At 44.4% G+C, this 56,426-nt stretch carries 64 protein-coding genes and 1 other annotated feature (2 of these 65 only partly in view); of the genes, 10 read left to right on the top strand and 54 right to left on the bottom strand.

Annotated features, from left to right (window positions below):
- From comGB to M3221_RS08390, 4 genes are all read right to left on the bottom strand, one after another.
- Positions 1-937, bottom strand: partial view of a competence type IV pilus assembly protein ComGB gene (comGB, locus tag M3221_RS08375; protein ID WP_251271027.1) — the 5' portion only. Its footprint begins 131 nt before the window's first position; only the first 937 of its 1,068 coding nucleotides appear in the window; it begins with the start codon at positions 935-937; the stop codon falls past the left edge of the window.
- Positions 864-1,943, bottom strand: coding sequence for a competence type IV pilus ATPase ComGA (gene comGA / locus M3221_RS08380; RefSeq protein ID WP_396120259.1), 1,080 nt, complete (start codon positions 1,941-1,943; stop codon positions 864-866). Before comGA ends, comGB begins: the two co-directional genes overlap by 74 nt.
- Positions 1,944-2,068: 125 nt before the next feature.
- Positions 2,069-2,314, bottom strand: coding sequence for a DUF2626 domain-containing protein (locus M3221_RS08385; protein WP_242233465.1), 246 nt, complete (start codon positions 2,312-2,314; stop codon positions 2,069-2,071).
- Between the two features lie 87 nt (positions 2,315-2,401).
- Positions 2,402-3,094 (bottom strand): helix-turn-helix transcriptional regulator, encoded by a 693-nt coding sequence (locus M3221_RS08390; protein ID WP_251271029.1) that lies wholly within the window; start codon positions 3,092-3,094, stop codon positions 2,402-2,404.
- Between the two features lie 173 nt (positions 3,095-3,267).
- Between M3221_RS08390 and M3221_RS08395 the strand changes: the two genes are divergently transcribed.
- Positions 3,268-3,648, top strand: a complete 381-nt coding sequence (locus M3221_RS08395) for a Spx/MgsR family RNA polymerase-binding regulatory protein (protein ID WP_251271030.1) — start codon at positions 3,268-3,270, stop codon at positions 3,646-3,648.
- A 38-nt stretch (positions 3,649-3,686) separates the two neighbouring features.
- Here M3221_RS08395 and M3221_RS08400 read toward each other — a convergent pair whose 3' ends face one another.
- Entirely contained in the window at positions 3,687-4,316 is a 630-nt protein-coding gene (locus M3221_RS08400; protein ID WP_251271031.1) for an MBL fold metallo-hydrolase, read from the bottom strand.
- A gap of 169 nt (positions 4,317-4,485) precedes the next feature.
- Here M3221_RS08400 and M3221_RS08405 point away from each other — a divergent pair, with 169 nt between their 5' ends.
- Positions 4,486-4,662, top strand: coding sequence for a DUF2759 domain-containing protein (locus tag M3221_RS08405; RefSeq protein ID WP_242233461.1), 177 nt, complete (start codon positions 4,486-4,488; stop codon positions 4,660-4,662).
- Between the two features lie 30 nt (positions 4,663-4,692).
- Here M3221_RS08405 and M3221_RS08410 read toward each other — a convergent pair whose 3' ends face one another.
- The 9 genes from M3221_RS08410 to M3221_RS08450 form a co-directional block, all read right to left on the bottom strand.
- On the bottom strand, positions 4,693-6,561 hold the full coding sequence (locus M3221_RS08410; RefSeq protein ID WP_251271032.1) for an LTA synthase family protein: 1,869 nt from the start codon (positions 6,559-6,561) through the stop codon (positions 4,693-4,695).
- Between the two features lie 233 nt (positions 6,562-6,794).
- Complete coding sequence (locus M3221_RS08415; protein WP_251271033.1) at positions 6,795-7,721, bottom strand: ROK family glucokinase; 927 nt, start codon at positions 7,719-7,721, stop codon at positions 6,795-6,797.
- Position 7,722: 1 nt separating this feature from the next.
- The gene (locus M3221_RS08420) at positions 7,723-7,938 is read right to left on the bottom strand and encodes a YqgQ family protein (RefSeq protein WP_242233458.1); all 216 of its coding nucleotides are present in this window, start codon (positions 7,936-7,938) and stop codon (positions 7,723-7,725) included.
- Positions 7,939-7,954: 16 nt separating this feature from the next.
- Positions 7,955-9,499: a rhomboid family intramembrane serine protease gene (locus tag M3221_RS08425; protein ID WP_251271034.1), complete on the bottom strand. Its 1,545-nt coding sequence runs from the start codon at positions 9,497-9,499 to the stop codon at positions 7,955-7,957.
- A 54-nt stretch (positions 9,500-9,553) separates the two neighbouring features.
- Positions 9,554-10,117 carry a 5-formyltetrahydrofolate cyclo-ligase gene (locus tag M3221_RS08430; RefSeq protein WP_251271035.1) on the bottom strand — a complete coding sequence of 188 codons (564 nt, stop codon included), beginning with the start codon at positions 10,115-10,117 and terminating at the stop codon, positions 9,554-9,556.
- Between the two features lie 44 nt (positions 10,118-10,161).
- A complete protein-coding gene (gene rpmG / locus M3221_RS08435; RefSeq protein WP_045850975.1) occupies positions 10,162-10,311 on the bottom strand; it encodes a 50S ribosomal protein L33 in 150 nt (49 codons plus the stop codon).
- Between the two features lie 51 nt (positions 10,312-10,362).
- The gene (locus M3221_RS08440) at positions 10,363-11,226 is read right to left on the bottom strand and encodes a nucleotidyltransferase family protein (protein ID WP_251271036.1); all 864 of its coding nucleotides are present in this window, start codon (positions 11,224-11,226) and stop codon (positions 10,363-10,365) included.
- A complete protein-coding gene (locus M3221_RS08445; protein WP_251271037.1) occupies positions 11,223-13,490 on the bottom strand; it encodes a glycosyltransferase in 2,268 nt (755 codons plus the stop codon). Before M3221_RS08445 ends, M3221_RS08440 begins: the two co-directional genes overlap by 4 nt.
- 30 nt (positions 13,491-13,520) lie before the next feature.
- Positions 13,521-14,087, bottom strand: a complete 567-nt coding sequence (locus M3221_RS08450) for a DUF4912 domain-containing protein (protein WP_251271038.1) — start codon at positions 14,085-14,087, stop codon at positions 13,521-13,523.
- Positions 14,088-14,241: 154 nt separating this feature from the next.
- On the opposite strand from M3221_RS08450, the gene M3221_RS08455 reads away from it, so the two are divergent.
- A complete protein-coding gene (locus tag M3221_RS08455) occupies positions 14,242-14,610 on the top strand; it encodes a helix-turn-helix domain-containing protein (RefSeq protein WP_251271039.1) in 369 nt (122 codons plus the stop codon).
- On the top strand, positions 14,607-15,038 hold the full coding sequence (locus tag M3221_RS08460; protein ID WP_251271040.1) for an endolytic transglycosylase MltG: 432 nt from the start codon (positions 14,607-14,609) through the stop codon (positions 15,036-15,038). The genes M3221_RS08455 and M3221_RS08460 overlap by 4 nt, the downstream gene beginning before the upstream one ends.
- Before the next feature lie 45 nt (positions 15,039-15,083).
- On the opposite strand, the gene pstB is transcribed toward M3221_RS08460, so the two are convergent.
- From pstB to M3221_RS08490, 6 genes are all read right to left on the bottom strand, one after another.
- Positions 15,084-15,893, bottom strand: a complete 810-nt coding sequence (gene pstB, locus M3221_RS08465) for a phosphate ABC transporter ATP-binding protein PstB (protein ID WP_251271041.1) — start codon at positions 15,891-15,893, stop codon at positions 15,084-15,086.
- 44 nt (positions 15,894-15,937) lie between these two features.
- Positions 15,938-16,822: a phosphate ABC transporter permease PstA gene (gene pstA, locus M3221_RS08470; RefSeq protein ID WP_242233449.1), complete on the bottom strand. Its 885-nt coding sequence runs from the start codon at positions 16,820-16,822 to the stop codon at positions 15,938-15,940.
- Positions 16,822-17,766 (bottom strand): phosphate ABC transporter permease subunit PstC, encoded by a 945-nt coding sequence (pstC, locus tag M3221_RS08475; protein WP_251271042.1) that lies wholly within the window; start codon positions 17,764-17,766, stop codon positions 16,822-16,824. Before pstC ends, pstA begins: the two co-directional genes overlap by 1 nt.
- A gap of 96 nt (positions 17,767-17,862) precedes the next feature.
- Positions 17,863-18,831 (bottom strand): PstS family phosphate ABC transporter substrate-binding protein, encoded by a 969-nt coding sequence (locus M3221_RS08480; protein ID WP_251271043.1) that lies wholly within the window; start codon positions 18,829-18,831, stop codon positions 17,863-17,865.
- 294 nt (positions 18,832-19,125) lie between these two features.
- Complete coding sequence (locus M3221_RS08485) at positions 19,126-21,267, bottom strand: peptidoglycan D,D-transpeptidase FtsI family protein (RefSeq protein WP_251271128.1); 2,142 nt, start codon at positions 21,265-21,267, stop codon at positions 19,126-19,128.
- 160 nt (positions 21,268-21,427) lie between these two features.
- Positions 21,428-22,036, bottom strand: coding sequence for a superoxide dismutase (locus M3221_RS08490; protein ID WP_242233446.1), 609 nt, complete (start codon positions 22,034-22,036; stop codon positions 21,428-21,430).
- A gap of 196 nt (positions 22,037-22,232) precedes the next feature.
- Between M3221_RS08490 and M3221_RS08495 the strand changes: the two genes are divergently transcribed.
- The 3 genes from M3221_RS08495 (at position 22,233) to M3221_RS08505 (ending at position 24,558) form a co-directional block, all read left to right on the top strand.
- Positions 22,233-22,766: a DUF1189 family protein gene (locus M3221_RS08495; RefSeq protein ID WP_251271044.1), complete on the top strand. Its 534-nt coding sequence runs from the start codon at positions 22,233-22,235 to the stop codon at positions 22,764-22,766.
- A gap of 95 nt (positions 22,767-22,861) precedes the next feature.
- A complete protein-coding gene (ispG, locus tag M3221_RS08500) occupies positions 22,862-23,956 on the top strand; it encodes a flavodoxin-dependent (E)-4-hydroxy-3-methylbut-2-enyl-diphosphate synthase (protein ID WP_242233492.1) in 1,095 nt (364 codons plus the stop codon).
- Between the two features lie 5 nt (positions 23,957-23,961).
- Complete coding sequence (locus tag M3221_RS08505) at positions 23,962-24,558, top strand: hypothetical protein (RefSeq protein ID WP_251271045.1); 597 nt, start codon at positions 23,962-23,964, stop codon at positions 24,556-24,558.
- A gap of 29 nt (positions 24,559-24,587) precedes the next feature.
- Here the strand turns inward: M3221_RS08505 and M3221_RS08510 are convergent, their stop codons facing one another.
- From M3221_RS08510 to M3221_RS08520, 3 genes are read right to left on the bottom strand one after another with little or no spacing between them, the layout of a single operon-like run.
- Positions 24,588-25,004, bottom strand: coding sequence for a Fur family transcriptional regulator (locus M3221_RS08510; protein WP_242233443.1), 417 nt, complete (start codon positions 25,002-25,004; stop codon positions 24,588-24,590).
- Between the two features lie 16 nt (positions 25,005-25,020).
- Positions 25,021-25,851: a metal ABC transporter permease gene (locus M3221_RS08515; protein ID WP_251271046.1), complete on the bottom strand. Its 831-nt coding sequence runs from the start codon at positions 25,849-25,851 to the stop codon at positions 25,021-25,023.
- Positions 25,852-25,864: 13 nt separating this feature from the next.
- Positions 25,865-26,632, bottom strand: coding sequence for a metal ABC transporter ATP-binding protein (locus M3221_RS08520; RefSeq protein ID WP_242233441.1), 768 nt, complete (start codon positions 26,630-26,632; stop codon positions 25,865-25,867).
- Between the two features lie 105 nt (positions 26,633-26,737).
- Between M3221_RS08520 and M3221_RS08525 the strand changes: the two genes are divergently transcribed.
- The gene (locus M3221_RS08525) at positions 26,738-27,004 is read left to right on the top strand and encodes a DUF2624 family protein (RefSeq protein ID WP_251271047.1); all 267 of its coding nucleotides are present in this window, start codon (positions 26,738-26,740) and stop codon (positions 27,002-27,004) included.
- Here M3221_RS08525 and M3221_RS08530 read toward each other — a convergent pair.
- Both M3221_RS08530 and M3221_RS08535 read right to left on the bottom strand, forming a co-directional pair.
- Complete coding sequence (locus M3221_RS08530; RefSeq protein WP_251271048.1) at positions 26,994-27,896, bottom strand: deoxyribonuclease IV; 903 nt, start codon at positions 27,894-27,896, stop codon at positions 26,994-26,996. The genes M3221_RS08525 and M3221_RS08530 overlap by 11 nt on opposite strands.
- 14 nt (positions 27,897-27,910) lie before the next feature.
- Positions 27,911-29,224 carry a DEAD/DEAH box helicase gene (locus M3221_RS08535; protein ID WP_251271049.1) on the bottom strand — a complete coding sequence of 438 codons (1,314 nt, stop codon included), beginning with the start codon at positions 29,222-29,224 and terminating at the stop codon, positions 27,911-27,913.
- Between the two features lie 139 nt (positions 29,225-29,363).
- On the opposite strand from M3221_RS08535, the gene M3221_RS08540 reads away from it, so the two are divergent.
- Together M3221_RS08540 and M3221_RS08545 are read left to right on the top strand one after the other, a co-directional pair.
- Positions 29,364-29,729: a VrrA/YqfQ family protein gene (locus tag M3221_RS08540; protein WP_251271050.1), complete on the top strand. Its 366-nt coding sequence runs from the start codon at positions 29,364-29,366 to the stop codon at positions 29,727-29,729.
- Positions 29,730-29,790: 61 nt separating this feature from the next.
- Positions 29,791-30,747 (top strand): 4-hydroxy-3-methylbut-2-enyl diphosphate reductase, encoded by a 957-nt coding sequence (locus M3221_RS08545; RefSeq protein ID WP_251271051.1) that lies wholly within the window; start codon positions 29,791-29,793, stop codon positions 30,745-30,747.
- Between the two features lie 34 nt (positions 30,748-30,781).
- Here M3221_RS08545 and M3221_RS08550 read toward each other — a convergent pair whose 3' ends face one another.
- The 29 genes from M3221_RS08550 to dnaK all read right to left on the bottom strand — a co-directional run.
- Positions 30,782-31,903 (bottom strand): Nif3-like dinuclear metal center hexameric protein, encoded by a 1,122-nt coding sequence (locus M3221_RS08550; protein ID WP_251271052.1) that lies wholly within the window; start codon positions 31,901-31,903, stop codon positions 30,782-30,784.
- Complete coding sequence (locus tag M3221_RS08555) at positions 31,890-32,597, bottom strand: tRNA (adenine(22)-N(1))-methyltransferase (RefSeq protein WP_251271053.1); 708 nt, start codon at positions 32,595-32,597, stop codon at positions 31,890-31,892. Before M3221_RS08555 ends, M3221_RS08550 begins: the two co-directional genes overlap by 14 nt.
- 96 nt (positions 32,598-32,693) lie before the next feature.
- Positions 32,694-33,068 carry a cytochrome c550 gene (gene cccA, locus M3221_RS08560; RefSeq protein WP_251271054.1) on the bottom strand — a complete coding sequence of 125 codons (375 nt, stop codon included), beginning with the start codon at positions 33,066-33,068 and terminating at the stop codon, positions 32,694-32,696.
- A gap of 277 nt (positions 33,069-33,345) precedes the next feature.
- The gene (locus M3221_RS08565) at positions 33,346-33,720 is read right to left on the bottom strand and encodes a hypothetical protein (RefSeq protein WP_251271055.1); all 375 of its coding nucleotides are present in this window, start codon (positions 33,718-33,720) and stop codon (positions 33,346-33,348) included.
- A 100-nt stretch (positions 33,721-33,820) separates the two neighbouring features.
- Entirely contained in the window at positions 33,821-34,948 is a 1,128-nt protein-coding gene (gene rpoD, locus M3221_RS08570; protein ID WP_242233431.1) for an RNA polymerase sigma factor RpoD, read from the bottom strand.
- 32 nt (positions 34,949-34,980) lie between these two features.
- Positions 34,981-36,798 (bottom strand): DNA primase, encoded by a 1,818-nt coding sequence (gene dnaG / locus M3221_RS08575; RefSeq protein ID WP_251271056.1) that lies wholly within the window; start codon positions 36,796-36,798, stop codon positions 34,981-34,983.
- A 238-nt stretch (positions 36,799-37,036) separates the two neighbouring features.
- The gene (locus tag M3221_RS08580; RefSeq protein ID WP_251271057.1) at positions 37,037-37,849 is read right to left on the bottom strand and encodes a pyruvate, water dikinase regulatory protein; all 813 of its coding nucleotides are present in this window, start codon (positions 37,847-37,849) and stop codon (positions 37,037-37,039) included.
- A gap of 20 nt (positions 37,850-37,869) precedes the next feature.
- On the bottom strand, positions 37,870-38,505 hold the full coding sequence (locus M3221_RS08585) for a helix-turn-helix transcriptional regulator (protein WP_285879657.1): 636 nt from the start codon (positions 38,503-38,505) through the stop codon (positions 37,870-37,872).
- 91 nt (positions 38,506-38,596) lie between these two features.
- On the bottom strand, positions 38,597-40,663 hold the full coding sequence (gene glyS, locus M3221_RS08590; RefSeq protein ID WP_251271058.1) for a glycine--tRNA ligase subunit beta: 2,067 nt from the start codon (positions 40,661-40,663) through the stop codon (positions 38,597-38,599).
- Positions 40,656-41,546 (bottom strand): glycine--tRNA ligase subunit alpha, encoded by an 891-nt coding sequence (glyQ, locus tag M3221_RS08595; RefSeq protein ID WP_242233427.1) that lies wholly within the window; start codon positions 41,544-41,546, stop codon positions 40,656-40,658. Before glyQ ends, glyS begins: the two co-directional genes overlap by 8 nt.
- 133 nt (positions 41,547-41,679) lie before the next feature.
- Positions 41,680-41,847 (bottom strand) — a binding site (T-box leader).
- Positions 41,848-41,893: 46 nt separating this feature from the next.
- Positions 41,894-42,667 (bottom strand): DNA repair protein RecO, encoded by a 774-nt coding sequence (gene recO, locus M3221_RS08600; protein ID WP_251271059.1) that lies wholly within the window; start codon positions 42,665-42,667, stop codon positions 41,894-41,896.
- Between the two features lie 23 nt (positions 42,668-42,690).
- Positions 42,691-43,599: a GTPase Era gene (gene era, locus M3221_RS08605; protein WP_251271060.1), complete on the bottom strand. Its 909-nt coding sequence runs from the start codon at positions 43,597-43,599 to the stop codon at positions 42,691-42,693.
- On the bottom strand, positions 43,589-43,990 hold the full coding sequence (locus tag M3221_RS08610) for a cytidine deaminase (protein ID WP_242233424.1): 402 nt from the start codon (positions 43,988-43,990) through the stop codon (positions 43,589-43,591). Before M3221_RS08610 ends, era begins: the two co-directional genes overlap by 11 nt.
- Positions 43,991-44,004: 14 nt before the next feature.
- The gene (locus M3221_RS08615) at positions 44,005-44,376 is read right to left on the bottom strand and encodes a diacylglycerol kinase family protein (RefSeq protein WP_251271130.1); all 372 of its coding nucleotides are present in this window, start codon (positions 44,374-44,376) and stop codon (positions 44,005-44,007) included.
- A complete protein-coding gene (gene ybeY / locus M3221_RS08620) occupies positions 44,360-44,830 on the bottom strand; it encodes an rRNA maturation RNase YbeY (protein WP_251271061.1) in 471 nt (156 codons plus the stop codon). Before ybeY ends, M3221_RS08615 begins: the two co-directional genes overlap by 17 nt.
- Positions 44,814-45,803, bottom strand: a complete 990-nt coding sequence (locus tag M3221_RS08625; protein WP_251271062.1) for a PhoH family protein — start codon at positions 45,801-45,803, stop codon at positions 44,814-44,816. The genes ybeY and M3221_RS08625 overlap by 17 nt, the downstream gene beginning before the upstream one ends.
- Before the next feature lie 25 nt (positions 45,804-45,828).
- A complete protein-coding gene (locus M3221_RS08630; RefSeq protein WP_251271063.1) occupies positions 45,829-46,956 on the bottom strand; it encodes a sporulation protein YqfD in 1,128 nt (375 codons plus the stop codon).
- Positions 46,949-47,215 (bottom strand): YabP/YqfC family sporulation protein, encoded by a 267-nt coding sequence (locus M3221_RS08635; protein WP_251271064.1) that lies wholly within the window; start codon positions 47,213-47,215, stop codon positions 46,949-46,951. The genes M3221_RS08630 and M3221_RS08635 overlap by 8 nt, the downstream gene beginning before the upstream one ends.
- Positions 47,216-47,266: 51 nt before the next feature.
- A complete protein-coding gene (locus tag M3221_RS08640) occupies positions 47,267-47,584 on the bottom strand; it encodes a hypothetical protein (protein WP_251271065.1) in 318 nt (105 codons plus the stop codon).
- Positions 47,585-47,651: 67 nt separating this feature from the next.
- Complete coding sequence (floA, locus tag M3221_RS08645; protein ID WP_251271066.1) at positions 47,652-48,647, bottom strand: flotillin-like protein FloA; 996 nt, start codon at positions 48,645-48,647, stop codon at positions 47,652-47,654.
- Between the two features lie 15 nt (positions 48,648-48,662).
- Positions 48,663-49,367: an NfeD family protein gene (locus tag M3221_RS08650; RefSeq protein ID WP_251271067.1), complete on the bottom strand. Its 705-nt coding sequence runs from the start codon at positions 49,365-49,367 to the stop codon at positions 48,663-48,665.
- Positions 49,368-49,483: 116 nt separating this feature from the next.
- Positions 49,484-49,930 (bottom strand): GatB/YqeY domain-containing protein, encoded by a 447-nt coding sequence (locus M3221_RS08655; RefSeq protein WP_251271068.1) that lies wholly within the window; start codon positions 49,928-49,930, stop codon positions 49,484-49,486.
- Positions 49,931-49,944: 14 nt separating this feature from the next.
- Positions 49,945-50,118: a 30S ribosomal protein S21 gene (gene rpsU / locus M3221_RS08660; RefSeq protein WP_018393973.1), complete on the bottom strand. Its 174-nt coding sequence runs from the start codon at positions 50,116-50,118 to the stop codon at positions 49,945-49,947.
- A gap of 109 nt (positions 50,119-50,227) precedes the next feature.
- Positions 50,228-50,911: a deoxyribose-phosphate aldolase gene (gene deoC / locus M3221_RS08665; protein ID WP_251271069.1), complete on the bottom strand. Its 684-nt coding sequence runs from the start codon at positions 50,909-50,911 to the stop codon at positions 50,228-50,230.
- Positions 50,912-51,021: 110 nt separating this feature from the next.
- Positions 51,022-52,353: a tRNA (N(6)-L-threonylcarbamoyladenosine(37)-C(2))-methylthiotransferase MtaB gene (gene mtaB / locus M3221_RS08670; protein WP_251271070.1), complete on the bottom strand. Its 1,332-nt coding sequence runs from the start codon at positions 52,351-52,353 to the stop codon at positions 51,022-51,024.
- Between the two features lie 5 nt (positions 52,354-52,358).
- Entirely contained in the window at positions 52,359-53,108 is a 750-nt protein-coding gene (locus M3221_RS08675) for a 16S rRNA (uracil(1498)-N(3))-methyltransferase (RefSeq protein WP_251271071.1), read from the bottom strand.
- A gap of 13 nt (positions 53,109-53,121) precedes the next feature.
- Positions 53,122-54,066 carry a 50S ribosomal protein L11 methyltransferase gene (gene prmA, locus M3221_RS08680; RefSeq protein WP_251271072.1) on the bottom strand — a complete coding sequence of 315 codons (945 nt, stop codon included), beginning with the start codon at positions 54,064-54,066 and terminating at the stop codon, positions 53,122-53,124.
- A 24-nt stretch (positions 54,067-54,090) separates the two neighbouring features.
- On the bottom strand, positions 54,091-55,209 hold the full coding sequence (gene dnaJ / locus M3221_RS08685; RefSeq protein ID WP_251271073.1) for a molecular chaperone DnaJ: 1,119 nt from the start codon (positions 55,207-55,209) through the stop codon (positions 54,091-54,093).
- A 133-nt stretch (positions 55,210-55,342) separates the two neighbouring features.
- Positions 55,343-56,426, bottom strand: partial view of a molecular chaperone DnaK gene (gene dnaK, locus M3221_RS08690; protein WP_251271074.1) — the 3' portion only. The gene runs 749 nt beyond the window's last position; the window shows 1,084 of its 1,833 coding nt (coding positions 750-1,833); the start codon falls outside the window, past its right edge; its stop codon occupies positions 55,343-55,345.

The following is a 56,426-nucleotide window of genomic DNA, read 5'->3' on the forward strand; positions in this document are numbered from 1 at the left end:
GCTGGTCACAGAATGATGCGTAAAGAAGCAGCTCTTCTCCCATTCTGCCATTTGCCCCTCCATGGCTGATCAAAGCAGGCAGCTTTCGGTCAAACCAAGTGATATTTGCAATGGCTTCTTTCAAAGGAGTACCCGACATAAGCTGGCTGTTTATTTTTTTTGAAGCTTCACGAAGCATGGGGTAAATCGTTTGTTCTTCAAATACATGGAGAAGCTCGTTCACCGAAAATCCACTGCTTAACAGTTGAGCAGATTCCCTGGCAAAAAGACGGGTAAAATAAAGCTGAAATAAGGTTTTCATATACGGAATTTTTATGATCATATCCGCTCTTTTTTGCGGAGAAAGAAGTTTATAGCGGGTATACAAAAGAAGAAGCAGACCAGTCAGAACAGGGGCTGTAATTAAGACGGCCGGGGGTGCCCATTGAAGAAAAAAAAGCAGGAGCAGGATCATCCCTTTTGGTTCATATCCCATTGAAGCGTGAAGATCCCGAAACTGAGGAAGAACGAAAGTATTTAAGACGGCGAGCAATACGATAAGCAAAGCCAGCAGGAAGATCGGATATTGCAGAAGCCGTACAAGCTTTTCTTTCGCCTGTTCAGTCTTGCTCCACTGTGTTCCAGCATGCACGAGCGTTTCTTGAACATTTCCGTGCTGTTCAGCAAAGAAAATCTGCAGGCAGATAAGGGAAGGAACATGAAGCACCGGCAGAATTTCGTGAAGCGGAACGCCCTCCCGCAGCTGCTTTTGAATTAAGTTTGTTTGCCTTTTATTTATATCCGGTATGTTCATCAACAGAAACTCTACCGCTTCTCCAATGGAAAAACCTTTTATCATCATTTCTCCGAGCCTTGTAATAAAATCAGCTCCATTTTTCGCTGAAGTCCGTTTCGCTAAAACACCAGCGAGTCCATTCCTCGCGTGTGATAAATCCATATGCTATCCCCTTTCGCAGCTCATCCTGCAGCTTTTTATAAACAGATACCGGCTGATGCGATGATTCGTTCCCCAGTATAGAAAACAGTGCTCTTCCCAATAGTAATTCGCAAACGATCGCCTGCTTTGTTTTTTGCATACATTCCTCCCTGCAGGCAGCACCACAGTCCGGACAGCGGATACGGACAAGCCGCTGTGCGGTAATGCCGATTAGTGTCTGTGTCATTTCATGCTGAGTAATACCGAGCTCTTTTAACCTGCCGATAACGCCCGCAGCGTCGCGAGCGTGAATGGTCGAAAGAACCAAGTGCCCCGTAAGTGCACTTTTCACAGCGGCTCGTGCAGTTTCTTCATCGCGTATTTCACCGACCATAATCACGTCAGGATCGTGGCGTAAAATGGCTTTTAAGCCCGTTGCATACGTAATACCGGCTTTTTCATTTACTTGAATTTGTACGAAAGCATCCTGCTGTTTTTCAACGGGATCCTCGAGTGTAATGACATGTTTGTTTAAATGGGAGGCACAATGCTGAATCATAGAGTAAAGTGTAGTGGATTTTCCGCTCCCGGTTGGGCCGCTAAGCAGAATGAGGCCGTTTGAATGGTTTAATAACGAGGTTAACTTGACCGCGGTGTAGGGAAACAGCGTTAATTGGGAAAGAGATGGAACATGTTCCTGTGGCAAAAGGCGGATCACGAGGCTTTCTTTGTGGGGTACAGCGGGAAGCGTGGAAACACGCAGCGATAGGGGAAACTGATCAACTGTCTGGCGAAAGGAGCCGCTTTGGGGCTTTCGTTTTTCACCGATATCCATCGAAGCCGTAAATTTCAAATAAGCAATCAGCCGTTCGCCCTCCCGTATGGAAAAGGTTTCACTTTTTATCAGCTGGCCGCCGACACGAACTTTAAGCAAATAACCGTTTTGTTTCGGCATTAAATGAAGGTCGGTGGCCTGCATTTGAACAGCTTCTTTTAAGATTTGCTCCATTTTTTGCTCAACCTGCAAATTATCACCTTCTCTCCCTTTGAGCATACAACAATATGCCGGATTAGACGTGGTTTTTTCAAAATATTTACAAAACTTTAACAAAAAAACCTTTAAAGCTTTCCGCTTTAAAGGCTTTGCTTGTTTTAATGCCCTCCGCTTCCCGGCGTCATCATAAAGGTTGACCAATAAGTAAAGGCGGCAAAAAAAACGGTTAAATAAGCACCAAATACATAAATATACATTCGTTCAGAAAGACGTAAATAGCCGAGTAATAAGAAAAATCCAGTTTGGCCAAGAAAAATTAAAGCCGTAATATTCATATGGCCCAAGTAAAACATTAAAGAAAAAATACCGGTCCAAAATGCCATAACACGAAACATCCGATCCATTATGTATCCCTCCCTTTTTTCAAAGCTTGGTCCATTAATACCACTATTATAAAGGATAAGAGACAAAAATGTAAGCGTTTCTTTTATTCAGTTTACTGCAACCGACTGATAGATACATTCCTTGCATCCATTCAGCATCGTAGAATGCTGGCTTAAAACAGCAGGCCCGAATAAGGTGTCCATAACTCCTTGTAAAAACGCTTTATGAATACGGCATGTTGCTGCAGCTTTTTCCTGAAGCAATTCTTTGAATGGGCAGTTATAAATAGCAAATTGAACAACGAGCCCCTTTTCTGTTTCTTCCGCATGCGCTGTATAACCAATTCTTGCAGTCAACGTTTTAAGCAATTGAAGACGTTCTTTATTTGGAGGGGAGGAAACAGTCCCTTTCATTTCTGCTTCTACAGAACGCCGGCCGGCTTTTTGAGCGGCCGCTTCCGCCATTTTTACTCCGTCTTCTCCAAACAGCTCTAGAGCCTCAAGCAAAATATCCGACAAAAGCTGATAATCGCGATGTGGAAAAGCCAGCTGCACAGCTCTTTCCGCCGGCTTATATAACTTGCCCGGCCGGCCGCCTTTTCCTGTTTTCTGCAGACAGGAACCAATTAAATTGACATCTTCAAGCTTTGTTAAGTGAAGGCGTGCCACGTTCGGATGAATGCCAAATTGAGCGGCTATATCCTGTACTGTCAGGTCTCTATGTTCTTTTAAAATATATTCATAAATGGAATAACGTGTGGCATCAGCAAGTGCGCCTGTTACTTTTAAAACGGAATTCATTTTATCACCTCGTCATTTTTTAATTATTATAAGCAACAATTTTATGGTGAAAAATGATAAAAGTCATACTTATAAGCGTGTTACGAAATTGGACACAATTAAAAGGGTAATCACTGTACAATAATTGTACAAGTATTGTATAGTATATTTAAGAATAAAAAGGAGGAGTATTTATGTCTGCTGTTACCTTTTATACGTATCCAAGCTGTACATCATGCCGAAAAACAAAAAAATGGCTGTCTGCCCATTCAGTTGATGTTCAAGAACGCCACCTTTTCCGTGAAACTCCTACACGCCAGGAGCTGCTAAATCTTTTATCCATGACTTCGGAAGGTCTTGATGAACTGCTTGCCACCCGAAGCAGAACGTTTAAATCGTTAAATGTAAGCGTCGATGAGATGCCCCTTTCAGCCGTTGTTGATTTGATTATTGAAGAGCCTAAATTGCTGCGGCGTCCGATTTTAACGGACGGAGAATTGCTTGTGGTTGGATATAATCTTGAAAAGCTAAGAAGCCTGACGAAAAAAAAGCAGGTTATGAAATATACTGGATAAAAAAAACAGAGAACACCGTAAGGGCGTTCTCTGTTTTTTTAAAAACCATTTAAAAAAGGATTGCTGTCCATTTCCGTGATCACGGATGTTGCCGGGCCATGCCCCGGAAGCACAATGGTTTCCTCAGGCAGTGACATAATTTTTTCATGAATGCTCGTAAGAAGTGTTTGATGATCGCCGCCAGCAAGGTCCGTTCGCCCGATGCTCCCCATAAAAAGAGTATCACCGGCAAACAAGGCGCCGCCTTCTTCGAAATAATAAGATACGCTGCCCGGTGAATGGCCCGGTGTATGCAGCAGTTTGAATGTAAACAAATCAATCGTTAAATCTTCTTCATTACGGATCAAAACATCAGCCGGCGGTGCCGTAATGCTTCCCATGCCAAAGCGGCTTGATCCATTCAGATCGGCATTTTCAAGCCACTCTGCTTCTTTTTCATGCAGATAAACCGGCATGTTAAAAGCTTCTTTCAGCGGGCGAACAGCCCCAATATGGTCAAAATGAGCATGAGTCAGTAAAACAGCGAGCGGGTCAAGCTTGTTTTCCTTCAGCCAGCTTACAAGCTGATCTCCTTCTGAACCCGGGTCAAAAACAATACATTTTGACTCATGAGAAAGTATGTAGCAATTTGTTTGCAGAGGACCAAGCGGCAATTGCGTCCAATCCATATCATCTCCACCTTTTTCTTTATTCAATTGATATCGTAACAGGAAACTGCAGCTGTTAAAAGAATTATCCGCTTTCATCTCGACAAATATGGAAAAACCTTATACAATAGGGGTGTGTTTGACGCTTACATGGGTTTTTATGGCTTTTTATATAAGGAGGCCTGGAAAAATGAACGGGTTAACGATTATTTTTGCTCTTATTGCCCTTCTTGCCGTTTTCAGTACCATCAGCGCTGTGAAAAACAAAAATCTGCTCGGCATCGTTTTTAGTCTGGGTACAGCTGGTGTAATCGGCTGGTTTACCATTATGACGGTTTTGCATCACGGCTATCCAGCTGCCCATTAAAAAAGCACCTGATAAAATCAGGTGCTTTTTTTATTCTTTTCTTGCAGCATCTGGATCATAAAAACGAAGCAGGTCCCCGTAAATAACCCGATCTGAATAATTTAATTCAGCAGCTGCTTTTTCAATATAAGGCGCACAGTAGGAAGCATCCGTTTGCTCGCCCGTCTTTTTATCCCAGCATACGTCGCCGGCATACACATAATTCTCTGTCACAAAACGGCCGTCACGGAATGCGGCAAAGCTTTCATGCTCGCTGGAAAGCAAATCTTGTCCAAACTGAATATCTCCTTTTGTATCAATGCCAAGAAGATGAAGCAGTGTTGGCCGCACATCCACCTGTCCGCCGACCGTATCAATTTCCTGGCCTTTAACGCCTGGAATGTGAATCATAAACGGTACTTTTTGAAGCTCAGCTGATACGTATGGTGTCACTTCTTTACCTAAATATTGAGCCATGGCTTCATTATGATTCTCTGAAATGCCATAATGATCCCCATACAAAACAATTACAGAGTTTTCATAAAGGCCTGCTTTTTTCAAATCTTCCACAAACGTTTTTAACGCTTCGTCCGTGTAACGAACGGTAACGAAATAACGATTTAATGTGCCGCTTGATGAATTAAATTCATCAATCATCTGGTCTTCTTTATCGTAGTAGAACGGATGATGATTGGTCAGCGTGATCATTTTTGAATAAAACGGCTGCGGCATGGTTTTCATCAGCTCGGCCGATTGTTCAAAAAACGGAATATCTTTCATTCCCCAGTTTACACTGTTGTCTTCATTCACCTTATAATCATTTACATTGTAAAAACGTTCATATCCAATCGAATCATACATAATGTCCCGGTTCCAGAAACTTTTATTGTTCGCATGCATCGCATTTGAAAAATAGCCATTTTCCTCAAGCTTTTCAGCCATTGAATTAAATTGGTTGCCAGAGTGAGTAAAAAACACGGCACCGCGGCTCAGCGGGTACAGTGCATTTTCTGTTAAAAATTCTGCATCAGACGTTTTCCCCTGCCCGGTTTGGTGGTAGAAGTTAGTAAAGTTTAAACTCTCTTTTGCAAAATCATTCAGAAATGGCGTAATTTCCTGTCCGTTTACGGTATTGTTTAAAACAAAAGCCTGTGTTGACTCAACGGACACCATAATCAGGTTTTTTCCTTTGGCAGCGCCAAACAGCTCTGCATTTGGTTCGGCATAATTGGCGTCGGCATAGTTTTCAATTTCAGTTAATTCGCTGCCATCTGCCAGTGCACGCTGGGCAGATGATTTGGATTGAAGAAAAATGTCATAAAGGTGATAGTTGAACGTTCCGATGTTTTTCACAAGCATTTCACGGTCGAAAGTCCTTGTTAAAAGCTGCGGACGTTCCACTTCTGCTAGTCCAAGGTTCAAAAACATAAGCGCAGCAGCTGATAAAAAATAAGCGCGGCGGTTCATTTTTGACATTGGGCGAAACATCACAAATGACGGCTTGAACTTAAGCAGGAGGAATAAAAGAATGACATCGGCGAAATATAAAATATCCGCTACACTAAATTCTTCTGTAACACTGTTACCCAAATCAGCAAAGTTGCTTGTTTGAAATAAAAGAGGCAGCGTAATAAAGTCATTAAAAAAGCGATAAAACACAACGTTCGCATAAAGCAGAAAACTTAAGAAAAAGCTCATGCCCAGCAAATAACGATTGCGTGCTTTGTCGCTTTTAAAGAAAAAGCCAATTCCCATTGCCAGCATAATAAAGCTCAGCGGGTTAATCAGCAAAATAAATTCCTGCAGTGAGTTTTCAATATCCATGTTAAAGCTTGTTTTATAGACGATGTATGTTTTCATCCATAAGAACAAAACGGTTACAGCAATAAGAGAAATGTTGCTGCGTATTGTTCTTTTCATCTTTCAGCCTCCTCGTTACTTCTATAAAAGTGATCGGGGAATTGCATACACTTTAACCCAGTGTAAATTGTCTTTCACAATCTTAATACTTTTTTTACAAAAAATCAATCAGAATGAAAAAGCAAAGCTTTATAATAGTTCCGCGACAATTCCGCCCCTTATTGATACGCATACGATTAAAAAAAGTTTCATAAAATAAAAAAACAGTCCCAGCGGAACTGTTTTTTATTTTATCAAACTGACATTACTTTTGCTAAGTAAGCTGCACCGATCACACCGGCATCGTTGCCAAGCTGTGCTTTTTGAAGTGCAAGCACATCCATCGCCCGTGGGAACGTAAACTCTCTTACGTATTTCTCCAAAGGCTGCATAAGAGCGGCACCTGCTTCTGAAACGCCGCCGCCAATTACAATCTTAGCTGGGTTCAAGGTGTTAGCAATGTTTCCAACCGCAAGACCTAAATAAAAAGCACAGCGGTCAACCGCATATTGCGCTGCCGCATCTCCTGCCGCAGCTTGTTCGAATACTGTGCGTGCATCAGGCGCGTCTTTGCCTTGTTGTTTGTACAAATTAACAATTCCCGTTGCAGAAGCTACTGTTTCAAGACAGCCGCGCTTGCCGCAGTTACAAGGAAATCCATTTTCTGTTACAACCGTAATGTGGCCGATTTCTCCCGCCGCTCCATTTACCCCTGTAATAATCATTCCCTTTGACACAACGCCGCCGCCGACACCTGTGCCAAGTGTAATGCAAACTACGTCGCCTGCGCCTCCTCCTGCACCTTTCCACATTTCGCCAAGTGCAGCACAGTTTGCATCATTTTCAATAAAAACAGGCAATTCAATTGCTTCTTCTAGAAGCTGTTTTAAAGGGTATCCATTCGGCCAGCCGATATTTACCGCACCAGAAATCGTCCCTAATACTGGATCGGCAGGACCCGGTGCCCCCACTCCTGCTGCGAGCACATCGGCAGTCGTTAATCCATCTGCTTCTAATTCTTTATAAAAAGAACGGGCAATATCTGCTACTATTCTACTTCCTTTGTCCGTACGGTCGGTTGGAATCGACCATTTTCGTATGATTTCTCCCTCTGTTGTTAAAAAAGCTAATTTAACCGTTGTGCCGCCAATATCAAAAGCAGCGAGCCGTTTCTTTGCCATGTCATTTCCCCTGTTCTTTTTCTTTTTCTTTTTCAATTGCAATATGCTGTCGTAATATAAGCAGCGCCATTTGATATTCTTTTGGCTCTATCAGCTGAGACTGATACAGTTCTTTCAGTTCCAGCTCCATTAATTGTAAATCTGCTACACGATTGCCGATATAAACGAAAACACCGTATCTTTTCAGCAGCTGCTGTACATCAAAAATCGTTTCCATCTTTTCACCCTGCTTTTCACTCATTATTCAGCTTGCGAACTAAATCTTCATATGTTTGTTCATTAGGAGCGTATGCTGCGGCTTGTTCGGCTGCCTGCAGCGCTTCTTCTTGCCGTCCCTGGCTAGAATAAATAAGCGCCAGATTATAATGTGCTTCAGGAAAATTACTTCTTAACCGGACGGCTTGCTTAAAATGAGAGGCAGCCTCCTCCAAGCGCCCGTCCCCCGCTTCAATTACACCCAAATAAAAATACGTTTCGGCAGAAGGCTGGCCGCCTTTTTGAATAAAGTTCGACAAGATCTGTTCAGCTTCCTGCTTATTTCCGTCCTGAAGCTTGTCTGCCGCCTGAATATTCACAGACTGCGCGTCAAGAGCGGCATATCCGTGCTGGAACCCAAAGAACAAACCGGCTGCCACAAATGTCGAAGCTGCTGCCAAAAACAGCAGCTGCTGCAGAACACGTCGCTTTTTCGGAAAATGAACAATGCCCGTTGCTAAAAAACCGCCCACAAGTCCGCCAATATGTCCGGCATTGTCAATTCCGGGTACTGTAAATCCAAAGGCCAGGTTGATTCCAATCACAACAAGGACATTCATGCCCATCGTCCGAAAAAACAACTTTGGCTTGGTTACCCCGAAATAAAGAAGGGCACCGAACAGCCCAAAAATAGCTCCACTCGCTCCTGCTGACAAATTAGGAGTCAGCAAAAAGCTGAGCAGACTCCCTGTAAAGCCGGAAAACAAATAAATCCACAAAAATCTCAGCCGGCCGTAAATTTGTTCAACCGCTGTTCCTAAATAGTACAAAGCCATTGAATTCATTAAAAGGTGCAGCAGTCCGATATGCAGAAAAACCGGTGTGATAAAACGCCACCATTCTCCCTCTAAAATAAGAGGATTGAATTTTGCGCCAAATTGTATAAGCACATCAGTCGCTGTGCTGCCTCCTGCGATCGTCATTAAAAAAAACATGATGACATTAACCGCGGTAAAAACATACGTGAAAAAAGGCTTTCCGTAGTAAAAAAACCGATTTTCTTCTTCTTTTCGTTTTACTTCATGGGATAAAACAGCCCGCTCATAAGCAGCCGCTTCATCTTCAGCCCCTTCAAAGTCCCGCTGCTCCGGTACAGACTCCATAAACTGCTCCAGCTCTTGAAGCGGACCTCCCAGGTTTTCTTCAGTAAACAGCAGTACAGCTGTTTTTGTTTTTCCGCTTTGAACCGGTTTCATGAACTGCAAAAATTCGTCAACGGGCAGATGAGGAGACACAATTACATTGAGCATATTAAGCTTTCTCATCCCTCTTTGCTTTCGGAGGCGCTCACCGACCCAGGCGGCTTGTTCAATGTCACGTCCCAGGGAAGCTGCCCAGCCAAGATTTTGCTGAGAAAGTCTAATAATGGCCGCTTCTTTTACTGAACGATTTTCAAGCAGCATTTCTCTGCGATCCTGGCTCAGCCTTGTTAATGTATACTCCTGCTCTACGACAAAAAAATAAGCAAGACGCCAAAATATCAAATTTGTTTGCGTTGTCATTTCATCACTACTTTCGTCCATCCTGTTGATTCCACTATAACGGAACTCATTCAGACGGTAAAGAAAGAAGGATGTTTATGAGCAGAGGATTGTTTCACTATCCGTCAAAATTTTCTGAACAGGTATGTCATGCCCTTCAACGGGAATATCCGGCCGTAATTGAATGGAAAACGCTAATGAAATCGTTTGTCCTATGTATGAAGATAAAAAACGGTCGTAATAGCCGCCGCCAAAGCCTACCCTGAACCCCTTCCGGTTAAAAAGCAGACCGGGCACAATCATTAATTCGATCTCCTTCGCGTTAATCAATGTTGTGTTTTGAGGAATCGGTTCATACAACCCCGCATACACCGTTTCAAGATCTTCAAATTTCTCCAATTGATAAAAATACATGGCTTTTGTATCCGGATGGCACTTTGGCACACAAACTTTTTTGCCGGCAAGCCACGCAGATCGGATAATCTGCCAGGTGTCTACTTCAAAACCCGCTGAAATCGTAACCGCAATTTTGTTTGAATCCTGCCACTCCGGAAGCGCATACAATCTTTTGGCAATTTGAAAGCTTTTTTGCTCATACACGGGCCGGCTCATTGCAGCAAGCTGCTGTTTTATCCCATCCCTCAGTATCTTTTTATCCATTGATTCCTCCTAAAAGAAAAAACAGCAGGAAAGTCTCCTGCTGCTTACTTTGTTTCACGATGCACTGTTACTTTTTTCAATCGCGGGCTGTATTTTTTCAACTCGAGACGATCCGGGTTGTTACGTTTGTTTTTAGTTGTGATATAGTTACGGTCACCGCTCTCAGTGCAAGCTAATGTAATGTTTACACGCATGTTTTTCCCTCCAAACTTGTCTCGCTTATTTTCAAGTCGTTTGCGACTTTACTATAATAGCACCTTTTCATCAGAAATGCCAGCCTGTTTTTTCAACATTGGTGAATAACAATCGGACCGCTCTGCAAGTCCATCGTTTTCGTTCAGTATAGAAGCAGGAAATGTATTCGAAAGTGGGTAAACAGGCTGCAGACGGTTCGTAATTCCTGGTATTCCCCGCTTAAGCCGCTTCTCAGCCAGCTTGTATGCGGGATGGGTGCCAATGTCCTGCCAGTATGCATTGGTTTCATACACATAAACCGGCTCCTGATTGGCCAGAAGCATTGGAAATACATCCTGGGCGAAATCTGCTTTCCCATAAAGTGCGTAATCTTCAAACAAGGACGGTTCAACCAAATAAATCCCCGTGCTTACTTGATTCGTCCACAATTGCACGTTAGAAGGCTTTTCAAGAAAAGAAAGAAGCTTTCCGCTTTGATCTGTGAGGCAGACACCAAAATGCTCAGGGTGCTCTGCTCTCGCCGTAACAATGGTTACACGGGCTCCTTTTTCTTTGTGAAAATTATACGCCTGGCGAAGCGGTATGTTGGTCAGTGCATCACCGCTTAAAACAGCGAGTGTTTCTTTAAATAACCCTTTGGAGGCAAATAAGCTTCCGGCAGTACCAAGAGGCTCGCACTCTTCTATATATTCAATATCAAGTCCATTTTGATGGCCGAAACCTGCATGCTGCTGAATAACTTCCTTTTTATAACAAACCGTCATGATCACGCGGTAAATTTTATTTCTTTTAAAAACATTTAAATTGTAATCTAAAAGAGGTTTACCCAACAATGGGACCATTGGCTTTGGTATGTGGTCAGTTATCGGACGCAGCCTTTTTCCACGCCCCCCAGCAAGCAGAATACCTATCATGTACGAACTCCCTCCATTTTTTTGATGAAAACGGTCTGATCGTAGATCTTTTCTGTTTGTGCGCCGATGTGTGCCCAACTGTAAAGTTCTTTTGCCATTTCATGTCCATTCAAACCTAGTTCATTTGCATAACCGGGCTGATCCAAAACAGCCGCTATTTTCTCCGATAAGTCTTCGGCATTTCCTGGTTCGAACAAAAGCCCGGTTTGTTTATGTAAAACAAACGATTTTAACCCGCCTGTTGCAGCTGCGATTACAGGCTTTCGGAACGCCATGGCTTCCAGAGCCACAATACCGAACGGTTCGTACAAACTTGGAAATACAGCCACTTTACAAGATTGAAACAAAGCTCTTCTTTCCTCATCACTCACATAGCCGACAAAATGAATCGTATCCTCGAGTCCGCGCTTTTTCACTTCTTCACGCCATGTTTCTAATAGAGGACCCTTACCCGCAATAATAAACTGAATATTTTCTTTTTTCAAGTTTTTTAAGTTCATTTCAAAGAATGTTTGAAAACCTTTCTCAAACACCATACGGCCGATTGAAAAAATAAAGGGCTCCATGGAGCGAAACCTTGTCAGGCCTGATACGCTTTCTTCAAATTCCACACCATTCGGCACCACGTATATATCTTTCCCTGACCCCTCATAGTAAGCCCGTAATTCTTCCTTCATCGGCTGGCTGCACACAATAACCGTATCGGAAGCTTCAATGAGCTTTTTCTCTTTTGACGCAATCGCATGCTGCAGCTCATTATGCAGCCCATTATTCCGTCCATGCTCGGTGGCATGAATAGTGGAGATGAGCGGCAGCTGCTTTTGTTCGGCAAGCAGTATTGCCGCGTCGCCTGTCAGCCAGTCGTGGGTATGGATAAGAGCAATGTCATGCTTGTGCATCAGCTCCATCGCTTTTTGAAAAAGACACAGATTCAAATCGGAGGTTTGCTTTAAAAAATCCTGCTCTCCTTTGTGAAGCGGGCCGGATCGATAAATGTGCACACCATTGATACATTCATATTCTGCTGATTCATGGTGGGAAGATGTTAGAACAATCACTTCACGTCCGGAGGCAACAAGTGCTTCTGCAAGTCCATGAACATGCCGTGCCATTCCCCCGACAATGTTTGGCGGATACTCCCATGAAAGCAGCAGGACAGCTCCTTCCATTCTTTCTACGCCGCCAACAAACTGTTTGGATTGAAGCGTTACTCCATAATGAAGACGCATGCGCTGGTGTGCATAATCGAGGTCAGGAAACTCTTTATGGGCTCCATCTAATAAATAGCGCAAGGAATCAATAGCGCTTTTTAATTCCTCTTTTAAACCATGAACAGCCGCATAAATACAGTAAGCCCATTCCAAATCTAAAACACCTGCCGCTTCTGAAATAGCGAGGGCATACTTTTCGTCCCACTCTTCTTTCAAATGAATAATAGGATCACAACGATGAAGTTCTTCCGCCGTAATCAATGTATGTCCTTCATTCAAGTTTTCATACACAAGTGGAAAATGAATCACACGCTTTGCAGAAGAACGATCAGACGAGGATACCTGCTTTTTTTGAATATCTTCCCAATGCATGCAGGCGCTCTGCCCCGCTAAAGAAAAAAGCGTGACGCCTGTTGTCCCGCTTTCTTGATGATCCTTCCGATACGGAATCAGTTCAAGGCCGCGCGGAGACACCCACTGAACCCCTTCCTGTTCCTCCAAAGGAAAAGCATCATGCGGAAGAAATACGAACTGAGAGCCTTCCTGCAAAAGAAGTTCGTCTATCCCAGGTGTATAAGCGCCACGCGGAAGCCATATGGATAAAGGCGGAGTGCCGAATAGTTCTTTCCATATAGCAGAAGTTCGTTTTAAGTCTTCCTTTGCTGCCCCTTTCAATGTATAAGCTGTCAAAGGAAACTGGCTGAGAGACACAGGCAGCAGCACAAGCTTTTGCTGTGTCATCAACTCTTTAAAAGCTTGAATAAAAGACCCGTTATGTGCGCGTAAAACTGCAGGCAGTACCCCGTCCGGTTGAAGCTTCATAAAAGAAGCGACAGCCATCTTTCCTCGAGCTCCATTCATCCAGCCCAATGTAAATAAGTTCACAACGCCTGTAACCGGCTTTCCAGGCTCCGTACGGCTTGCTGCTTCAAGCAGGGTTCCATATGCCTTCATCAGTGTGATGATTTCCTCGCTGTCTGCTGTCGACCCAGCCAGAGCAAGAGGCCGAAAGGGATGATTAACCATCATAATATTTGAAAAAGAATATTTCATTTTCCCTTACCTCCTTCAGCTAGTATCGGTTTATTGCAAGCAATCTGGATGTTCGATCCAGGCTGGCTCGTTGAAAGAATGTTGATAAAACGCTTCCGCTTCTCCTGCTTTAAGTATATAGTCTGTACTGCGCTCGTATGAAGTATGAACCGGATGTGATTGCAGAATCGGCCAAAAAGAATAGTTTTTTGTTAAATAGCCGATCTCACAAAGGTAAGAACGATTGCTCTTTAACCCTTTTAGTATCCAGAAGCCATCCTCCTTGTTTACTTTTACACATGTCATGGAGTGAGCGTTCGTTCCATTAAAATAAATATCTGTTACGTCAAAAATACGAAGATCCAGTACATCAGGATTTAACGGAGCTTCACAATAGAAAGCCGCCCTTAATAAAAAAGGATCGAGATGCCATTTGCAATAAATTCGTTCTTTCGACAACAATACAGTATGAAGACTATTTTGTACGTTTCGCTTTGCTTTTTCTGTTAGTCTATACTGCCACTCTTGTTTTGCCTGCTGCTTTGGAATAGATAATGTTGCTGCAATTTGTTCCCAAGAGAAATTCTCATTTTTCAGCCTTACAATCTCCTCAATCAATATGTATCACCTCGATCCGGCAGTTTTCCTAATCAAAATATTATTATATCATTATGGTATCACGTTCAATAGCAGGCGGCAATTGCCCAACGCACCCCTTCCTGCGGTTACGGTGTGGTACAATATGGACAAAGAAAACGAAAGGAGATTTCATATGAATGAACTAACCATCGGATTGGCCTGCGCCGGTGCCTTTTTTATTTTGCTGTCCTTTTTTCTGCCCGATAAACAGCGGCAGCTGGAAAAAGAAATTGAGGAATTATCCATGAAAATGCTACAGGAGCACTATCAATTTAACAAAAAATTAAAAGTGCTTGAGGAAGAGCTGCTCATTGGAGAAACACCTGCTGTACATACCAAAAAGCCGGCTGCTGCTGTAAATAAGATTATTCAAAGCCAGGTGATTGCCCTTTATCAGCAAGGCACACCTATTGCCCAAATTGCTGCACAATCCTCTCTTTCAACCGAGCAGGTAAAGAGCATTTTGGATGAAAACATGCAGACGGAGAGTTCATCAATATGAGGAAACAGCCTATTCGCGCTTTCGGCTTCGGTCTTCTTGCGGCTTCAGCAGCCCTGTATATTTCTGATCAAACAGCGCCCGAGCGCCCTATTGAACTATCAGCACAACAAATGATTCAACGGCTGGAGGCAGAGAATTATGTCGTTCAAAAAAAAGAAAACGAACAGACAGAAAAACAGCTTGATTCTGCCCAAAAAGAAACGACAGCCCCTAAAACGGCTGTTCAATCCGTTACAGTTATAATTGAATCCGGCATGTCTTCTAATGAAATTGCGGCTAAATTAAAGGAATCCGGCATCATCCAGGACCAGGCAGCTTTTAATCAATTTTTAACAGCGAATGGATACGCAGATAAGCTGCAAACAGGGTCGTTTGTTTTAAAGAAGGACATGGCAGAAAAAGAAGTGGCTGATGCACTAACAAAATAAACAGCATAACAAAAAAGCCGGCGCTAAAGCGCCAGCTTTTCTTTTTTATCCGAAGCGTCCTGAAATATAATCGTCTGTACGACTATCTGCAGGATTGTTAAAAATGGTATCTGTAGAATCAAACTCCACAACTTCTCCATTTAAGAAGAAAGCTGTTTTATCAGAGATACGGGCAGCTTGCTGCATATTGTGTGTCACGATAATGATGGAGTATTTTTCTTTTAGTTCTTGAATAAGTTCTTCTACTTTTAGAGTTGAAACCGGGTCTAATGCAGAAGTTGGCTCATCCATTAAAATGACATCCGGCTCAAGAGCCAGGCAGCGCGCAATGCAAAGACGCTGCTGCTGTCCACCTGACAAACCATAAGCAGGTTCGTGGATGCGGTCTTTTACTTCATCCCAAAGAGCTGCTCCACGCAAGCTCTTTTCCACTGTTTCAGTAATGATTTGCTTGTTTTTAATACCGTGAATTTTCAAGCCGAATGCAATATTTTCATAAATAGATTTCGGGAACGGATTTGGCTTTTGGAATACCATGCCGACACGTGTCCGCAATTCTTCTACAAGAAAATCTTTGCTGAAAATGTCCCGGTTGCGATATTCGATCTGCCCCGTTGTTTTTACACCTGGCACAAGATCGATCATGCGGTTTAATGTTTTAATGTATGTTGATTTTCCACAGCCTGATGGCCCAATAATCGCTGTGACTTCCCGCTCTTTAATACCTAAATTGATGTTTTTAAGAGCATGGTGCTCTCCATACCATAAGTTTAAATTTTTAGTGTTATATACGAACAGTTCCTCGTTTTGAACAGACTGATTGTTTTTCGTTGTATTTACAGCAGTTAACGCCATTTTACATTCCCTCCAAGTTTTCAATCGCGATTTCCCAAGGTTTATTATCTTGCCTGATAACGGTTGCGGATCCAAACTGCAACAGAATTCATTAAAATAAGCACGGCCAGCAGGATGATAATACCCGCAGCTGCAAGGTTATGGAAGTCAACTTGCGGACGGCTTGTCCAGTTGTAAATTTGCATTGGAAGTGCTGTAAATGAATCCAAGTAGCCAGATGGCAGAAACGCAACGAATGTTGGAATGCCGACAACAATAAGCGGAGCCGTTTCACCAATAGCACGTGAAAAAGCTAAGATGCTTCCTGTTGCAATACCCGGTATCGCATACGGAAGAACTACTCGGTAGATCGTCTGCCACTTTGTTGCACCAAGACCAAATGATGCTTCCTTAAGTTCCTTTGGAACAGCGCGTATCGCTTCCTGGGCTGCTACGATGACAACCGGAAGAACAAGCAGAGCCATTGTAAAGCCTGCAGCTAAAATACTATTTCCAAAGCCAAACACACGAACGAAAATAGTTAAGCCAAGAAGACCGAATACAACAGAAGGCACACCCGCTAAATTTGAAATATTCATTTGAATCCAGCGAGTTAACTTGTTTTTCTTTGCGTACTCTTCCAGGTAAATCGCTGTACCGACTCCCAAAATAGCGGCTGTAGGAATAACCACACTCATCATCCAAAGCGTACCAATAACAGCTGCTTTAATCCCCGCCTGCTCAGGACGGCGCGACGCGAAATTCTGGAAAAAGTCCCATGTTAAATAAGGAGCACCTTGTGAAATGATACGGTAAAGCAGCACAATTAAAATAATGGACGTAAAAATCGTTGCCGTCAAGAAAATTCCTTTGACGACTTTGTTTTTTGCTAAGCGGCCGTCAATACGGCTTACCATTTCTTCTGATTTAACCCGTGCAGTGTTTTCCATTAGTATTCCTCCCTGAAACGCTTCGAGATGAATTGAGCTAGTATATTCATCAGAAGGGTGAAAATAAACAATGTAAAGCCGACAGAATAAATACTGTAATAAATCGTCGTGCCAAATCCTGCATCACCAGTCGTAACCTGTACAATGTAGGATGTCATTGTTTGTAGGGATGTTGTTAAATCCAAGGATGCAGATGGCGTTGATCCTGCTGCAATGGATACAATCATCGTTTCCCCGATAGCGCGGGAGACACCAAGCACAATCGATGCAAGAATACCGGAAAGAGCTGCCGGGAAAATAACTTTTGATGCGGTTTCCCATTTTGTTGACCCGAGTGCAAGCGCACCTTGGCGAACAGATTCTGGAACCGAAGAAAGAGCATCTTCAGACAGGGAAACAATTGTTGGAATAATCATGATTCCAACTACGATTCCCGGGCTGATCGCATTAAACATTTCAAGCGAAGGGAAAATACCGCGTAAAACCGGAGTAATAAATGTTAAGGCAAAAAAGCCGTAAACAATCGTTGGAACACCTGCAAGCACTTCAAGAATTGGCTTCATAATTTTACGTGTGCGCGCACTTGCATATTCACTTAAATACAAAGCTACTGCAAGCCCGATTGGGATAGCAAATAATGAAGCGATTATTGTTATTTTTAATGTACCCAATACAAGCGGCCAAATACCGTAAACAGGATCTGTTCCTGAGAATGGATACCACTCTTTAGCTGTAAAAAATTCAACGATCGAAACATCACCGAAGAAAGTGATCGTTTCAAAAATCAGTGTTAAAACGATTCCGAGTGTAGTTAACACTGAAACGGCAGCCATAAGAAACAAAACCACCGGAATAATTTTTTCACTTCTGTTCAAAAAGCCGCTATTATATTTTTTTTCAAGCAGCTGTTGAACAGGACTGAGTTCTTTGTTTGTTGTTTTCAACCCAATCTTGCTCCTTTCAACCCATGTACACCAATAGAGGGCTCTGCCCTCTATTGGTGTATTTTTCTTTATCCGCTTTTTTTAATCCAGTGACAATTATTTTAAGCCTTCAATTGTTTCAAGCTGCTTTGTGTACTCCTCTTCAGGAAGAGCTACATATCCTACATCTTCTGCAAGAGCTGCTGCATTTTCAAGTGTAAATTGTGTATAAGCCTTTACTGCTTCATCTTCTTTAACAGCCGAGTTGCTTACATATGTGTACAATGGACGTGAAAGTGGCTCATATTCGCCGCTCTTAATTGTTTCAGCGTCTGGTGTAACGGCTTTTCCTTCTCCATTTACAATTGGTACCACTTTCAAGTTGTCTTTGTTTTCAAGGTAGTATGCATAACCAAAGTAACCAATTGAATTTTTGTCTCCTGTTACACCTTGTACAAGAACGTTATCATCTTCAGAAAGTGTAGCGGACTTGTCGATTTGACCTCCGTCAAGAATTACTTCATCGAAATAATCAAATGTTCCGGAATCTGTACCTGGAGAGTAGAATTTAATTTCTTCAGCCGGCCAGCCTTCACGAATATCAGACCATTTTTTTGTTTTGCCGTTATCAAGCCATAGTTTTTTCAATTCATCGACTGTTAATTGATCTACCCAGTCGTTATCTTTATTAACAACTACAGACAACCCGTCGTAAGCAAGTTGAAGTTCTGTATAATCAATACCCGCATCTTTAAGGCCTTGTGCTTCTTCATCCTTAATCGGGCGAGATGCATTACTCATTTGTGTTTCGCCAGCGATAAACTTCTCAAATCCACCGCCTGTACCAGACAATCCGACTGTTACTTTTACATCCGGCTGTTCAAGCATAAACTCCTCTGCTACTGCTTCAGCAATCGGATAAACTGTTGATGAACCATCGATTGAGATTTGGCCTTGAAGCTGTGCATCCTGTCCTTCTTCGCCATTTCCTCCTGCTCCATTATCAGCATTGTTATTGCCGCATGCACCCATTACAAGCGCTGATCCTACTAGTGCTGATAGTGTGAGAACTTTAACTGGTTTCATTCTTGATTTCCCCCTGCGAGTTTGTTTTTTTGTTATCTGCTACATTGAATACAATAAAGGATGAGTATTAATAAGGTTTTAATGAAATGTTAAGGTTTTGTAAATCGAAGACGATTTTAAGAAATAAATGTTGATTTTTATCATTGAAAGCGATTACTATAAAAAATAATTATTTTTAAAATTTTCCGACATCCCTTCTTATCGTTTTTATACATTCGTTGAACCCATCAAAACAGGTATAATCTTTTCAACAAAAAACAGCCTTTCCGTTAAAGTAAGCGGAAAGGCTGTTTTTTATTCGTCTTCAGATTCCTCTGTTTCAGATTCATCTGCATCAGATGTTTCTGTGCCTGTTTTTGGCACAATATCCTGATCAATCACGGCCTGGGCTGGTTTCTCACTGGCTCTTTGTTCTTTCAGCTCAAAATACTTATCCATTGCCCGGCGGCCGATATAATGGTTGATCGGAATCGAACTTGAGCTGTCCTCATATGCCCACGGAACGACAACGGCCATCGCTACTTCCGGGTTGTCATAAGGAGCGTATCCAACAAGGGTCACATTCCAGGTCATTTGGTTTTCACCTTTTTCTTTTAAAGGACCGTCATATACACCTTCAGCTGTTCCTGTTTTGGCCGCCATTTTATACGGGGCATCCCCAAAATAGCTTGCCGCTGTTCCTTCGGATCCGTGAACAACAAGGCGGAAGCCTTCCTGCACTTGTTCGATCCATCCAGGCTCAAGCTCCAGCGTATTTAATACGTTAGGCTCAATTTCTTCCGCGATCGGACCAATTTTATTGGTTGAAGAAATCGGCTCCCTGATTTCTTTTACAATATGCGGCTGCATGCGGTAGCCGCCGTTTGCAATGGTCGATACGTACTGTGCAAGCTGAAGCGGCGTATACGTATCAAACTGGCCAATGGAGAAGTCCAGAAGCTTACCGGGCTGGTCAACAAATCCTTTATAGCCGGCCTGTTCATTCGGCAAATCAATGCCGGTTTTGACGCCGAGGCCAAATTGGCCGAAATATTGCCGCATGATCGGAAAAGCCTCATCTGTATTGATTCCCAAGCCGCCGTTTCGTACGTAATGGGAACCACCAATTTCCATAGCGGTTTTAAACATGTATACATTGGAAGAACGCATCAGTGCATAGGTATCACTAATACTCATAGCGCCACTTCGGTTAAACCACGAACTTTTTGATTTGGCCGAGCTGCCAAAATAAAGCGGCTCATCAACGATGCGTTCACCCGGTTCATTGACCCCGGTCATGTATCCTGTTAAAACAGTCGCTCCTTTTACAGCCGAGCCCATTGCATAAGATGTGGTCATGTTACCGAGCGCAAAATCGACAATTTTAGGTTTCCCATCAGAAGTCGTATATTGTTTCCCTGCCATGGCAAGAATTTCACCCGTGTTTGGATCCATCATGGTAACGAATGCCCGGTCTAAAAATGGATGATAACTTGATTTTGCTTTTGTCAGCTCTTCTTCAATGATCTTTTCTACGGCTGTTTGAAGATCCATATCAATGGTTAAAACAAGATCATTTCCACGCTGGCCTTCCGTAATAATTTCCGAATCAAGCACATTTCCTGATTTATCGGTCACATTTTTCATCTTCGTTTTCTGGCCGCGCAAAATATCTTCATACTGGTATTCCAGATAACTTTTCCCTACCCGGTCGTTGCGGCTGTAACCACGTGCCAGATAGTAGTCCGCCATTTCCCTTGGCAGTCCTTCTTTAGAAGAAGAAATATTGCCAAGCACCGTTTTTAACGTACCGTCATATGCATACGAACGTTCCCAGTCGGTGGTCGTATTCACACCTGGCAGTGATGATAAGTTCTCACTCACTACAGCGTATTCTACATCCGTCACATTTTCATTTTTAACAATTTGCGGGGTTTGCGCGTAACCGGCTGTAAACTCCCTGTAAATGGCTAATACTTCAAGTTCCGCCCCGGTCAGCTCACTTAAATCTGTTTCTGTAATCCGATCCAGCTGCATGTCATAAATTTCATCTTCTGTAAGCTTGTCCTCTTTGTAAGCAGCCCATTCTGCATCGGTAATTTTTGCTTCTGCTTTTTTCGGGTGTTTCGTGATCCAAAAATCTTTTTTGTCACGCTCCGTCACTTGATCCGTCTCTTTTTCAATTAACTGGGCAAGCTTTTCTGCTGTTTTCATCATTTCTTCTGGATCCGCATTGGAAGAACGTGTATACGTAATTGCATTTTGCGGCTTGTTATCTACTACGACTGTCCCGTACCGGTCATAAATTTTCCCGCGCGGCACGCTTGTGTTCACTGTTACATCTTCTGTCCGCTCAATTTTGCGCTGATAATCTTCTCCCTGTACAATTTGGACAATACCAAGCCGGAATATCAGAGCCGAAAACAATAGGAAAACCACAAAAAACAGCATGTTCATCCGAAACGGTACATGCGTTTTTTTCTTCTTATTCGCTTTTTTCAACCGCCTAACCCTTTCTTCGTTTCATTTACTCTATTGTTCATTGTATCGAAATCAACGGGTTTTTTCCACCAAAAAACCGGCCCGATAATCGGACCGGCTTTTATGAGCACTTATATTAAAGAGCTGCTTCGTAGCGTTTTGAAACTTCATCCCAATTTACTACATTCCAGAATGCTGCTATGTAGTCCGGGCGACGGTTTTGGTAATTTAAGTAGTAGGCATGCTCCCAAACGTCAAGACCAAGGATTGGCGTTTTGCCTTCCATAATTGGAGAGTCCTGGTTTGGTGTGCTTGAAAGGTCAAGTTGGCCATTTGCAACAGAAAGCCATGCCCAGCCTGAACCAAAGCGTGTAGCTCCCGCTTTTGCAAATTCTTCTTTGAACGCGTCAAAGCTTCCGAATTTTGCATCGATTGCTTCCGCAAGCTTTCCAGTTGGCGCGCCGCCGCCGTTTGGCGAAAGAAGCTGCCAGAAAAGAGAATGGTTTGCATGGCCGCCGCCGTTGTTGCGAACCGCAGTACGTGCAGATTCAGGAACTGCATCTAAGTTTGCAATCACTTCTTCTACTGATTTAGAAAGAAGCTCTTCATTTCCTTCTAGGGCTGCGTTTAAGTTTGTAACGTACGTGTTGTGATGTTTTGTGTGATGGATGTTCATTGTTTCTTTATCGATGTGGGGTTCTAGTGCGTCATACGCATAAGGTAGCTGTGGTAATTCAAAAGCCATTGTTTAATTCCTCCCAAAATAAAGTGATTTACCTAACATAACTAAGATTAACAAAATTGTGAACACGGCGCAATGATTATGCCCGCAGAAGGATAGAGGGTCCAAACGGCCATTTTGCTTTGAAACCGGGATGGCTTTCGCTCTTTCTCCTGCTATATAATGAAAGGGATTCCATTAAATGAGAGGATTTTGGTTTATGCCGCTATATAAGAGATTATTTAAAAGTCTTTACTCGCCGAAATATATTGCTGCTTCCCGCCTGCTGGGGATCGGCACAACGATTCAATATCTTTTTATCCTGTCTTTTATTTTGTGCCTTCCTTCCTGCTTGTCCGTTTTCACCCATCTTACAGCTGGCTCTTCTCCTGCAAAAGCGATTGAAAGTATCCTGCCTACTTTGGCAGCAAACGAAGAATTCACACGCCAAACGATCTTTATTTATATACCAGTTGTTCTCCTTTTCTATTATATTCTGCTGTCGTTTGGGCTGTTTTTAAAAGCAGCGGTTTTTGCCGGTATTGGGCTTTTTTTAGTCTTCATTCGCAGTAAACGCGGCGAATACCGGCATTTATTTCGACTGAGCACCCACGCGCTTACACTGTCTGTTTTTGTCACTGTGCTAATGGAATGGGCGAATTGGACTTTTTCTTATGCATACGCAGCAGACTGGCTCATTGTAACGATTATGCTGTATCTTTCTATCCGCTGGCTGCCCCACGCAACAAGGTAAACGGAATTGTTGTCTGAACAGCCGTTCCTCTGATAGAATGAAACAGATATGATAGTCAGATTAACTTTTAAAGGAGCGAATCACCATTGAGTGAAATCACCCACCGCACGAAAACCCGTCCAGTGAAAGTTGGCAATTTAACGATTGGCGGAAACGACCAGGTTGTTATTCAAAGTATGACCACAACAAAAACACACGATGTTGAAGCAACAGTTGCTGAAATAAACCGCCTTGAAGAAGCGGGCTGCCAAGTTGTACGCGTTGCCGTTCCGGACGAGCGCGCTGCCGATGCGCTTGCGGCGATCAAGAGCCAAATTAACATTCCTCTCGTTGCTGATATTCATTTTGATTATAAATTAGCGCTTAAGGCGATTGAAGCAGGCGTTGATAAAATCCGTATCAACCCGGGCAATATCGGACGCCGTGAGAAAGTGGAAGCTGTTGTAAACGCAGCAAAAGCGAAAGGTGTGCCTATTCGAATTGGCGTTAACGCGGGAAGCTTAGAGCGTAAAATTCTTGAAAAGTACGGCTATCCGACAGCAGACGGTATGGTTGAAAGTGCGCTTCATCACATTAAAATTTTAGAAGATCTTGATTTTCATGACATCATTGTTTCCATGAAAGCATCGGATGTAAATTTAGCTATCGAAGCATATGAAAAAGCAGCAAAAGCATTTGATTACCCGCTGCACCTGGGGATCACAGAATCCGGCACTCTTTTTGCAGGAACTGTAAAAAGTGCGGCGGGCCTTGGTGCCATCTTAAGCAAAGGAATCGGGAACACGCTCCGTATCTCACTAAGTGCCGATCCGGTTGAAGAAGTGAAAGTAGCACGCGAACTGCTGAAATCATTTGGCCTGGCTGCCAATGCGGCTACACTTATTTCATGTCCAACATGCGGCCGAATTGAAATCGACTTGATTTCGATTGCAAATGAAGTAGAAGAATATATTTCCAAGATTAAAGCACCTATTAAAGTAGCGGTACTTGGCTGTGCAGTAAATGGTCCAGGTGAGGCACGCGAAGCGGACATCGGTATTGCGGGCGCCCGCGGTGAAGGCCTCCTGTTCCGCCACGGTAAAACAGTTCGAAAAGTACCGGAAGAAACAATGGTTGAAGAATTGAAAAAAGAGATCGATTTGATTGCGGAAGAGTATCACCGGAAACAAGCGCTTGCGGTCGAGCAGTGATTGCAATGTCACAAAAACGGTTCGGTATAGATATTGACGGTACAGTCACTTGTCCAGCAAGCCTCGTTCCTTTTATTAACGAAGCTTTCTCGCTTAATATTACTCTTGAGGATATCAAACAGTATGATTTATCGGCTGCTTTGAACATTCCGCCAGACAAAATGCGGGATTGGTTTGATCAAACAGAGCCTGCTATTTATGCCGCTTCCCCTTTGGCAGAGGGAGCGGACAGCATTTTAGCGAAATGGCAGAAACAGTTTCACCTGCTTTTTATAAGCGCAAGACGCCAGCATCTTTTTGATGTCACTGAGCAGTGGTTTCAAGATAAGCAAATTTATTATGATCATATTGAATTAATCGGCTCTCACAATAAAGTGGAAGCAGCAAAACGGCACAAGGTGGATATTTTCTTTGAAGATAAACACGACAATGCCGTTACGCTGGCGGAAGAGCTGCACATTCCCGTTGTTTTATTTAACACACCTTATAATCAAGATCCCGTTCCTGATCATGTCGTTCGCGTGAATAATTGGCATGAAGCGGATTTATGGGTGCAACAGTGGCTTGAGCAAGGCGAAATCCGTCCGCTTATACACACATAAAAAAGCGTGACCAGAAGAAATTCTTTTGGTCACGCTTTTTTCATGCATTTTTCACACTTGCCGTATACTTCAAACTTGTGTCCGGTGATCTCGCAGCCTGCGAGCTCCCTCACTTCGTTCATGGGACACATATCTATTTCTTTTGTTTTTCCGCATTCCATGCAAATAAAGTGGTGATGGTGATGATTGTGAGAACAGGCAAAGCGGAAATGGCGCTCGCCCGACAGCTCGGTTTCTTCCAATATATTCATTTCAGCAAAAAGAGCCAAATTACGGTAAATCGTATCAAAACTCAGGCCCGGATAGTCATGCTTCATTTCTTCGAGAACATCTTTTGCCGTTAAGTATTTATCCTGCCTTGCAAACAGTGCCAGCATTTCCTCCCGCTTTCCTGTCTGCTTATAGCCTTTTTCTTTCATGATTTCCATCGCTTTTGTTAAATTCATGATGGACCCCTCTTTACTAGTTTTTCTCTTTTTTCCACAAAATGACGCCTAACAAAATAATAATAGACGTTACAACGATCGTACCGCCCGGTGCCAGGTCAAGATAAAAAGCACTGATCAAGCCGGCAATCACGGAAACTTCTCCAAATAAAACAGACAGCCAGATGGTTTGCTTAAATCCTTTCGCAATCCGCATAGCAGCCGCAACAGGAAGTGTCATTAAAGCCGACACAAGCAAAACACCGACGATTCTCATTGAAACGGCAATCACAAGAGCTGTTAAAATAATAAATGCGAGATGTACGGCCTTAGATGGGATGCCTGAGGCTTTTGCATACTCTTCATCGAACGATAAAACAAACAATTCCTTATACAGTAAGTACACTGTAACGAGAACAATGATGCTGATTCCGATAACAGCATATAAATCATTTCGGCTCACCGCGCTGACACTGCCGAATAAATAGCTGAACAAATCTGTATTAAACCCGTTTGCAATGGAAATCAGAATAACGCCAAGTCCAATTCCCCCGGACATCATAATCGGGATGGCCAGCTCTTGATAATGTTTATATACGTTTCGCAGCCGTTCCACCAGCAGGGAGCCCCCAACGGAAAATACCATTCCAAAATAAAGCGGGTTTACAGCGGAAAGCGCCGGAAAGGTTTGTCCAAGAAGCAGGCCTGCCGCAATGCCTGACAGTGTAACGTGGCTTAGCGCATCTGCAATGAGAGACAAACGGCGTACTACTATAAATGCGCCGAGCAGCGGCGCGATAATACCAATAATCGCGCCGGATAAAAACGCATTCTGCAAAAACTCATAGGTGAAAATAGCTTCTATCATAATGGTCTTCCCTTCAGTGATCGTGATGATGATCAAGCAGGCGGATGCCGTGTCCATATAAATCGGACAGTTCTTGCTCATCCAGTTCTACAAATTGCTGCATACTGCCGTGAAAATGCAGATACTTATTTAAGCAGGCTACATGTGTCACTTTGTCGGTAATGGCGCCAATGTCATGCGTGACAAGCAGCAGCGTCATCCCCAGGTCTTGATTCAAATGCGTCAGCATATGGTAAAATGATTCGACATTTTGGCTGTCTACCCCAACCGTTGGCTCGTCCAAAATTAAAACAGATGGATTGGATACGATAGCCCGGGCAATGAATACACGCTGCTGCTGGCCGCCGGATAAATCACCGATATTGCGTGTTAAAAAAGACTCCATTCCAACAGCGCGAACAGCCTGTTCTACTGCTTCCTTTTCTTTAGAGCCCGGACGACGGAACAATCCCATTTTTTTAACGAGTCCGCCCATGACGACTTCAAAAACAGTTGCCGGAAAACCGGTATTAAAAGAATTCGCTTTTTGCGAAACAAAACCGATCCGGTCCCATTCCTTAAATTTATCTTGCGGGACACCAAAAAGTTCTACGTACCCCTCTTTGGCTTTTAATAAGCCTAATATAATTTTTAATAATGTTGATTTCCCAGATCCGTTTGGGCCGACCAGGCCGACGAAGGAACCTTTTGGAATCGACAGATTGATCCGCTCGAGAACATTTTCGCGGTCATAACGAAAGTTCACGTCGCGTATATCAATGACAGGCGGTTTTTCCTTCATATATAGAACTCCTTTAAGGTAAGAATGATTACGATTTAAACACTATCCAGTATACAGGATGGCCGCTCTCAAGTAAATGAAGTGACCTTAGGAAAGGAGCCCGGTATGCAGCCTCTTCATCAAATGATCAATCGCCGTGTTCAAACCATCACAAAAGCTGAGCTGATGGAGCAAGCAAGAAAATTCCAAGTTTCCTTGAACGAAAAGCAGGCGGATCAGTTTATCGACTGGCTCGCCCGCCACGAAGTTGATTTGTTTTCCGAAACAAAAAGGACCGAGCTTTTTCAAGCAGCTGAAAGGATTCTCGGCAAACGAGAAGCCGCAGCGCTTGAAAAAATGCTCCGTCCATATATGCACTTCCTTAAGTTATAACACCTGCTGCAATTTTTCCCCTTATGCCTTCATCAAATTGCTTGCCTCGAAGCATGGCAATCTCCTGAAGGTATGGGGGTTTTTTTGTATTTTTATCTTCTCCTATATAAGGTGTTTCCAAGATTTTAGGGACATCGGTCAATTGAGGATGATGCACAATATAAGACAGCGCATCAAAGCCAATATAGCCAAAGCCGATATTTTCGTGCCGGTCTTTACCGGCGCCGCGCTCATTTTTGCTGTCATTGATGTGCAGCACTTTAAGGCGGTCCACACCGATAATTCGATCAAATTGATCTAAAACTCCGTCAAAGTCCTCTCGAATTGGATAACCCGCATCATGTGTATGGCACGTATCAAAGCAGACCGATAATTTTTCGTTATGATGGACCATATCCATAATCATCGCGATTTCTTCAAATTGGCGGCCGCATTCCGTTCCTTTTCCAGCCATCGTCTCCAGTGCAATTTGCACGGACTGGTTTTGCTGAAGCACTTCGTTCAAACCTTCCGCAATTTTTTTCAGCCCAGCTTCCGCTCCTGCACCGACATGGGCGCCTGGATGAAGCACAATCTGGCTCGCACCAATTGCTGTTGACCGTTCGATTTCCATATGAAGAAAATCTACTCCCAGCTCGAATGTTTCCGGCTTGATGGTATTGCCAAGGTTAATGATATAGGGAGCATGAACGACAATTTCGCTGATGCCGTTTTGCTCCATATGGCGGCGCCCGGCCTCGATGTTCAAGTCCTCAATCGGCTTTCGGCGTGTGTTCTGAGGGGCGCCTGTATAAACCATAAAGGTAGATGCGCCGTAAGAAATAGCTTCTTCACTAGCGCCAAGCAGCATTTTTTTACCGCTCATCGAAACATGTGATCCAATTTTTAACATCCTTAAACTCCCTGTTACTTTTTATTGCGGGCGTCAATACGGCGCTGGCGTTTTTCAATTTTTGCTACTTCCATTTTCCGTTTCTTTTTATAGCCCGGCTTCACTTTTTGCGGGCGGCTTGTGACCGCTCTGACTTTCGGGTTGATCGTATCTTCTTTTTTCTCCCGTTTTTTACGGCGATTACGATCGGCTGTTTCAATGATTTCTCCACCTTTGATATCACCATTCGAAAACGTAATATCGCGTTTTTCCAGTTTTGCGATCGCATCTTCATCAGCCGGAAGATAAACTGTTGCACAAATGCCGGATGCACCGGCACGGGCTGTACGGCCTGCCCGGTGAATGTAAAAGTCAAGATCTGCTGGCAGCTCATAATTGATTACATGACTAACGCCTTCGATATCAATACCGCGGGCAGCAAGGTCTGTTGCGACAATATAACGGTACTCAAGGTCATGAACCTGCTTCATCATTTTTTTTCGTTCACGAGGCGGCAGGTCACCGTGGATACGACCGGTTTTCAAGCCTTTTGCCGCCAGCTTATCCGCTACTTCATCCGCTTTTTGCTTTGTGTTGGTGAATACAACAGCCAGGTACGGATTAAACACATTTAACAAATCATACACAACGTCTACTTTATCACGGCTTTTTGCCGGTACAAGCAAATGTTCAATATTGGCCGCGGACGCCCGCTTCGGCTCAATGTGTACGTATTCCGGGTTTTCCATATACTTTTTCAAAAACGGTTTTAGTTTTTGAGGGATCGTAGCAGAAAAAACGAACATGCCGAGCTGTTCAGGCATGCCGGAAGCGATCCGGTCTACATCATTAATAAAACCCATATCAAGCATCAAATCTGCTTCATCGACAACCAGCATCTCCGCTTTATGAACAGAAACGGCATTGTCACCAATCAGGTCTGCAATTCTTCCGGGTGTCCCGACCATAATATGAGGCGGGCTTTTTAATCGCTCTACATCCCGCTTTTTATCCGTGCCGCCAACAAAGTGGCGTACTGCAATTTCTTCTTCCGATTCTTTTGCTACTTTTTGAAAGGCTTGATAAATCTGGGTTGCCAGCTCCCGTGTCGGCGCGGTTACCACAGCCTGTACCTCTTTTTTATCTGCTTGAATCCGGTTTAGGATAGGCAGAACATAAGAATGTGTTTTTCCTGTGCCCGTTTGGGATTGTCCAATTGCGCTTTCCCCTTTTAGGATAAGCGGAATCATATTACGTTGAATTGGTGTAGGCTCTTTGAAGCGAAGCGCTTCGATTCCTTTATAAATAAACGGCTTTAGACCGTATTGTTCAAATGTATAGTTTGCCATATGGCATCAAATTCCTTTCACGTTCAAAGTTTATGCACGTTACGATAATATACTAAAAGCGTCAAGAAAGCAAAAGAAGGTTTACGCACATGATCTTTCCAATATGAATACGATAGAGAAAAAGGAAAGGGTGACTACGTTGCTGCCTCGATATGCACCGAATGCCAGACGTGGATTTTTTTATACTCCTCCCCCTACCCACCCGCCTGTTCAGCCGCCAATGCCTCCGTTCTTCGGTACAGCCGCAAAATCGGGACGATGGCTGGAACAAGCCAGACAGGTCATGGTGACTGCTGAACAGATGAGGCCGTTGATTGAACAGTACGGCCCGCTTGTTAAAAACCTTCCGGCTATGTGGAGGCTTTACCGGACCGTACAATCCATGCCGGACCCTGAAAGCGATCCACAGCAAGAAGTAAAAGAAGCGGCAAGCACTCCGCCTCCACAGCGTGAAAAAAAGCGGACAGCTGAGTCTGTGCCCTGGTTTCCGGGCCGGCTTGATTGATCGCTTTGTTTTCCCTGCTTTCTCCTTTATAATAAAGTGAGAAGCTGGAGGAGGATGCTGTATGAAAATAATAAAAATTTCACCACGCGGTTACTGTTACGGTGTTGTTGATGCAATGGTTATTGCCCGTAACGCCGCTCTTGATAAAACATTGCCGCGTCCGATCTATATTTTAGGCATGATTGTACACAACAAACATGTTACAGATGCTTTTGAAGCGGAAGGCATCATTACCCTTGACGGAAAAAACCGAAAAGACATTATTGAGCAGGTATCGGAAGGCACAATCATTTTCACGGCTCACGGTGTGTCGCCGGAAGTGCGGGAAATTGCCCGCCAAAAGAACTTAACGACAATCGATGCAACCTGTCCGGATGTTACCGTTACCCATGATTTAATCCGGGCTAAAAAAGCAGAAGGCTATCATGTCATTTACATCGGCAAAAAAGGGCATCCGGAACCGGAAGGCGCCGTTGGTGTGGCACCGGAAATTGTTCACCTTGTGGAAAATGCTGACGATGTTAAGGCGCTGGACATGAAAAATGATAAAATTATCGTTACAAACCAAACAACCATGAGCCAATGGGATGTTATTGATATTATGGATGCGATCAAAGAAAAGTATCCACATGCAGAAATGCATAAAGAAATCTGCCTTGCGACGCAAGTGCGGCAGGAAGCAGTGGCTGAACAAGCCGGTGAAGCAGATGTACTGATTGTCGTGGGAGATCCGAAAAGCAATAACTCCAATCGACTTGCGCAGGTGTCTATTGAAATTGCCGGCACCACTGCATACCGGGTGTCTGATGTTTCTGAAATTAATATTGACTGGCTTAAAGATGCCGAAACAGTGGCTGTCACCGCCGGCGCTTCTACACCAACACCTATCGTAAAAGAGGTGATTCAGTTTTTAGAAGCATTTGACCCTGAAGATGAATCAACCTGGGTACGCGAGCGAAAAGTGCCGCTTGAGAAAATTTTACCTAAAGTAAAGAAATCAACGTTAACCTCACGTTGAAAAAGCAGCTCCGTTTAAGGAGCTGCTTTTTCATTTACATAAATTGAAAAGGGTCTGTTTCAACGGCAGAAGCCACAAATTCAACAGTCCATTTTTGTTTGGAGGCCTGCTCGTGAAGAATGGCTGCTACGCCTTTTTTCATTACTTTCTCTACGTTATGCCCCGGATCGACAATAGCGAGGCCTTCAGCATCGGCATCATGCGCAGTGTGATAATAAAAATCACCTGTTACATACACGTCTGCTCCTTTACGCAGCGCCGTCTGCCAGTATTTGTTGCCGTCTCCGCCCAATACGGCTACTTTACGGACAAGACGTGCTTTATCACCGACTACTCTTACGCCTCCAGATTGTAATGACTCTTTCACATGCACAGCAAACTCCTCTAGTGTCACTTCCTGCGGAAGCAGGCCGATACGGCCAAGTCCAAGCTGTTCTCCTTTGTTTTGAAGAGGATAAATATCATAAGCTGCCTCTTCATATGGATGGGCTTTAAGCATGGCACTGAGCACTTTCTTTTCTATGTGAGCAGGATAAATCACTTCGATTTTTTCTTCCTGTACTGTTTCTAAGCGGCCGCCGGCTTGGCCGATAAAAGGCCCGGCTTCTTCACCAGGCTGAAAACGCCCTTCTCCTTGTTGAGAAAAAGAACAGTTTTGATAATTTCCAAGCGCTCCAGCGCCTGCTTTACCGAGCGCCTCTCTTACGGCTTCTGCCTGATCGAGCGGCACAAAAACGGCCAGCTTTCTCAACTCTTCAGCTATGGTCGGCACGAGCACTTCTGTATTCGTTAAGTGAAGAGCGGAAGCCAGCAGGTCATTTACTCCGCCTTTCGCTACATCCAAATTCGTATGAGCAGTGTATACCGCAATATCATGCTTAATCAGCTTTTCAATGACTCTTCCTGCTGTCTGGTCCGTTTGAATGGCACCAAGCGGCCGGTAAATAAGCGGATGATGGGCTATAATCAAATCAATGTTTTCTTCGATCGCTTCATCCACCACGCTTTCAAGAACATCCAGTGCAATCATAACTTTTTTGCACGGCTTGTTTAAGCGGCCGATCTGCAATCCGACTTTGTCTCCTTCCATTGCATAAGATTTCGGTGAAAATCGTTCAAACAACCCAATAATCTCATGTCCGTTAGGCGTTTTCATCGGCGATCACTTCCTCAATCCACTGTTTTTTTTGTTTTAACTCGCTTTTCTTCTTTTCGGTGCCCTCTGTATGCTGGGCATCTGTTAAACGGCTGAGAACATGGTTAATTTGGTCAAGTTCCCGCTGCCATTTCAGCCGGAATGCGTTGTTTTTCTGCTTCATCAAGAACGGTCCAAAGAGCAATTCCTTCGGCGATAAAGCACGTGACGAGCCGGCTGTAGCGCTGATCACCTCATACAATTGGCCATCTTCTTCTAAAATGGCTTCTTGTTCGATGATCCAGCCATTTGCATCAAGCCATTCCCGAACTGCATGGCCGGCAATATTCGGCTGCAGAACGAGCTTTGCAACGCCGGCAAGCTTGCTCTTTCCTTCTTCTAAAATCGATGCGATCAGTGGACCTCCCATTCCTGCAATCGTGATGCACTCCACTTCTCCCGCTTCCAGCACGGCGAGTCCGTTTCCTTTACGCACATCAACTTTCTCTGACAACCCTTCTGACAATACCTGCCGTCTCGCAGACTGAAAAGGGCCTTCTACTACTTCTCCTGCCACAGCCCGGTCTACCAGATTTTTTTTCACCGCATAACAGGGCAGATAAGCATGATCTGAGCCAATATCCGCGATTGTTCTGGCTGGTGCAATAAACGAAACAACCGTTTCGAGTCTTTTTGATAACTGATTGCTATTCATATATGTTCACCGCTTTTTATTAAAATTCTTTCCTATCTTATCACATTTCAAAAGAAAAAAGGCCTTTGCATATAGAAAGGCCTTTGTGGAATATTATTATTTAATTTCAGCCACCCAGGCTGCCATCGCCTCAGCGTTTTCCTGGGGAACAAGACCTGGCGGCATACCGCCTTTACCGTTTACTACAATATCTTGAATTTCTTCCTGGGAAAGCTTTTCTCCTACTCCAACGAGCGACGGGCCTGCACCGCCTTCATAGTTGCTGCCATGACAGCTGATGCAAGAGGACTTATAATGAGCCTCCGGATCAAATTCTCCCCCTGCCGCTGTTTCGCCGCCGCCTTCTTCTGCTGCCTTTTCTTCCTCGGCTCTTTCTTTTGCGTTATCAATTCCATCCAACGACAAAAAGAACATCAATCCGAGTCCGAATACCGCAATTAATAAAAATGGAATTAACGGATTACGATTCATGCTGTTTCCCCCTCTCTTTTTATGTAAAAAGAAAACTGAAAAGTACAAACACTTATTATTTTACTTGAAAATAAAGGTTACGAAAAGGCTTACTTTAAAGTTTTTCCCCTTGCGGCAGACAGTTCAGCTGCCCTTTTGATATTGCAGCCAGAAAAAGAGAAGCACGATAAGGCCCAAACCACCGGAAATAGAAAAGTAAAACAACTTGAGCTTTACACCGGTAAAAATCCAAAGCAGACAATTCACAGCAAGAAGCCCATATAAAGTATAAGGATGATCATGAAAAATCCGGGTATTTAATTCCAAGGAGAGCAGCACCTAAAAAAAGCATAGGCGCCAGCACTTTTTGGCGCGAAAAATAAATGGCCAGCAGCAGCAGGCTTCCGACAAAACTTGTCAAAATCACTGTTTGCAAAAGAAAAGACAATTCCGTAAAATAGAGAATACATACAGCAACTGGCAATAAAAGCAGTGCAAGCAGTGCAGTTGACATGTGAATTCGCTTCAATCGGGCGCGTCTTCCTGCTTCTGTAAATTCTGTTCCTTGTGTATAAAGCGCTAGTAAATAATCACAATAATGTGGAGGCAGCATTTGATTGTCTTTCCAGAGAAGTATTTCCTGAATAATAATGTCTTTTTTCGTTTGTTTCACCCTGCTTTACACCCCAATACACAATACTATTCGTGACCGGCAAGGATTATCCTGCTTTTTTGCACGAAAAAAGCCGGGAAAACCCGGCCTTGAATTTAACTTATTCTAAGAAATCCTTCAAACGTTTGCTGCGGCTTGGATGGCGGAGCTTACGAAGGGCTTTTGCTTCAATTTGGCGGATACGCTCACGCGTTACACCAAATACTTTACCTACTTCTTCAAGTGTCCGTGTCCGTCCATCATCAAGGCCGAAACGAAGGCGAAGAACATTTTCTTCCCGGTCCGTTAAGGTATCGAGCACGTCTTCAAGCTGCTCTTTCAACAATTCATAAGCAGCGTGTTCAGACGGAGAAGTCGCTTCCTGGTCTTCAATAAAGTCGCCAAGATGTGAATCATCTTCTTCCCCAATAGGTGTTTCAAGTGAAACAGGCTCTTGCGCGATCTTTAAAATTTCACGTACTTTTTCAGGTGTTAAATCCATTTCTTCTGCAATTTCTTCCGGTGCCGGTTCGCGGCCGAGATCCTGAAGAAGCTGGCGCTGTACACGAATTAATTTATTAATCGTTTCAACCATATGAACTGGGATCCGAATGGTACGGGCCTGGTCGGCAATGGCACGGGTAATCGCCTGGCGAATCCACCATGTGGCATACGTACTGAATTTAAACCCTTTACGGTAGTCGAACTTTTCAACCGCTTTGATTAAGCCCATATTTCCTTCTTGAATCAAATCAAGGAATAGCATGCCACGGCCTACATAACGTTTGGCAATGCTGACAACAAGACGCAGGTTTGCTTCTGCTAAACGTCGTTTTGCTTCTTCGTCTCCCTCTTCAATCCGGTGAGCCAGTTCAATTTCTTCCTGGGCAGACAAAAGATCAACACGGCCAATTTCTTTTAAGTACATACGAACGGGGTCGTTGATTTTCACTCCAGGAGGAACACTTAAGTCGTTTAAATCAAACTCCTCATTTTCTTTTTCAAGCTCCTGGATGTTCGGATCGCCGTCATCGTTGCTTTCTTCTTCATCAACGAGTTCTACTCCCTGCTCTGTAAGGGATTCGTAAAACTCATCAATCTGACCGGAATCCACTTCAAACGAGGCTAATTTGTCCGCTACGTAATTGTATGTTAATTCTCCTCTTTGTTTACCTGTCTCGATAATAAGTTCTTTTGCTTTTTCAAGTGTTAATTCAGCTTCTTTGGAACGTGTTGACTTTTCAGCCATTAGTCCCCCTCCTTCCAACTTCCTGGACAATCTTAGCGGGCGAGTTGTTTTTCAAGCGAAATGATTTCATGCAAAATTCGGGCAGCTCCTACATAATCATGACGTTTTTCTGCCTCAATCCGCTCTCTTTTTTTCTCTTCGATTTCCAAACGGCGATGCTGTTTTTGAATTTCTTTTACATAATCGGAAAGCTCTTCCTCGCCAGGCTCGCCGCTGACTGTTGTTAAACTGATGTCAACAGCGAGACGCCTGAGCTGGCTGTCCTGCAGTACAGACAAAAAAGATGCCATATCCGGTTCTGTTGTTTGTTCATAATATCCAAGCAAATACGTAAACAGTGCCTGGTGCTCATCTATGGAAAACGCATCTCCTTGAAGCATCCTCCGGATTCGTTCTGCGAGCTCAGGATTAGCCATCATATGAGCCAACAGTCTTCTTTCAGCTGTTTCATGACGCGGATACTGCCGGATCACCCGTTCCCGCTGTGGAATATTTCCGGAAAGTTCCTCTTTTTGAGGCAGGGCCGGCCGCACCGGACGTTTTTTTAGGAATAATGCTTTTTCCTGTTCCTGCAGTGCCTGCAGAGACAGTGAAAATTCATCAGCCAGCCGGCGTAAGTAATGATCCCGCTCTACTGCTTTTTTTAATCTAGAGATTTCTGTCAGCACTTCTTCAATATAGCGGAACTTTTGTTCATCATCCCGCATATTTTTTCCGCGCTTTAAAAACTCCATTTTAAACGCCATCAGTGTAAGCGAAGAATCCTTTATATAAGCAGAAAAAGCATCTGTACCTTTTTGCCTGATAAACTCATCAGGATCAAGCTGCTCGGGAAGAATCGTGACTTTGACGCCGATATCGTGACTGTCAAGCATATTGGCCGCTTTGTAAGCAGCATTTAAGCCAGCTTTGTCCCCGTCATAACAAATGACCGCTTGATCACAAGTGCGCTTTAACTGCCTGATGTGCTCTTCCGTAAGGGCGGTACCCATAACGGCTACCGATTGATGAAAACCGGCTCTCACCGCTGCAATAACATCGGCAAAACCTTCAAAAAGGATAAATTGTTTTTGCTTTTTGATTGCTGTTCTTGCTGCATGAAAGTGGTACAAAAGGCTGCTCTTATGAAAAATGGGTGTCTCGGGTGAATTTAAATATTTTGGCTGCCCTTCTCCAAGGTTGCGGCCGGAAAATCCGGACACACGCCCCTTTTGATCATGAAGGGGAAACATAATCCTGCCGCGAAACCGATCAAAGTAACGGCCGGTTTCTTCGTTTTTAACCAGCAGGCCAGCCTGTTCCATTCGTTCAACAGAAAAACCGCGTTTTGTAAGAATGTTTAACGCAAATTCAGGCTGCGGCAGTGCCCAGCCGATTTGAAAGCGGTCAATGTCTTCGTCTGTAAATCCGCGCTTGCGCAAATAAAAAAGCGCCTCACTTCCTTCTTCTGTATTCAGAAGCAGGTGCCGGTAAAATTTCGCCATCAGTTCATGCGCTTCATACAGATCGGCATTCTCATCTGTTTTTGTCGTTTCTTCGCTTTCTGATGGGGAAATATCCAGTGTGATCCCTGCACGGTCAGCAAGTCTTGCCGCCGCTTCCTGAAACGGAATCTGGTCGATTTCCATTAAAAAGGTAAACGCGTTCCCTCCAGCGCCGCAGCCGAAACAATGATAAATCTGTTTCTCGGGCGACACTGAGAAAGACGGTGAGTTTTCACCATGAAATGGGCATAAACCGAAGTAATTCCGACCCTGCTTTTTCAATTGAATATACTCTCCGATTACATCAGCGATCTCAACACCCTGTTTAATTTGCTGAATGGTTTCTTCAGGTATTCTTCTGGACAAATGACATCACCAGCTGTAAAATCGTATTTTGTTATTTATTCTACAAACGTGAGTAGAATCCTTCTTTTCGCACAAAAGTTCGTCGAAAAGAACTTTCTGCTGGGTAAAGACTGCCACCTGAAGGGTTACATAGATAGTTTATTCTTTTCAAGGCAGGTCTAAACCTTTTTGAACATTTTTATCACAATTTTTTATTATAGAACATTTCCATGAAAATGAAAAGTACATAATCGACTGATTATGTACTTTTTCGGCTTCGATAAAGGCTCATAATAATATTCGCTGTTTCTTCCACCGCTTTGTTGGTTACATCGATGACGTCGCAGCCAATTCTCGCCGTAATCTCCTCGAAATACGTTAATTCTTTTTTAATACGTTCTACATCCGCATAGCTGGCGCTGTCGTCCAGTCCTAAAGAAATCAGCCGCTCACGACGAATCGAATTCAGCTTTTCTGGACTGATCTTCAAGCCAATGCACTTTTCTTTTGGAATCGTGAATAATTCCTGCGGCGGGTCCACTTCCGGCACAATCGGCACATTTGCTACTTTTACCCGTTTATGAGCTAAAAATTGTGAAAGCGGCGTTTTGGATGTGCGTGATACACCGATTAAGATAATATCGGCTTTTAACAACCCACGTGGATCGCGTCCATCATCGTACTTTACCGCGAATTCAATCGCATCCACCTTTTTGAAATAATCCTCATCCAGGCGCCGTACAAGCCCCGGTTCGAATAATGGCTGCATGGTATACATTGATTCAAGCTGGTCCATAAGCGGGCCAATTAAGTCAATGACCTCTATATTATTCACATCCGCAGATTTAATCATGTATGCACGAATATCCGGTTTTACAAGCGTGTATACAATAATCCCGCCATCTTCCCTGGCCAGGTTAATGACCTCATCAATATGGGACGGGTCCTCTACGTAAGGAAATCGTTTAATGACGGCGTGAGGGCCGCTGAACTGGCTTAAAGCTGCTTTTGTGACAAGTTCTGCTGTTTCACCGACGGAATCGGATACAATATAAATGATCGGATCAGTCATGCATGGTAGCCGCCTTTCTTTTAATGATCATCTGTCAGGGATACAAGAGCCCGGGTAATCGTTGTTTTGGTGACCCGGCCGGTTACTTCCTGCCCTTTGTCAGTTTTTTTCACAACAGGCACGCAGTCGATTTGTTTCTCAAGCAGCGTTTTTGCCACATCCAGAAGCAAATCATCCCGCTTACAAACCGCAATATTAGGCATCCGCGTCATAATAATATTGACGGGAAGAGAGTTTAAATCCTGCTTACCGATACTGGCTCGAAGCAAATCTTTTCTTGATAGGACACCTGATAAGCAAAAAGATTCATCCACCACAAACAAGGTGCCGACGTCTTCAAGAAACATGGTAACGATCGCATCATAGACGGTTGACTGTTCCTTGACTACGATGGGCACCGCTTGGAAATCGCGCACATACAGTTTCATTAAACTCTCTGTCATAAGCTGCGGACCGGACTTTCCTGTGTAAAAATAACCGACACGCGGACGCGCATCCAAGAACCCGGCCATTGTTAAAATAGCCAGGTCCGGACGCAGTGTAGCACGGGTCAGGTTAAGCTGGTCCGCTATACTTTCTCCTGTAATCGGACCGTTTTCTTTTACAATTTCAAGAATTTTTTCCTGCCGTTTATTTAGTTCCATCGTCCTCACCATCCCGTCAATATAAATCCCGTTGTTTTATGTCATCTTCTTATTATAACTTATTTTTCCTGATTCAACAGCGGGCACCGCAGGATGGACCGGTTTATTTTACAAGAACAGCCGGCACTTCTGCGAAGTCAAGAATAAAGCGGGCCAGATGCGTCATCATCGCTAAGCGGTTTTGTTTAAGTGCCTCGTCTTCTGCCATAACCATTGTATAATCAAAATAATCTTCAATAGCCGGCTTTAAGGAAGCAAGAAGGCTGTAACGGGCTTCCGCTGACGCCGTCTGGTTCCATTCACTTTGTAACGTCTCATATCCTTTATACAATGCTGCTTCCTGGTCGTTTTCAAACAATGATGGATTTACCGTATGTTCGCCGGCTGCTTTTCTTGAAATATTCACAATGCGGCTCAGTGCTTCCATCGTTTCTTTGAAATCATCATCTTCTTTATGGGCCATTAACACCGCAGCTGTTTCTTCCATGCTCTTCAGCGTTCCTGCTTTTGTTAAAACAGCATCAATAATATCATATCGAATACCTTTTTCCTGAAGAATGTGCTTGACACGAAGCGAGAAGAAAGAGCTGATTTCCTCTTGAAGCGTTTCGGCTGTTTTATCGCCCACATGGTCTGCAAGCACTTCTTTAATTGCAGCAGCAATCACGTCTTCAAGCGGTACATTCCAGTTCTGCTCCAGCATCGTCTGTACAATACCTGCTGCCTGACGGCGAAGGGCGTACGGATCTTGAGAGCCGGTCGGGATAATTCCAACTGCGAAGCAGGCCGTAATTGTATCAAGCTTATCTGCGATGCTGACAAGGGCGCCTGTTTTCGTTGCCGGGACGGCATCATCTGCTGAACGCGGCATATAGTGCTCATTAACCGCCACAGCTACTTCTTCTTTTTCACCTTTTTGACGGGCATATTTTTCGCCCATCACGCCTTGCAGCTCTGGAAATTCATACACCATTTGTGTGACAAGGTCAAACTTACAAATTTCTGCTGCGCGGTCTGCCAACGCTTTTACTTCGTCTGTTGCACCGATTAACTGGGCGAGACTTGCTGTAATACGGCGAATCCGGGACACTTTTTCTGACAGTGTGCCAATTTTTTCGTGATACACAATTCTTTCCAGCTTTTGAAGAGAATCTGCAATCGGTGTTTTCTGATCTTCTTTGTAAAAGAAGTCGGCATCTGCTAAACGGGCACGCAAGACTTTCTCGTTGCCGCGAGCGACTTTCTCAATCGCATGAGTGTTACCGTTGCGGACGGTAATAAAATGAGGCAGCAGCGTACCGTCTGCATCTTTAACCGGGAAGTAACGCTGGTGCTCTTTCATAGACGTAATCAGCACTTCTTCCGGCAGATCCAGAAACGCTTCATTGAATGAACCGGAAAGCGCCGTAGGATATTCAACGAGGTTATTTACTTCCTCTAAAAGCGATTCATCTACAGGAATGGACCAGTTATTTTGATTTTCCAGCTCTTTTAATTGGGCCAGGATCATGCTACGGCGTTCGTCAGGATCTGCAACGACAAATTCGCCTTTTAACGTATCCACATATGCTGCTGGCTCTGAAATAAGAGCTGACGTGCCCAGGAACCGGTGCCCCGCCGTTTGATTTCCGGCTTCAACATTTGCTACCTTGAATGAAATGACGTTCTGTCCAAACAGGGCTGCTACCCATTTAATCGGACGCACGTAGCGAATGTCATTGGAGCCCCACCGCATGTTTTTGCCGAATGTTAAAGAAAGCACAACATCTTCAAGTCCTGAAAGAAGCGCGGCTGTTTCCTGCCCTTTGACGAACTTTTTCACATGCGCGTATTCAACACCCTTTATTTCTTTAAAGTAAATATCATCTGTTGTCATACCCTGGCCTTTTGCAAAGCCGATAGCCGCTTTTGACCATTCGCCATCTTCTGTCTGTGCAATCTTTTTAGCCGGGCCTTTTGCTTCTTCATTAATATCTTCCTGTGCTTCCGAGACATTTTTCACAAGGACAGCAAGACGTCTTGGCGTCGAGTATGTTTGAACATCTCCAAAGCTGATGTTTAGCTCTGTTAAAAAAGCGGCTGTTTTATCGCCCAGCTGCTTCATGGACTGCGTTACAAAACGGGCCGGCATTTCCTCCAGGCCGATTTCCAATAAAAGATCTTTACTCATGAGCCGCGTCCCCTTTCCGGTTTAAAATCGGGAAGCCTAATTTTTCCCGCTCTTCATAAAATGTTTTCGCTACTTGACGGGCAAGATTCCGCATCCGTCCAATGTAAGCTGTCCGTTCCGTAACCGAAATGGCTCCCCGGGCATCAAGTACGTTAAAAACGTGCGAACATTTCAACACATAATCGTATGCCGGATGAACAAGCCCCTCGTCCATTTGGCGTTTTGCTTCTTTTTCGTATACGCTGAACAAGTTAAAGAGCATATCTGGATCAGACGTTTCAAATGTATATTTTGAATGCTCAAATTCCGGCTGATAAAAAATGTCATGCACGGTAAATCCGTTTGTCCATTCCAGTTCAAAAACATTTTCTTTGTCTTGAATATAAGAAGCCAGACGTTCGATACCATACGTAATTTCAACGGACACCGGCTTGCACTCAAGTCCTCCAACCTGCTGGAAATACGTAAATTGAGTGATTTCCATTCCATCAAGCCATACTTCCCAGCCAAGGCCCGCGCAGCCAAGCGACGGATTTTCCCAGTTATCTTCTACAAAACGGATATCATGTTCAAGCGGATCAATACCAAGCGCTTTTAATGAATCCAAATACAATTCCTGAATATTGTCTGGAGACGGCTTCATAATAACTTGAAACTGATGGTGCTGATACAAACGGTTTGGATTGTCTCCATAACGCCCATCTGCCGGACGGCGGGACGGCTCCACATAAGCTACATTCCACGGCTCTGGCCCAATAGCCCGCAAAAATGTATAAGGGCTCATCGTACCTGCTCCTTTTTCCACATCGTACGCCTGCATTAAAATGCAGCCTTGATCTGACCAATGCTTCTGGAGCGTTAAAATCATCTCTTGAATATTCACTTTACTTCCTCCTTTTTATTAATAAAGCGCAGGACGTCTCTCGACCTGATCGTTTCGAAAGCTGGAAAATCGTTTAAAGAAAAAGTTATTTTAACAGCAAAAAGCCCGTCCCTATGTAGCACAAAATTGTGTACATAGGGACGGGCTTTTGCCCGCGGTTCCACCCTATTTGCCAAATGGCCGCTTTCTTTAAAACGTGCTCCAGAGTGCCCCTTCAGCCTGTTTCTTTACCTGGCTCGCACCGCCCCAGGCTCGCTTGAAAAGAAAAATCACGCTTACTTGTTTCCTTCACTGCACTTGATTATTTGCTTTTGTCTATTAAACGGTAATGCATAACGATCTTTTTGTCAATCATCCGCTTCATCTTTTTTAAAGACATTTTCAAACCGTTCCATTTGTTCCAAGAAGCGGCGCGATTTTAAAAATAAGCCGGCATACTCGTCATAATACATGGAAATAGCCGACCGCAGCTCTTTTTTCGTTGATTCTTTCACATCAATAGAGCCAAGGCGGTCCAGGTCGAAAAAGTAAAAAAGCCTCAGCAGACGGATCGCGGCTGGGGAAAGCGGAAGATAGTAAGGATCTTTGTCAAAACAGCGGTGGCAGATTAAGCCGTTTTCCCGAATAGAGAAGCCAAAACGCCCTTCTGTTTCACCGCATACGGCACAGGAAGAAAGCTCAGGCCGGAGCCCGACATGGGCCAGCATTTTCATTTCGAAAATATTGGTCACAATAGCCGGGTCCATCCCTTCGTTGATATACACCAGACTTTTACGAACGAGCTCAAACAGCGGTGCGCCCCCTTCACCATCCTCGGTCGTTCGGTCGGTCATCTCAACAATGTAGGCCGCATAAGCTGTTTTTACCAAGTCTTCCCGAATATGGCGCATGGAATCAAGCGTTTCTCCCTGCTGCATGGTGCCAAGCCCGCGGCCGCCCTGCACAAGAAAATATCCATGTGTAAACGGCTGGGTAACACCGGAAAGCCGGCTGTTTGTTTTTTTGGCTCCCCGCGCCACTGCCCCTCTTTTTCCTTTTTCACGTGTCAGCATGGTGACAATTTTATTTGTTTCTCCATAATCATTGGTCCGGAGCACGATGCCTTCCCACTTTTCAAGCATGCTGCCCACTCCTTCTCAAGTCCTTAATATTCGTCTTCTTTAAAACCGAAGTCGCGTAAATTTGCCGCTTTGTTGCGCCAGTCTTTTTGTACTTTTACCCAGAGCTCTAAAAATACTTTTGAACCGAGCAAATGCTCAATATCCCGGCGTGAACGCTTGCCGATTTCTTTTAAAAGCGCTCCTTGCTTGCCGATGACAATTCCTTTTTGTGAATCCCGTTCCACAATAATGGTCGCCATCACATCGATCATATCTTTGCCATCACGCTTGGAGATTTTATCAATCACAACCGCAATCGAGTGCGGCACTTCTTCACGAGTTAAATGCAGCACTTTTTCACGAATTAATTCTGAAACAATAAAGCGCTCAGGGTGATCGGTTACTTGATCAGCCGGATAGTACTGCGGGCCTTCCGGCAGCATTTTCTCCACTTGCTCAAGCAAACGGTCTACATTATTTCCTTCAAGCGCTGAAATCGGCACAATCTCAGCAAACGGAAGAAATTCTTTGTATTGCACGATTAATTCCATCAATTTGTCCGGATGAATACGGTCAATTTTATTAATGACAAGAAAAATAGGTGTTTTCACGTCTTTTAGCTTGTCGATAATAAATTCATCGCCTCCGCCAAATCCTTCTTCTGCATTGATCATAAAAAGAATGAGATCGACTTCCTTTAACGTATTGACCGCGGTTTTCATCATAAAATCCCCAAGCTTATGCTTCGGCTTATGAATCCCCGGCGTATCGATAAACACCATTTGAGCGTTCTCTGTTGTTAAAACGCCCTGCACTTTGTTACGGGTTGTCTGGGGCTTGTCGCTCATAATGGCGATTTTCTGGCCGATTACCCGATTTAAAAAAGTTGACTTACCGACATTCGGGCGGCCGATAATAGCAATAAATCCTGATTTGTGTGTGTTATTCTCCATTTAAATCCTCCGGTGAAAAAGCGCCCGGCAAAAGCTCTGCTACGGTCAGTGTCTGCACGTCGCCTTTCAAATTTGTTAAAATAACCGGCATGTCCGGCGGGCAAAGCTCCGCAATCACCTGCCGGCACGCTCCGCACGGCGGCACAGGCCGGTTCGTGTCTGCTACAACAGCAATGGCTGCATACTCGCTTGCTCCTTCAGACCAAGCTTTAAAAATAGCGGTACGTTCAGCACAGTTCACAACGCCATATGCGGCATTTTCAATATTGCATCCGCCAAATATCTGCCCATCTTTTGTCAGCAGTGCAGCACCTACTTTAAAATTCGAGTAAGGAACGTACGCTCGTTCACGCGCCTGCTTTGCCGCTTCCATAAGCTGTTGTTGATTCATGTTCATTCACCTCATTAAAGTTTCGGAATAAATAAAAGGCAGCCAATGATCACCGCTGCAATGGCAAAAAGCAGAACGGCTCCCGCTGCCAGGTCTTTCGCCATTTTTGCGAGCGGCCTGTATTCTTCCGTGACAAGATCCACTGTTTTTTCAATGGCTGTATTCACCATTTCAAGTGACATAACACCTGCTATCGTTAAAAGCAGTACACACCATTCCGTTCGGGTAAGCTCAAAAATAAAACCGGCTGCAGATATCAATATACCTGCAGCAATATGCACACGCATATTCGGTTCAGACAAAGCGAGCTTCAGCCCATTTCCAGCGAAGCGGAACGAAGAAAAAAGTCTTTTTATGTGAAAAGACCGTTTATCTTTCAAGTCCATACGCATCCAAAATATCTTTTTGGCGGCTGATCATCTCTTTTTCGTCTTGTTCATTCATGTGGTCATACCCAAGAAGATGCAAAAAACCGTGGACCGTTAAAAAGCCAAGCTCTCGTTCAAAGGAGTGGCCGTATTCTTCCGCCTGCTCCTTTGCCCGGTCAATGGAAATAATGATATCGCCTAATATACGGGGCATATCTGTTCCAGTGATCGTCACTTCATCTTCGCCCATTTCTTCAAGAGCAAATGAAATCACGTCAGTCGGGGCATCCTTGTCCCGATAATCACGGTTAATTTCCTGAATCCGCTCGTTCGTTACAAACGTGACAGAAACTTCACTGCCGTCTGGCACAGCTTCTTTCTCAGCCGCCAGCTGAAGCAGTTCTTCAGCAAGCTCTTCCACTCCTTCTCCAAGCTTGTTCGTTTCGTCCAAAAAATCAACGACGAGTGCCATGCTGGCCATCTCCTTTTTCCGCTTTTTCATATGCTGTAATGACTTTTGCCACAAGTGGATGACGCACAACATCCGTCCCTGTTAAATGAATAAACGAAATGCCAGAAGTGTTTCCAAGTACCTGTTCTGCTGACACAAGACCTGAAGCAGCGCCTTTTGGCAGGTCAATTTGTGTGCGGTCACCTGTGATGACCATTTTAGAGCCGAAACCGAGACGCGTTAAAAACATCTTCATTTGTGCATTCGTTGTATTTTGCGCTTCATCTAAAATAACAAAAGCATCATCAAGCGTACGGCCCCGCATATAAGCAAGCGGCGCCACTTCGATCGTTCCCCGTTCAATCATACGCTCGGTATGTTCTGCACCAAGAACATCATGAAGCGCATCATATAACGGACGCAGGTACGGATCGACTTTTTCCTTTAAGTCTCCTGGCAGAAAGCCCAGGCTTTCGCCTGCCTCAACGGCCGGGCGTGTTAAAATAATTCGTTTCACCTGGCCGTTTTTCAATGCACGCACAGCCATTACAACGGCAAGATATGTTTTACCGGTTCCAGCGGGCCCGATGCCAAAAACAATGTCCCTGCTGCGAATGGCTTCGATGTAATCCCGCTGGCCCAGCGTTTTAATGCGAATAGACTTTCCTTTCGCATTCTTTGTGATTTCTTCTTCATACAGTTCATCTAAATATTCAATTGTGCCATTTTTAGCCATTTGAACAGCATTAATGACATCGCGTTCACTTATATTGATTTGCTTGCGAATGACAGCAAGCAGCTGCTCCACCACTATCCGTGCTTTTTCAACGTTTTCCGCGGTTCCAGATAAATGAACCGCTTCTCCCCGTGTTACCATTGATACGTGGAATTCTTCTTCCATGATCGTTAAATGACGATCAGAAACGCCGAATAATAGGACGGCTTCGTTTTGGTCGCCGAGAGCGACGGCTGCTGACTTCAATTCTTCCTGCATTCAATCATTCTCCTTAGCTGCCACGTTAGTTAATTGCAATATTTTCAAGTACTTGGAAGTGTATAATCACCTTTACTTTACCACTTTCAGACCGCTTCTGTAAAACGTTTTCGCCTACCACTTCTGCTTCTTTAGGAAGTTTAGCCATCAATGTCGCTTTCGCTGCCTGAACGGCTCTTTCTTCTTGTTCCGCTTCCGTTTCTACTGTTCCAGCCGGCTTTAATGCATACTCTGTTTCAGTCCGCACAGAAAAAGGAAGCTGATAAGAAAAAAAGTGAAAAGAATAGCGGTTTTCCTCCCTCTGAACAGACCCTTTCAAAGACGAAGGCTTCCATAAGGCATACTCTTTTTCACCAATTGAAAAGAAGATATGTTTTCTATTTTCCCCATTTCTCGTTTTTAATGCGCCGCCTCCAAGCGTAACGGTTGCTTTATACCATGTTTCTGCCGTAACGGTCCCGGAAGCCGGCTTTTTTTTCGTTCCCTTAATCAGCCGGTCTCCTGCTTCTACAAAATCACCGCGCTGCACTTCCGACACGCCATACTTAATAAACATATCCTGAATAACACCCGATTTTACAGCCCTTACATGCCGTGTTTTAGCCGTATCGCGCGGAGGCGGATGTTCCGAGGAAACATCCACTACGTACACGACTCCTTTTTTTTGAATTAGAAAACGCACTACACCGGGTATATCCTGCACGGCACGCCTGGATATCGCTTCGGTATCTACATCGTTCAGGCGAATCGCTCCTTCACGGATTCCTTCTTTTTTCAAAAAAGCCCGGACGTCTCTTTCCAGTTCATCATTCGCCCCCTGTATATCGATTCGAATAATCATCGCAGACAGCAAAACCATCACCAGAAAAAAGCAAAGGCTGGCAATGAGGAATGGCGCATAGCGGATGACCCGTTTTTTCAAAAAAGGAAGGCCAGTCCGTTCCTTGAACCGAACGGTGCCTGAAAAGCGTCTTGCTTCCTGCCGGAGCTTGCTTATGTCTTCAAGGCACAGGGTGAATTGAACTTCATTTTGGCGGCTGTACTGAATATTTTTTAAGGTGACGCCGCGCTGGTGCAGTCTGCCAGGAAATAAAGGGGCCTCTTCTCCTCTGACCAGCACGGTTACAGCGCCTTTTACAAAAAAGTCAGCCAAATCGTTTTTCCTTTAAGCAAACGCTTGTCATGGTTCCTTCAATGACCACTTCAGAGGGCATGAGTTCCAGGACCTCAAGTGATTTCCCCTGTATTTCAAGCACAGCATCCGACAGCTGGATGCGCACAGTCCGGTCAGTAAATTGCTCAAGCTTTTCGGCATTGTAAACCGCTACTTTATTCATGCCAATGACCACTACTCTCGGAATGCGGCCGATAGCATCTTCCGGCAGCCCGGCCATTTTCCCCATCCATTTCATTAAAAGCGCCCCTTTCTTTTTCATATATCTATGAAAAAAAAGGGGCACTCATCACTTTTTACGCTTCGACTTTGGCGGGCCAAGAACTTCAGACAAGATAATCCCTTTTATCATGTCTTCTCCCGTCCATGTATCAATGACCGAGATCGACTCTTGTTTTTTTGCTCGGTTTACCCGAGCAGGGCGTGACTCGCTTTTTTCCTCTTTTAGTACCGGCTGCGTATTCGGCTGTTTTAATTCGACCGGCATTGCTGCCTTCACGTTTGCACGTTGATCTTCTAGACGGCCGGCTAAATCCTTTACTTTCCGTTCGGCTTTTTGTTTATAAGATTTAGGCGTTTCCTGCTTTTCTTTTTTATTAAAAAGCATTGAGATCAAACCGGCAATAACGGCAATAATGAGTGCTTCTATTGCGATGACCCCCTTTTACATTGGATTAATCTTGATTATGATCTTTTTTCTTTTCTCCAAGACCGCTGATTGCATCACGCATATCTGTGTCCGCAGAAAGATTTTGGATATTTAAATAGTCCATTACGCCAATATTACCGGCACGCAATGCTTCTCCCATCGCACGAGGTACATCTGCCTCTGCTTCTACAACTTTTGCCCGCATTTCTTCTACGCGCGCTTTCATTTCCTGCTCTTTCGCTACCGCCATTGCACGGCGTTCTTCTGCTTTTGCCTGAGCAATATTTTTATCGGCTTCTGCCTGTTCTGTCTGCAGTTCGGCACCGATATTTTTGCCGATATCCACATCTGCAATATCAATAGACAAAATTTCAAATGCAGTGCCGGAATCCAGCCCTTTATTTAACACCGTCTGTGAAATCATATCCGGGTTTTCCAGCACTTTTTTATGATGATCGCTTGAACCAATAGTCGAAACGATCCCTTCACCCACGCGTGCCACAATGGTTTCTTCCCCGGCTCCTCCGACAAGGCGGTCAATATTGGCCCGAACTGTAATACGCGCTTTTGCTTTTACTTCGATTCCATTCATGGCAACCCCAGCAATAAAAGGTGTTTCAATCACTTTCGGATTAACACTCATTTGAACGGCTTCCAGTACGTCACGGCCAGCGAGGTCAATCGCAGCCGCCCGTTCAAACGTCAGGTCGATATTGGCACGATGAGCGGCAATCAGCGCATTTACCACACGGTCAACGTTGCCCCCGGCTAAATAATGGCTCTCAAGCTGATTAATGGTTAAGCCAAGGCCCGCTTTGGATGCTTTAATAAGCGGATTCACCACACGGCTTGGTATAACCCGGCGCAGCCGCATACCAACCAATGTAAAGATACTAATTTTCACACCGGCTGCCAGGGCAGAAATCCAAAGCGCGACCGGCACAAGTGTTAACAAAATACTGAGTAAAATAATGACTCCAATCACAACAGCAATTAAAAGAACGGTATTTCCTACAACCATACGATCCTTCCTCCTTTAAGACTCCATTTCTCTGACAACAACCCGGACACCTTCTGTTTTTACGACGGCTACCTCTACGCCTGCGGGAATGAAAACGCCTTCTGCCACCGCATCAATGCGCTCTCCGTCAATCACAACCGTCCCTGATGGACGCAGAGGTGTTTTCGTTTTACCTGTTTTCCCGATTAAGTCTGTGCGCGTCACATTCGATACATAGCCGTGTTCAGTATCCGTCGAATCACTTAAAATAAACTTTTTAAAAAATTTCATTTCTTTTCCCAACACCTTTACCATCAAAATCAGTACTGCAGTTGCTACTAAAAAGGCGATCAATAGGGAAACGGCCATCCATAGCATGCTTGCACCGGCAAAAAGCACTCCTGCGGCAAAGAGGAGAAAGCCTAAAAAACCGATAACCCCGCCTGGTAAAATGACTTCGGCCAGAATAAAAAGAACACCAACAATGATAAGCAGAACTGTTGATATCCCAGCATCACCTGACATCACATGTCCTGCTATAAAGATGATTAATGCAAGGGTGGCAGCCATCCCGGGCAGTCCGAAGCCTGGTGTAAACAATTCCAAAATAAAACCTGCCAGCATAACGGATAACAAAATCATGACCGTAATGGGGTGTGTAGCAAACTCAATAAACCGGTCACTCCAGTTAAAGGCCGTTAAAACTGGAAAACCTGCAAGCAGCCCTGTCCAGTTTCTCATGTCACTCGATTTCACCGCCTTTCTATAGGTTGTTTCTTATTTATACGGAATAAACAGGAAAAAAGTTTCATAAAATAAAATAAAAAAACTGCCGCCCAATTAAGGACGGCAGCTTTTTAGGAAAGCTTTTGCTGAACAAGACGGTTGACAAGTGATCCATCTGCTTTGCCTTTTACTTTTGGCATAAGCGCAGCCATCACTTTCCCCATGTCTGATTTTGCAGAAGCGCCTGTTTCAGCGATTGTTTCTTCCACAATAGCTGATACTTCTTCTTCTGAAAGCTGTTTCGGCATATATTCGTTCACGTAAGTCAGTTCAGTCTGAATTTTGGCCACAAGATCCTCACGGCCGGCTTTTTCAAACTCGTGGAGGGAGTCTTTGCGCTGTTTCACTTCGCGAGAAAGGACTGTCAGTTCTTCCTCTTCTGTCAGGTCGCGGCCGCCTGCTTTAATACTTTCATTTTGCAATGCAGCTTTGAGCATGCGGATGACTGTCAGCTTTTCTTTCTCTTTGTTCTTCATCGCTTGCTTCATCTCATCATTAAGACGTCCGAGAAGACTCATATAAAAACCTCCTCTTAGAACTTACGTTTACGAGCTGCTTCTGATTTCTTTTTGCGTTTCACGCTTGGTTTTTCATAAAATTCGCGCTTTCTGTACTCCTGCAGGGTGCCAGTTTTAGAAACAGTTTTCTTGAAACGGCGAAGAGCATCTTCAAGCGATTCGTTTTTGCGAACAACAGTTTTTGACATTTCTTTTTCCCTCCCTCCGAACACATTACGATGGAAATTCCATGTACTGCACTATTATAATACATGCATAGTATTCGGTCAAGAAACTTTCTTTACAAAAGATTCATAATTAATATCCAGCTTCTCCCTCGACTCCGGTTACAATGGCGATCCCTGAGCTTGCGCCGATTCGGGTCGCTCCTGCTTTCACCATCGTCATAGCATCCTGCTGGGTACGAACGCCTCCTGAAGCTTTTACGCCTACTTTAGGCCCGACCGTTTCACGCATTAAGCGTATATCTTCTTCCGTTGCTCCGCCTGCTGAAAAGCCGGTTGATGTTTTAACATAATCCGCTCCTGCAGCCACTGCGAGCTCGCATGCTGTTTTCTTTTCTTTTTGCGTTAACAGGCTTGTTTCAATAATGACTTTTACAAGCGCTTTTCCCTGCGCGGAAGCCACGACCGCTTTGATATCTTTTTGAACGGTTTCGGTGTCGCCGTCTTTTAAAGCGCCAATATTAATCACCATATCGACTTCTGTCGTTCCGTGCTCAATCGCTGCTTTTGTTTCAAACGCTTTTACTTCCGTCAGTGTAGCGCCAAGCGGGAAACCGATCACTGTACAAACCTTTACTTCTGATCCCCGCAGAAGTTCGGCCGCCTGCTTGACTCGCGCTGGATTCACGCAGACCGATGCAAAGCCGTGCCGGTTTGCTTCCTCACAAAGCTTCGCAATTTCTTCCTTTGTGGCATCTGCTTTTAACAGCGTATGGTCAATCGTTTTAGCAATATTTCCAAATGTATCGGTAATCATCTTCATGATCCCCTTTCGGTTAGTTGTCCGTACCTCTTTAGTTTATCATTATTCTGGGCAGCTTGCGAGAAACAGCAGCAAAAAAAGCCGGCGCAGCGGCCGGCTTTTGATTATGCATGAGCTGGTTCAAGAACGCGGACAAATTGTCCTTCGTTGTATGGGTAGCCAGCTTTTGTAATCTTCACTTTTACAATTTTCCCTACCATATCTTCTGTAGCCGGGAAAACTACTTTTAAGTAATTGTCAGTATAACCGCTGTACAGTCCTTCTCCGCCTTCTCCAAACGGTTCTTCCGGAATTACTTCAAGCACTTCGTTTTCAAAACGGGCTGCGTATTCTTTCGCAAGCTGGTCGGACAGGGCGATCAATTTATGAACACGCTCATTTTTCACTTCTTCATCTACTTGATCTTCCATTCGGGCTGCCGGCGTACCCGTCCGTTTTGAATAAGGGAATACGTGCAGCTCGGAGAAGCCATGTTCTTGAATGAAGTTGTACGTCTCCATAAATTCTTCTTCTGTTTCGCCCGGGAAGCCTACAATAACGTCAGACGTTACAGCAAGTCCTGGAAGTGCTTTTTTCAGCCGGTTTAAGCGGTCTGCAAAAGCGGCCATTGTATACTTGCGGCGCATCCGCTTTAACACTGTGTCCGAACCGGACTGAAGCGGAATGTGCAGGTGACGGACCACAATATTTGACTGGTCAATCACATCGATCACTTCATCGGTTAACTGACTTGCTTCAATTGAAGAAATACGGATTCGTTTTAATCCAGGCACCTTTACTTCAAGATCACGAAGAAGCATTGCCAGATTATAATCCTTAAAATCAGACCCGTAACCGCCGGTATGAATACCCGTTAAAACGATTTCCTGATAGCCGGACTCGACAAGCTGTTTTGCCTGACGAATGACTTCTTCCGGGTCACGCGAACGCATTAAGCCGCGTGCCCATGGGATAATACAAAACGTGCAGAAGTTATTGCAGCCTTCTTGAATTTTCAAAGAAGCACGAGTCCGGTCCGTAAATGCCGGCACATCCAGTTCTTCATACACGCGATTCTTCATAATATTGCCTACCGCATTGATCGGCTGGCGCTCTGCTTTAAATTGCTCGATATAATCAAGCATCTTGACACGATCCTGTGTCCCTACAACGATATCTACTCCCGGAATGGCCATAATTTCAGCCGGCGATGTCTGCGCATAGCAGCCAGTTACACAAATAACCGCATCCGGATTTTTGCGCACAGCGCGCCGGATCACCTGCCGGCTTTTTTTGTCACCTGTATTGGTAACAGTACACGTATTAATTACATAAACGTCAGACGTTTTTTCAAAATCTGTACGTTCATAGCCTTGCTGCTCAAACAGCTGCCAGATTGCTTCTGTTTCATAATGGTTTACTTTGCAGCCTAATGTATGAAATGCCACTGTTGGCATGTTGATCACCTCTTCAATTCTAAATAAAACGAAACCGCCGACAGCACATACAAAGGCGCTGTTTCCGCCCGAAGAATTCTTGGGCCAAGGGCACAGGGAATAAAGTCTGAATTCTGCAGCTGAGCCGCTTCTTTTTCAGAAAACCCACCTTCCGGGCCGGTGACGACCAGCATTCGCCCGCCTGGCTTCAATGAATGAACAGCCTCATAAAATGCCGTCATTTCTCCAGATTTAGCTGTTTCTTCATAAGCAAAGATTTTCACATCAAACGTGCTTGACTGCTCAACCATCTGCTTCATAGACGCAGGTTCTGCTACGTCTGGAATTCGGTTTCGGTGTGACTGTTCCGCCGCTTCTTTAGCAATTTTCTGCCAGCGCTCTGTTTTTTTGGCTCCTTTTTTCGGATCCCACTTTACGATTGAGCGCTCCGCTTCAAATGGAACAAACCCGGCAGCGCCGAGTTCTGTTCCTTTCTGTATAATATAATCGAATTTATCGCCTTTCACAAGACCGCAGGCAACCACAACCTCAGCCGGCATTTCCGTTGACTGCTCAAGCCATTCCTCTATTCTTGCTTCAACAGAGGTGTCTGTTACAGACGTTAGGACAGCCACCCCTGCTTTGCCTTCCGGGAAGACGGCATAAACACGGTCTCCTTCTTCCATCCGCATAACCCGGCGGATGTGATGCGCATCTTCTTTTGAAAAGTGAATGTTTTCTGCATTCTGCCCGCTCGTTAAGAAATATCGCTGCATACTTGCACCTCTATCATTCCGCTTTTTTGCCGACGATGCAGACCCAGTCTTCCATGACGACGGTTTCTTCGATAAATAAACCAGCATCCGTCATCGCTTTGCGCACCTCGTCTTTTTTCTGCCCGATAATACCGGATGCAATAAAGAATCCGCCCGGGCGCAGGATTGACGCTACGTCATCGGTAAAGGAAATAATTACTTCCGCTAAAATATTGGATACAACTACATCGGGCTGGTCGTCAATTCCGTCAATTAAATTGTTTTTAGAAACTGTAACAATGTGTTCCGCATGGTTCAATGCCACATTCTGGCGCGCTGCTGATACGGCCACTTCATCTAAATCAAGCGCCGTAACACGAGAAGCTCCCAGCAGAGCGGCCCCAATAGCCAGCACCCCTGATCCTGTTCCTACATCCACCACATGGTGGTTTGGTTTCACAAACCGTTCCAGCGCCTGAAGGCACATCACGGTTGTTGGATGCGTTCCTGTACCAAATGCCATGCCCGGGTCCAGCTCAATGATGAGTTCATCGGTTGAAAATGGCTCATACTCTTCCCATGTAGGAACAATCGTAAATTTTTCAGAGATTTTTACCGGATTATAGTATTGTTTCCATGCTGTTGCCCAGTCTTCTTCATGTACTTCGCTGACAGATACGTGCAGCTTTCCAGTATCAATTTGATAAGCAGACAAATTTTTAACAGCAGCTGTAATATCATCAACCGTTTCCTGCAGAAAACTGTTTACCGGCAGGTACGCTTTTACAGCCACTCCCTCATCCGGGTAGTCGTTTGGGTTCAGCTCGTACAATTCACCGAAAAGGCCGCCTTCCCGCTTCTTATCAAGCTCGGCACGGTCTTCAATGACAACACCGCTCGCCCCTGCCTCATGTAAAATATTCGAAATCGGTTCAACTGCATCGTTTACGGTTTCAATGCAAATTTCTGACCACTTCATATATGTCCGCTCCCATCATGCCATTTAATCACGCTTGAGTGCGCGTTTTACTTTATCAAAAAAGCCATCTTCTTCGCTCGGCTGCTCGCCGCTTACCTCTGCAAACTCCCGCAGCAGCTGTTTTTGCTTCTCATTTAGTTTTACCGGTGTAATTACTTTTACTAAAACATGCTGATCGCCTGTGCCAAAACCTCTTACATTGGCTACACCCTTGCCGCGCAGACGGAATCTGGTGCCGCTTTGTGTGCCAGCCGGAATCTTCAGCTTCACTTTACCGTGAACCGTCGGCACTTCGATTTCATCACCAAGAGCAGCCTGTACGAATGTGATCGGCATTTCACAGTAAATATCATCGCCGTCCCGTTCGAATAATTCATGTTCGCGCACCCGGAATACAACATACAAATCGCCTGGAGGTCCCCCGTTAATACCGGCTTCTCCCTGCCCGGATAAACGGATTTGCTGGCCTTCATCAATACCAGCAGGCACTTTCACATTGATTTTTTTGTTTTTCGTTACGCGGCCGTCTCCACCACATGTAGAACATTTATCTTTAATCATTTTGCCTGTACCGCTGCAATGATGACAAGTACGGCGCGTTGCTACACGGCCAAATGGTGTGTTTTGCTCCACATTTACCTGGCCGGCTCCGCCACAGTGTGAGCACGTTTCAGGAGATGTGCCCGGCTTCGCACCGCTTCCATGGCACGTTCCGCACTCTTCTTCTTTCGGAATGGTAATATCTTTTTCCACACCGAAAACCGCTTCTTCAAATGTCAAAGTCATTGTATATTGAAGGTCGTCTCCCTGACGGGGCGCATTCGGATCGCGTCTGCGGCCCCCACCGCCGAAAAAGGTACTGAAAATATCATCAAAACCGCCGCCAAAGCCGGAGAATCCGCCACCGCCGAATCCGCCCTGCTGCGGGCCTGCGTGGCCAAATTGGTCGTACTGGGCTCTTTTTGAATCATCACTCAGCACTTCATAAGCTTCCGAAATTTCTTTAAACTTTTCATCCGCGCCCGCTTCTTTATTGATATCCGGATGATATTTTTTAGACAGCTTTCGGTATGCTTTTTTAATTTCGTCTTTTGAAGCCGTTTTACCGACGCCTAATACGTCATAATAATCCCGTTTACTCACCGTTTTCACTCCCGTTTTATTCACATAACCGCTATTTTAACATACATCTGCTCTTCATTGGTAAATTAAATTGCTTCACGAAAAAAGCCAAAGCCGGAAAACCGCTGACTTTGACTTTTTCGTGTGACTTTGCTTAGTTTTTATCTTTTGAATCGTCTACTTCTTCAAATTCGGCATCCACGACACCGTCATCTTTTGCGGCGCCTTCAGCCCCTTGCTGTGCTTGAGCCGCTTTTGCTGCTTCTTCATACAGCTTCATAGACAATGCCTGCACAATTTCATTTAATGCATCACGTTTTGTGCGGATTTCTTCAAGATCGCCTTTTTCAATAGCTTCTTTCAGCGCATCTTTTGCTTCCGTTGCTTTTTGAAGTTCTGCTTCGTCCACTTTGCCTTCAAGCTCTTTTACCGTTTTTTCTGTTGTAAACACAAGCTGGTCTGCTTCGTTGCGAAGTTCTACTTCTTCTTTACGCTGTTTGTCAGCATCCGCGTTTTCTTCCGCTTCTTTTACCATGCGTTCGATTTCTTCATCAGAAAGGCCGGATGAAGATTGAATCGTAATCGCCTGTTCTTTTTGTGTGCCAAGATCTTTTGCTTTTACATTTACGATACCGTTTTTATCGATATCAAATGTTACTTCAATTTGCGGTACACCGCGCGGTGCCGGCGGAATGTCTGTCAACTGGAAGCGGCCAAGCGTTTTGTTGTCAGCTGACATTGGACGCTCACCTTGAAGCACATGAATATCAACAGCCGGCTGGTTATCTGCTGCCGTCGAGAATACTTGTGATTTTGATGTTGGGATTGTTGTGTTACGATCGATCAGCTTTGTAAATACGCCGCCCATTGTTTCAATACCAAGCGAAAGCGGTGTAACATCAAGAAGGACAACGTCTTTTACGTCACCTGTAAGTACGCCGCCCTGGATCGCTGCACCCATTGCAACTACTTCGTCCGGGTTAACGCCTTTATGCGGCTCTTTGCCTGTTTGCTTTTTGATCGCTTCCTGTACAGCTGGAATACGAGTTGAACCACCGACAAGGATTACTTTATCGATATCCGCATTTGTTTTGCCTGCATCTTGAAGTGCCTGACGAACAGGGCCCATCGTACGCTCTACAAGGTTTGATGACAGCTCATCAAATTTCGCACGTGTAAGTGTTGTTTCAAGGTGAAGCGGTCCAGCTTCTCCTGCTGTGATAAATGGAAGAGAGATT

This window comes from Domibacillus indicus, from assembly GCF_023715895.1.
Taxonomy (GTDB): domain Bacteria; phylum Bacillota; class Bacilli; order Bacillales; family Domibacillaceae; genus Domibacillus; species Domibacillus indicus_A.

Excerpts from the sequence above, each read along its gene's own strand:
- M3221_RS08385 (WP_242233465.1), bottom strand. The coding sequence starts at position 2,314 with ATGGATCGGATGTTTCGTGTTATGGCATTTTGGACCGGTATTTTTTCT.
- M3221_RS08390 (WP_251271029.1), bottom strand. The coding sequence starts at position 3,094 with ATGAATTCCGTTTTAAAAGTAACAGGCGCACTTGCTGATGCCACACGT.
- M3221_RS08395 (WP_251271030.1), top strand. The coding sequence starts at position 3,268 with ATGTCTGCTGTTACCTTTTATACGTATCCAAGCTGTACATCATGCCGA.
- M3221_RS08400 (WP_251271031.1), bottom strand. The coding sequence starts at position 4,316 with ATGGATTGGACGCAATTGCCGCTTGGTCCTCTGCAAACAAATTGCTAC.
- M3221_RS08405 (WP_242233461.1), top strand. The coding sequence starts at position 4,486 with ATGAACGGGTTAACGATTATTTTTGCTCTTATTGCCCTTCTTGCCGTT.
- M3221_RS08410 (WP_251271032.1), bottom strand. The coding sequence starts at position 6,561 with ATGAAAAGAACAATACGCAGCAACATTTCTCTTATTGCTGTAACCGTT.
- M3221_RS08415 (WP_251271033.1), bottom strand. The coding sequence starts at position 7,721 with ATGGCAAAGAAACGGCTCGCTGCTTTTGATATTGGCGGCACAACGGTT.
- M3221_RS08420 (WP_242233458.1), bottom strand. The coding sequence starts at position 7,938 with ATGGAAACGATTTTTGATGTACAGCAGCTGCTGAAAAGATACGGTGTT.
- M3221_RS08425 (WP_251271034.1), bottom strand. The coding sequence starts at position 9,499 with ATGGACGAAAGTAGTGATGAAATGACAACGCAAACAAATTTGATATTT.
- M3221_RS08430 (WP_251271035.1), bottom strand. The coding sequence starts at position 10,117 with ATGGATAAAAAGATACTGAGGGATGGGATAAAACAGCAGCTTGCTGCA.
- rpmG (WP_045850975.1), bottom strand. The coding sequence starts at position 10,311 with ATGCGTGTAAACATTACATTAGCTTGCACTGAGAGCGGTGACCGTAAC.
- M3221_RS08440 (WP_251271036.1), bottom strand. The coding sequence starts at position 11,226 with ATGATAGGTATTCTGCTTGCTGGGGGGCGTGGAAAAAGGCTGCGTCCG.
- M3221_RS08445 (WP_251271037.1), bottom strand. The coding sequence starts at position 13,490 with ATGAAATATTCTTTTTCAAATATTATGATGGTTAATCATCCCTTTCGG.
- M3221_RS08455 (WP_251271039.1), top strand. The coding sequence starts at position 14,242 with ATGAATGAACTAACCATCGGATTGGCCTGCGCCGGTGCCTTTTTTATT.
- M3221_RS08460 (WP_251271040.1), top strand. The coding sequence starts at position 14,607 with ATGAGGAAACAGCCTATTCGCGCTTTCGGCTTCGGTCTTCTTGCGGCT.
- pstB (WP_251271041.1), bottom strand. The coding sequence starts at position 15,893 with ATGGCGTTAACTGCTGTAAATACAACGAAAAACAATCAGTCTGTTCAA.
- pstA (WP_242233449.1), bottom strand. The coding sequence starts at position 16,822 with ATGGAAAACACTGCACGGGTTAAATCAGAAGAAATGGTAAGCCGTATT.
- M3221_RS08480 (WP_251271043.1), bottom strand. The coding sequence starts at position 18,831 with ATGAAACCAGTTAAAGTTCTCACACTATCAGCACTAGTAGGATCAGCG.
- M3221_RS08485 (WP_251271128.1), bottom strand. The coding sequence starts at position 21,267 with ATGAACATGCTGTTTTTTGTGGTTTTCCTATTGTTTTCGGCTCTGATA.
- M3221_RS08490 (WP_242233446.1), bottom strand. The coding sequence starts at position 22,036 with ATGGCTTTTGAATTACCACAGCTACCTTATGCGTATGACGCACTAGAA.
- M3221_RS08495 (WP_251271044.1), top strand. The coding sequence starts at position 22,233 with ATGCCGCTATATAAGAGATTATTTAAAAGTCTTTACTCGCCGAAATAT.
- M3221_RS08505 (WP_251271045.1), top strand. The coding sequence starts at position 23,962 with ATGTCACAAAAACGGTTCGGTATAGATATTGACGGTACAGTCACTTGT.
- M3221_RS08510 (WP_242233443.1), bottom strand. The coding sequence starts at position 25,004 with ATGAATTTAACAAAAGCGATGGAAATCATGAAAGAAAAAGGCTATAAG.
- M3221_RS08515 (WP_251271046.1), bottom strand. The coding sequence starts at position 25,851 with ATGATAGAAGCTATTTTCACCTATGAGTTTTTGCAGAATGCGTTTTTA.
- M3221_RS08520 (WP_242233441.1), bottom strand. The coding sequence starts at position 26,632 with ATGAAGGAAAAACCGCCTGTCATTGATATACGCGACGTGAACTTTCGT.
- M3221_RS08525 (WP_251271047.1), top strand. The coding sequence starts at position 26,738 with ATGCAGCCTCTTCATCAAATGATCAATCGCCGTGTTCAAACCATCACA.
- M3221_RS08530 (WP_251271048.1), bottom strand. The coding sequence starts at position 27,896 with ATGTTAAAAATTGGATCACATGTTTCGATGAGCGGTAAAAAAATGCTG.
- M3221_RS08535 (WP_251271049.1), bottom strand. The coding sequence starts at position 29,224 with ATGGCAAACTATACATTTGAACAATACGGTCTAAAGCCGTTTATTTAT.
- M3221_RS08545 (WP_251271051.1), top strand. The coding sequence starts at position 29,791 with ATGAAAATAATAAAAATTTCACCACGCGGTTACTGTTACGGTGTTGTT.
- M3221_RS08550 (WP_251271052.1), bottom strand. The coding sequence starts at position 31,903 with ATGAAAACGCCTAACGGACATGAGATTATTGGGTTGTTTGAACGATTT.
- M3221_RS08555 (WP_251271053.1), bottom strand. The coding sequence starts at position 32,597 with ATGAATAGCAATCAGTTATCAAAAAGACTCGAAACGGTTGTTTCGTTT.
- cccA (WP_251271054.1), bottom strand. The coding sequence starts at position 33,068 with ATGAATCGTAATCCGTTAATTCCATTTTTATTAATTGCGGTATTCGGA.
- rpoD (WP_242233431.1), bottom strand. The coding sequence starts at position 34,948 with ATGGCTGAAAAGTCAACACGTTCCAAAGAAGCTGAATTAACACTTGAA.
- M3221_RS08580 (WP_251271057.1), bottom strand. The coding sequence starts at position 37,849 with ATGACTGATCCGATCATTTATATTGTATCCGATTCCGTCGGTGAAACA.
- M3221_RS08585 (WP_285879657.1), bottom strand. The coding sequence starts at position 38,505 with ATGGTGAGGACGATGGAACTAAATAAACGGCAGGAAAAAATTCTTGAA.
- glyS (WP_251271058.1), bottom strand. The coding sequence starts at position 40,663 with ATGAGTAAAGATCTTTTATTGGAAATCGGCCTGGAGGAAATGCCGGCC.
- recO (WP_251271059.1), bottom strand. The coding sequence starts at position 42,667 with ATGCTTGAAAAGTGGGAAGGCATCGTGCTCCGGACCAATGATTATGGA.
- era (WP_251271060.1), bottom strand. The coding sequence starts at position 43,599 with ATGGAGAATAACACACACAAATCAGGATTTATTGCTATTATCGGCCGC.
- M3221_RS08610 (WP_242233424.1), bottom strand. The coding sequence starts at position 43,990 with ATGAATCAACAACAGCTTATGGAAGCGGCAAAGCAGGCGCGTGAACGA.
- M3221_RS08615 (WP_251271130.1), bottom strand. The coding sequence starts at position 44,376 with ATGGACTTGAAAGATAAACGGTCTTTTCACATAAAAAGACTTTTTTCT.
- ybeY (WP_251271061.1), bottom strand. The coding sequence starts at position 44,830 with ATGGCACTCGTCGTTGATTTTTTGGACGAAACGAACAAGCTTGGAGAA.
- M3221_RS08625 (WP_251271062.1), bottom strand. The coding sequence starts at position 45,803 with ATGCAGGAAGAATTGAAGTCAGCAGCCGTCGCTCTCGGCGACCAAAAC.
- M3221_RS08635 (WP_251271064.1), bottom strand. The coding sequence starts at position 47,215 with ATGAAATGGATGGGGAAAATGGCCGGGCTGCCGGAAGATGCTATCGGC.
- M3221_RS08640 (WP_251271065.1), bottom strand. The coding sequence starts at position 47,584 with ATGCTTTTTAATAAAAAAGAAAAGCAGGAAACGCCTAAATCTTATAAA.
- floA (WP_251271066.1), bottom strand. The coding sequence starts at position 48,647 with ATGGTTGTAGGAAATACCGTTCTTTTAATTGCTGTTGTGATTGGAGTC.
- M3221_RS08650 (WP_251271067.1), bottom strand. The coding sequence starts at position 49,367 with ATGAGAAACTGGACAGGGCTGCTTGCAGGTTTTCCAGTTTTAACGGCC.
- M3221_RS08655 (WP_251271068.1), bottom strand. The coding sequence starts at position 49,930 with ATGAGTCTTCTCGGACGTCTTAATGATGAGATGAAGCAAGCGATGAAG.
- rpsU (WP_018393973.1), bottom strand. The coding sequence starts at position 50,118 with ATGTCAAAAACTGTTGTTCGCAAAAACGAATCGCTTGAAGATGCTCTT.
- deoC (WP_251271069.1), bottom strand. The coding sequence starts at position 50,911 with ATGATTACCGATACATTTGGAAATATTGCTAAAACGATTGACCATACG.
- mtaB (WP_251271070.1), bottom strand. The coding sequence starts at position 52,353 with ATGCCAACAGTGGCATTTCATACATTAGGCTGCAAAGTAAACCATTAT.
- M3221_RS08675 (WP_251271071.1), bottom strand. The coding sequence starts at position 53,108 with ATGCAGCGATATTTCTTAACGAGCGGGCAGAATGCAGAAAACATTCAC.
- prmA (WP_251271072.1), bottom strand. The coding sequence starts at position 54,066 with ATGAAGTGGTCAGAAATTTGCATTGAAACCGTAAACGATGCAGTTGAA.